General features: G+C 72.0%; 53 protein-coding genes and 1 tRNA gene (1 of these 54 running past the window's edge). 34 read left to right on the forward strand and 20 right to left on the reverse strand.

Annotated features, from left to right (window positions below; translation table 11 throughout):
* The 3 genes from BG482_RS23565 to BG482_RS23575 all read right to left on the reverse strand — a co-directional run.
* Positions 1-1117, reverse strand: a 1117-nt coding sequence (locus BG482_RS23565) for an FtsX-like permease family protein (RefSeq protein WP_141746659.1), incomplete at its 3' end; no start/stop codon positions are given.
* Between the two features lie 53 nt (positions 1118-1170).
* Positions 1171-1920 (reverse strand): ABC transporter ATP-binding protein, encoded by a 750-nt coding sequence (locus BG482_RS23570; protein WP_069771102.1) that lies wholly within the window; start codon positions 1918-1920, stop codon positions 1171-1173.
* Positions 1917-2432 carry a PadR family transcriptional regulator gene (locus BG482_RS23575; protein WP_069771103.1) on the reverse strand — a complete coding sequence of 172 codons (516 nt, stop codon included), beginning with the start codon at positions 2430-2432 and terminating at the stop codon, positions 1917-1919. The genes BG482_RS23570 and BG482_RS23575 overlap by 4 nt, the downstream gene beginning before the upstream one ends.
* A gap of 121 nt (positions 2433-2553) precedes the next feature.
* Between BG482_RS23575 and BG482_RS23580 the strand changes: the two genes are divergently transcribed.
* The 5 genes from BG482_RS23580 to BG482_RS23600 all read left to right on the forward strand — a co-directional run bounded on the left by BG482_RS23580 (position 2554) and on the right by BG482_RS23600 (position 9281).
* Positions 2554-3825 (forward strand): ABC transporter substrate-binding protein, encoded by a 1272-nt coding sequence (locus tag BG482_RS23580; protein WP_069771104.1) that lies wholly within the window; start codon positions 2554-2556, stop codon positions 3823-3825.
* Positions 3826-4071: 246 nt separating this feature from the next.
* Positions 4072-5694, forward strand: coding sequence for an alpha-amylase family glycosyl hydrolase (locus tag BG482_RS23585; RefSeq protein ID WP_069771105.1), 1623 nt, complete (start codon positions 4072-4074; stop codon positions 5692-5694).
* Between the two features lie 61 nt (positions 5695-5755).
* Positions 5756-7084 carry an ABC transporter substrate-binding protein gene (locus BG482_RS23590; RefSeq protein ID WP_069771106.1) on the forward strand — a complete coding sequence of 443 codons (1329 nt, stop codon included), beginning with the start codon at positions 5756-5758 and terminating at the stop codon, positions 7082-7084.
* Positions 7085-7089: 5 nt separating this feature from the next.
* The gene (locus BG482_RS23595) at positions 7090-8445 is read left to right on the forward strand and encodes an ABC transporter permease subunit (RefSeq protein ID WP_069771107.1); all 1356 of its coding nucleotides are present in this window, start codon (positions 7090-7092) and stop codon (positions 8443-8445) included.
* Positions 8442-9281, forward strand: a complete 840-nt coding sequence (locus BG482_RS23600; RefSeq protein WP_069771108.1) for a carbohydrate ABC transporter permease — start codon at positions 8442-8444, stop codon at positions 9279-9281. Before BG482_RS23595 ends, BG482_RS23600 begins: the two co-directional genes overlap by 4 nt.
* Positions 9282-9362: 81 nt before the next feature.
* Here the strand turns inward: BG482_RS23600 and pgl are convergent, their stop codons facing one another.
* From pgl to tkt, 5 genes are read right to left on the reverse strand one after another with little or no spacing between them, the layout of a single operon-like run.
* The gene (gene pgl, locus BG482_RS23605) at positions 9363-10145 is read right to left on the reverse strand and encodes a 6-phosphogluconolactonase (RefSeq protein WP_069771109.1); all 783 of its coding nucleotides are present in this window, start codon (positions 10143-10145) and stop codon (positions 9363-9365) included.
* The gene (gene opcA / locus BG482_RS23610) at positions 10142-11272 is read right to left on the reverse strand and encodes a glucose-6-phosphate dehydrogenase assembly protein OpcA (RefSeq protein ID WP_069771110.1); all 1131 of its coding nucleotides are present in this window, start codon (positions 11270-11272) and stop codon (positions 10142-10144) included. The genes pgl and opcA overlap by 4 nt, the downstream gene beginning before the upstream one ends.
* The gene (gene zwf / locus BG482_RS23615; protein WP_069771111.1) at positions 11269-12816 is read right to left on the reverse strand and encodes a glucose-6-phosphate dehydrogenase; all 1548 of its coding nucleotides are present in this window, start codon (positions 12814-12816) and stop codon (positions 11269-11271) included. Before zwf ends, opcA begins: the two co-directional genes overlap by 4 nt.
* A gap of 4 nt (positions 12817-12820) precedes the next feature.
* Positions 12821-13939 carry a transaldolase gene (gene tal / locus BG482_RS23620; protein WP_069771112.1) on the reverse strand — a complete coding sequence of 373 codons (1119 nt, stop codon included), beginning with the start codon at positions 13937-13939 and terminating at the stop codon, positions 12821-12823.
* A 32-nt stretch (positions 13940-13971) separates the two neighbouring features.
* On the reverse strand, positions 13972-16059 hold the full coding sequence (tkt, locus tag BG482_RS23625; RefSeq protein ID WP_069771113.1) for a transketolase: 2088 nt from the start codon (positions 16057-16059) through the stop codon (positions 13972-13974).
* Positions 16060-16413: 354 nt separating this feature from the next.
* On the opposite strand from tkt, the gene BG482_RS23630 reads away from it, so the two are divergent.
* The 4 genes from BG482_RS23630 to BG482_RS23645 all read left to right on the forward strand — a co-directional run bounded on the left by BG482_RS23630 (position 16414) and on the right by BG482_RS23645 (position 19786).
* On the forward strand, positions 16414-17367 hold the full coding sequence (locus BG482_RS23630) for a heme o synthase (protein ID WP_069771114.1): 954 nt from the start codon (positions 16414-16416) through the stop codon (positions 17365-17367).
* A gap of 93 nt (positions 17368-17460) precedes the next feature.
* Positions 17461-17817 (forward strand): hypothetical protein, encoded by a 357-nt coding sequence (locus tag BG482_RS23635; RefSeq protein WP_069771115.1) that lies wholly within the window; start codon positions 17461-17463, stop codon positions 17815-17817.
* An 82-nt stretch (positions 17818-17899) separates the two neighbouring features.
* Positions 17900-19006, forward strand: a complete 1107-nt coding sequence (locus tag BG482_RS23640; protein WP_069771189.1) for an amidohydrolase family protein — start codon at positions 17900-17902, stop codon at positions 19004-19006.
* Positions 19007-19024: 18 nt separating this feature from the next.
* Positions 19025-19786: a nucleotidyltransferase domain-containing protein gene (locus tag BG482_RS23645; RefSeq protein ID WP_069771116.1), complete on the forward strand. Its 762-nt coding sequence runs from the start codon at positions 19025-19027 to the stop codon at positions 19784-19786.
* A gap of 93 nt (positions 19787-19879) precedes the next feature.
* Here the strand turns inward: BG482_RS23645 and BG482_RS23650 are convergent, their stop codons facing one another.
* From BG482_RS23650 to BG482_RS23665, 4 genes are all read right to left on the reverse strand, one after another.
* Positions 19880-20890: a heme A synthase gene (locus BG482_RS23650; protein ID WP_069771117.1), complete on the reverse strand. Its 1011-nt coding sequence runs from the start codon at positions 20888-20890 to the stop codon at positions 19880-19882.
* A 63-nt stretch (positions 20891-20953) separates the two neighbouring features.
* Positions 20954-21670 carry an ABC transporter permease gene (locus BG482_RS23655; protein ID WP_256096463.1) on the reverse strand — a complete coding sequence of 239 codons (717 nt, stop codon included), beginning with the start codon at positions 21668-21670 and terminating at the stop codon, positions 20954-20956.
* 50 nt (positions 21671-21720) lie between these two features.
* The gene (locus BG482_RS23660) at positions 21721-22644 is read right to left on the reverse strand and encodes an ABC transporter ATP-binding protein (protein WP_069771119.1); all 924 of its coding nucleotides are present in this window, start codon (positions 22642-22644) and stop codon (positions 21721-21723) included.
* Between the two features lie 89 nt (positions 22645-22733).
* Positions 22734-23531, reverse strand: a complete 798-nt coding sequence (locus BG482_RS23665) for an aminoglycoside N(3)-acetyltransferase (protein WP_069771120.1) — start codon at positions 23529-23531, stop codon at positions 22734-22736.
* A gap of 183 nt (positions 23532-23714) precedes the next feature.
* Here BG482_RS23665 and BG482_RS23670 point away from each other — a divergent pair, with 183 nt between their 5' ends.
* The 8 genes from BG482_RS23670 to BG482_RS23705 are packed head-to-tail and all read left to right on the forward strand — an operon-like array spanning position 23715 to position 30291.
* Positions 23715-24458 (forward strand): metalloregulator ArsR/SmtB family transcription factor, encoded by a 744-nt coding sequence (locus BG482_RS23670; protein ID WP_069771121.1) that lies wholly within the window; start codon positions 23715-23717, stop codon positions 24456-24458.
* The gene (gene sufB, locus BG482_RS23675; RefSeq protein WP_069771122.1) at positions 24455-25876 is read left to right on the forward strand and encodes a Fe-S cluster assembly protein SufB; all 1422 of its coding nucleotides are present in this window, start codon (positions 24455-24457) and stop codon (positions 25874-25876) included. Before BG482_RS23670 ends, sufB begins: the two co-directional genes overlap by 4 nt.
* A gap of 60 nt (positions 25877-25936) precedes the next feature.
* On the forward strand, positions 25937-27118 hold the full coding sequence (gene sufD / locus BG482_RS23680; RefSeq protein WP_069771123.1) for a Fe-S cluster assembly protein SufD: 1182 nt from the start codon (positions 25937-25939) through the stop codon (positions 27116-27118).
* The gene (locus BG482_RS23685) at positions 27118-27450 is read left to right on the forward strand and encodes a non-heme iron oxygenase ferredoxin subunit (protein ID WP_069771124.1); all 333 of its coding nucleotides are present in this window, start codon (positions 27118-27120) and stop codon (positions 27448-27450) included. The genes sufD and BG482_RS23685 overlap by 1 nt, the downstream gene beginning before the upstream one ends.
* Before the next feature lie 7 nt (positions 27451-27457).
* Positions 27458-28222 (forward strand): Fe-S cluster assembly ATPase SufC, encoded by a 765-nt coding sequence (sufC, locus tag BG482_RS23690; protein ID WP_069771125.1) that lies wholly within the window; start codon positions 27458-27460, stop codon positions 28220-28222.
* Complete coding sequence (locus BG482_RS23695; protein WP_069771126.1) at positions 28219-29475, forward strand: cysteine desulfurase; 1257 nt, start codon at positions 28219-28221, stop codon at positions 29473-29475. Before sufC ends, BG482_RS23695 begins: the two co-directional genes overlap by 4 nt.
* Positions 29476-29494: 19 nt before the next feature.
* Entirely contained in the window at positions 29495-29962 is a 468-nt protein-coding gene (gene sufU / locus BG482_RS23700) for a Fe-S cluster assembly sulfur transfer protein SufU (protein ID WP_069771127.1), read from the forward strand.
* A complete protein-coding gene (locus BG482_RS23705; protein WP_020130530.1) occupies positions 29959-30291 on the forward strand; it encodes a metal-sulfur cluster assembly factor in 333 nt (110 codons plus the stop codon). The genes sufU and BG482_RS23705 overlap by 4 nt, the downstream gene beginning before the upstream one ends.
* A 99-nt stretch (positions 30292-30390) precedes the next feature.
* On the opposite strand, the gene BG482_RS23710 is transcribed toward BG482_RS23705, so the two are convergent.
* A complete protein-coding gene (locus BG482_RS23710) occupies positions 30391-31236 on the reverse strand; it encodes an AbfB domain-containing protein (protein WP_069771128.1) in 846 nt (281 codons plus the stop codon).
* A 183-nt stretch (positions 31237-31419) separates the two neighbouring features.
* Here BG482_RS23710 and BG482_RS23715 point away from each other — a divergent pair, with 183 nt between their 5' ends.
* The 3 genes from BG482_RS23715 (at position 31420) to dapD (ending at position 33661) form a co-directional block, all read left to right on the forward strand.
* Complete coding sequence (locus BG482_RS23715; protein WP_069771129.1) at positions 31420-31740, forward strand: multidrug efflux SMR transporter; 321 nt, start codon at positions 31420-31422, stop codon at positions 31738-31740.
* A complete protein-coding gene (locus tag BG482_RS23720) occupies positions 31740-32339 on the forward strand; it encodes a TetR/AcrR family transcriptional regulator (protein ID WP_069771130.1) in 600 nt (199 codons plus the stop codon). The genes BG482_RS23715 and BG482_RS23720 overlap by 1 nt, the downstream gene beginning before the upstream one ends.
* 332 nt (positions 32340-32671) lie before the next feature.
* Positions 32672-33661 (forward strand): 2,3,4,5-tetrahydropyridine-2,6-dicarboxylate N-succinyltransferase, encoded by a 990-nt coding sequence (dapD, locus tag BG482_RS23725; protein WP_069771131.1) that lies wholly within the window; start codon positions 32672-32674, stop codon positions 33659-33661.
* Between the two features lie 21 nt (positions 33662-33682).
* Here the strand turns inward: dapD and helR are convergent, their stop codons facing one another.
* Entirely contained in the window at positions 33683-35851 is a 2169-nt protein-coding gene (gene helR, locus BG482_RS23730) for an RNA polymerase recycling motor ATPase HelR (protein WP_069771132.1), read from the reverse strand.
* A 316-nt stretch (positions 35852-36167) separates the two neighbouring features.
* On the reverse strand, positions 36168-37094 hold the full coding sequence (gene dapA, locus BG482_RS23735) for a 4-hydroxy-tetrahydrodipicolinate synthase (protein ID WP_069771133.1): 927 nt from the start codon (positions 37092-37094) through the stop codon (positions 36168-36170).
* A gap of 285 nt (positions 37095-37379) precedes the next feature.
* Here dapA and BG482_RS23740 point away from each other — a divergent pair, with 285 nt between their 5' ends.
* The 4 genes from BG482_RS23740 to BG482_RS23755 all read left to right on the forward strand — a co-directional run bounded on the left by BG482_RS23740 (position 37380) and on the right by BG482_RS23755 (position 39846).
* Positions 37380-37799, forward strand: a complete 420-nt coding sequence (locus BG482_RS23740; protein WP_069771134.1) for a phage holin family protein — start codon at positions 37380-37382, stop codon at positions 37797-37799.
* A complete protein-coding gene (locus tag BG482_RS23745; RefSeq protein WP_069771135.1) occupies positions 37796-38323 on the forward strand; it encodes a DUF3618 domain-containing protein in 528 nt (175 codons plus the stop codon). The genes BG482_RS23740 and BG482_RS23745 overlap by 4 nt, the downstream gene beginning before the upstream one ends.
* Positions 38324-38486: 163 nt before the next feature.
* Positions 38487-39095 carry a helix-turn-helix domain-containing protein gene (locus BG482_RS23750; protein ID WP_069771136.1) on the forward strand — a complete coding sequence of 203 codons (609 nt, stop codon included), beginning with the start codon at positions 38487-38489 and terminating at the stop codon, positions 39093-39095.
* Between the two features lie 16 nt (positions 39096-39111).
* Entirely contained in the window at positions 39112-39846 is a 735-nt protein-coding gene (locus BG482_RS23755) for an SRPBCC domain-containing protein (protein WP_069771137.1), read from the forward strand.
* Positions 39847-39907: 61 nt separating this feature from the next.
* On the opposite strand, the gene BG482_RS23760 is transcribed toward BG482_RS23755, so the two are convergent.
* Positions 39908-41734: an endonuclease/exonuclease/phosphatase family protein gene (locus tag BG482_RS23760; protein ID WP_069771138.1), complete on the reverse strand. Its 1827-nt coding sequence runs from the start codon at positions 41732-41734 to the stop codon at positions 39908-39910.
* A 293-nt stretch (positions 41735-42027) separates the two neighbouring features.
* On the opposite strand from BG482_RS23760, the gene BG482_RS23765 reads away from it, so the two are divergent.
* The 4 genes from BG482_RS23765 (at position 42028) to BG482_RS23775 (ending at position 47173) form a co-directional block, all read left to right on the forward strand.
* Entirely contained in the window at positions 42028-43455 is a 1428-nt protein-coding gene (locus BG482_RS23765) for a hypothetical protein (RefSeq protein ID WP_069771139.1), read from the forward strand.
* 162 nt (positions 43456-43617) lie between these two features.
* A complete protein-coding gene (locus BG482_RS23770) occupies positions 43618-45072 on the forward strand; it encodes an alkaline phosphatase PhoX (protein WP_069771140.1) in 1455 nt (484 codons plus the stop codon).
* A 55-nt stretch (positions 45073-45127) separates the two neighbouring features.
* A tRNA-Met gene (locus tag BG482_RS44095) sits at positions 45128-45203 on the forward strand.
* A gap of 386 nt (positions 45204-45589) precedes the next feature.
* Positions 45590-47173 (forward strand): TROVE domain-containing protein, encoded by a 1584-nt coding sequence (locus tag BG482_RS23775; RefSeq protein ID WP_069771141.1) that lies wholly within the window; start codon positions 45590-45592, stop codon positions 47171-47173.
* 13 nt (positions 47174-47186) lie between these two features.
* On the opposite strand, the gene BG482_RS23780 is transcribed toward BG482_RS23775, so the two are convergent.
* Positions 47187-47414 carry a hypothetical protein gene (locus BG482_RS23780; RefSeq protein WP_141746660.1) on the reverse strand — a complete coding sequence of 76 codons (228 nt, stop codon included), beginning with the start codon at positions 47412-47414 and terminating at the stop codon, positions 47187-47189.
* Positions 47415-47575: 161 nt separating this feature from the next.
* Here BG482_RS23780 and BG482_RS23785 point away from each other — a divergent pair, with 161 nt between their 5' ends.
* Positions 47576-48148, forward strand: coding sequence for a TetR/AcrR family transcriptional regulator (locus BG482_RS23785; RefSeq protein WP_069771143.1), 573 nt, complete (start codon positions 47576-47578; stop codon positions 48146-48148).
* Positions 48149-48226: 78 nt separating this feature from the next.
* Here the strand turns inward: BG482_RS23785 and BG482_RS23790 are convergent, their stop codons facing one another.
* Complete coding sequence (locus BG482_RS23790) at positions 48227-49450, reverse strand: TerD family protein (protein WP_176741450.1); 1224 nt, start codon at positions 49448-49450, stop codon at positions 48227-48229.
* Positions 49451-49628: 178 nt separating this feature from the next.
* Positions 49629-50438: an NAD(P)-dependent oxidoreductase gene (locus BG482_RS23795; RefSeq protein WP_069771145.1), complete on the reverse strand. Its 810-nt coding sequence runs from the start codon at positions 50436-50438 to the stop codon at positions 49629-49631.
* Positions 50439-50648: 210 nt separating this feature from the next.
* Here BG482_RS23795 and BG482_RS23800 point away from each other — a divergent pair, with 210 nt between their 5' ends.
* Both BG482_RS23800 and BG482_RS23805 read left to right on the forward strand, forming a co-directional pair.
* Positions 50649-51608: a 5-dehydro-4-deoxyglucarate dehydratase gene (locus BG482_RS23800; protein WP_069771146.1), complete on the forward strand. Its 960-nt coding sequence runs from the start codon at positions 50649-50651 to the stop codon at positions 51606-51608.
* Positions 51608-52771 carry a hypothetical protein gene (locus tag BG482_RS23805; RefSeq protein WP_069771147.1) on the forward strand — a complete coding sequence of 388 codons (1164 nt, stop codon included), beginning with the start codon at positions 51608-51610 and terminating at the stop codon, positions 52769-52771. Before BG482_RS23800 ends, BG482_RS23805 begins: the two co-directional genes overlap by 1 nt.
* A 213-nt stretch (positions 52772-52984) precedes the next feature.
* Here the strand turns inward: BG482_RS23805 and BG482_RS23810 are convergent, their stop codons facing one another.
* Positions 52985-54229 (reverse strand): MFS transporter, encoded by a 1245-nt coding sequence (locus BG482_RS23810; protein ID WP_069771148.1) that lies wholly within the window; start codon positions 54227-54229, stop codon positions 52985-52987.
* A gap of 99 nt (positions 54230-54328) precedes the next feature.
* On the opposite strand from BG482_RS23810, the gene BG482_RS23815 reads away from it, so the two are divergent.
* From BG482_RS23815 to BG482_RS23825, 3 genes are all read left to right on the forward strand, one after another.
* On the forward strand, positions 54329-54925 hold the full coding sequence (locus tag BG482_RS23815; protein WP_069771149.1) for a TIGR03086 family metal-binding protein: 597 nt from the start codon (positions 54329-54331) through the stop codon (positions 54923-54925).
* 180 nt (positions 54926-55105) lie between these two features.
* Positions 55106-55867, forward strand: a complete 762-nt coding sequence (locus tag BG482_RS23820) for an MBL fold metallo-hydrolase (protein ID WP_069771150.1) — start codon at positions 55106-55108, stop codon at positions 55865-55867.
* Between the two features lie 164 nt (positions 55868-56031).
* Positions 56032-56117, forward strand: partial view of a GntR family transcriptional regulator gene (locus BG482_RS23825; RefSeq protein WP_069771151.1) — the 5' end (the start) only. It continues 598 nt past the right edge of the window; only the first 86 of its 684 coding nucleotides appear in the window; it begins with the start codon at positions 56032-56034; its stop codon lies off the right edge, out of view.

The raw sequence follows: 56117 nt of genomic DNA on the forward strand, positions 1-56117 counted from the left end.
GGGCGGGTGCCACCGGTACCGGCGGCACCCGCCCGGCCCGCCACGCCGCGAGGCCGGTCGTCGCGCCGATGAACAGCACCGCCCCCGCCGGCACCGCGAGCAGCGCCACGGCGGTTCCGGGCAGCCCCTGCCACACGCCGACGGCGTCGCCGAAGCGCCCCGGGATCCGGCTGCCCAGCGCCTGGGTGAGCGCCGCCGCGGCCACGGCTCCCAGCAGCGCGTACGCGATGTGCTGCACCAGGAAGACGCGGACCACCTGGCCCGGCGTGAACCCGATCGCCTTGAGGACGGAGATGTCCCGCAGATGGCCGCGGATGCGGGTGGCGATCGCCCCGTGCACGGCGAGCCCCGCGGCGACCAGCGCGCCGAGCCCGAACAGCGCCAGTACCTGGCCGAGGAGGCGGTTGTCGCCCTGCGCCTCGGCCCGCGCCTGCCGCCAGGTCGAGACCTCGCTGACGGCGCCGGAGCCGAGCACGGTGACCGCGCGCTGGACGATGTAGTCCGTGTCGCCGGGATCCGACAGGCGCAGTCCGATCACCTCGCCCCCCGGGTCGGGCACGGCGGACGGCAACGCCCACACCAGCCCGGGCTGCTCACCCGGCCGGTAACGCGGCTCGGCGCTGTCGGCGACGCCGAGGACGGTCAGCCTGCGCGCGGTGCCGGGCAGGGTGAGGGTGTCGCCGGGTTCGGCGAGCAGCGCGCGGGCGAGGCGGCTCTCCAGGACCACGCCGTCGGGGCTGGCCGGGTCCAGCCAGGCGCCGGACGTCAGGAGCGGCCGGCCCACGGAGGGCCGCGCCGGTGTGCCGCGCAGTTCGACGGAGGCGCGCGCGCCGCGCGAGACGACGGTCGCGGAAGCGGTGGGGTAGGGGCCGGCCACCGACTCGACGCCGTCCAGCCCGGCCAGCTTTCCCACCCGCGCGGACGGGCCGGTGTGCAGATACACGTGCGCGCCGTGCGCCTGTGCGAACACCCGCTGCCAGGGGTTGGTGGCGTACCCGAACAGCGCCGTGGCCAGCAGCAGCGACACGACGATGCCGGCGGTGGCGAGGACGAGGAACAGCGCCTCGCCACGGTGGGTGCGCAGATCGGAGTGCGCCCAGCGCAGAACGGCTCGCACCGGCTCAGCCTCTTCTCTCGCGCCACGCGGCGGCACGGTCGTCCACCCGCATGTCAGTCCCTGAGCTCCAGCACGCCGGACGTTCCCGCCCCGCGCGCAGGCGCGCCGTCCAGTTCCGCGTCGTCGGCGATCCGTCCGTCGAAGAAGCTGATCACCCGGTCGGCGGCGCTGGCCAGCCGGGCGTCGTGCGTGACCAGGACGATCGTCTGGCCGCGCCCGTGGAACCGGGTCAGCAGCCGCGTCACCTCGCGGGTGCCCTTGCTGTCCAGACTGCCCGCGGGCTCGTCCGCCAGCAGCAGCGGCGGATGGTTGACCAGGGCCCGGGCCAGCGCGACCCGTTGCTGCTCACCGCCGGACAGCTCGCCGGGCATGCTCCGTTCCTTGCCCGTCAGCCCGAGCTCGGCCAGCAGTTCCTCCCGTTCGGCCCGCGCGCGCCGGGGGGAGACCCCGGCGAGCAGGGCCGGGAGCTCCACATTGTCGGCGACCGACAGGTTGGACACCAGATTGAAGAACTGGAAGACGATGCCGATGCGTTTCCTGCGCTCGACCGCCCAGCGCGCCTCGGTGTAGTCGTCGGTGCACTCGCCGTCCAGCCAGAGGCTGCCGCTGTCCGGCCGTTGCAGACCGCCCAGCAGGTGCAGCAGCGTCGACTTCCCGGCGCCGGACGGACCGGTGATCGCCACGAATTCGCCCCGCCGCACGCGCAGGTCGACCCCGCGCACGGCATGCGCCGGGGCGCCTTCGCCGTGGTGCGTCTTGACCAGTCGCTCGGCGCGCAGCACGGGAGCGGGACTGTCGCTCACTGCGGCTCCTCCAGCTCTTCCTGGCACCGTTCCAGCCAGTCGAGGTCGGCCTGCAGGTGCAGCATCGCGCCCTCGATCAGGAGGTGCGCGACGCGGTTGTCGCGGTTCTCGGCGGCGGCCAGTTTCGACAGGTTGCGCATGGTGGTGAGGTACTGGCGCCGTTGCCTGTTGATGAGGGCGATCTGGTCGGCGAGACCGGTCTGCGGAGCGAGGGCCAGCTTCATGAAGAACTCGTCCCGCACCCGGGGTTCGTCCGCCGTCTCCTCGTACCAGGCGCGCAGTTCGTCCCGCCCGGCGTCGGTGAGGCGGTAGATCTTCTTGTTGGGCCGGCTCGACTGTTCGACCTCTTCGCCCTCGATCAGTCCCGTCTTCTCGAGACGGCCGAGGGTCACATAGATCTGGCCGACGTTCGGCTGAGGGTACGCGGACCCCAGCAGTTGCTCAAGGTCCTGCTTGAGCTCGTAACCGTGGGCCGGGCCGCGCGCGAGGAGGGCCAGGAGGGGCAGGCGCACTCGTGCTGTCCTCCTAGTCCGCGAATGTGCTCCAGGCCCTAGTATCGCCCATACCTAACAGGTATACATGGCCCCTGACGGAGGGTGAGGGCGCCCGGCGCCGGTGTACAGGGAGGAACCTATGCGGTGGATACACGCCGCCGGTAGGGGCCTCCTCGTGCTGGTGGTGGTCCTGACCGGTTATGTCGCCTCCGGCGCGCACGCCGACGACGGCACGTCGGGCGACCGCGGCCCGCTCACCCTGGCCACCGCCGGAGACCTCACCGGCTACCTCGGCCCCCTCCTCGAGGGATGGAACCGCACCCATCCCGGCGAGGAGGTCACCCTCGTGGAGCTGCCGGACTCCGCGGACGAGACCCACGCGCAGATGGCCACGGACCTGCGCGACGGCGACCGCAGCCGGTTCGACGTCCTCAACATCGACGTCAGCTGGACCTCGGAGTTCGCGGCGGCGGGCTGGATCCGCCCGCTCCCGCGGGACCGCTTCCCGCTGAAGGCGTTCCTGCGGCCGGTCGTCGACACCGCGACCTACGACGGACGGCTCTACGCCGTCCCGTACGTGACCAACGCCGGCCTGCTCCTCTACCGCAAGGACGTCCTCGCCGCGGAGGGCGTCCCGCCGCCGCGCACCTGGGCCGAGCTGGAGCGCGACGCGAAGACCATCGCCCCGAGACACGGGCTCGACGGCTACGCGGGCCAGTTCCTGCCCTACGAGGGCCTCACCGTCAACGCGGCCGAGGCCGTCTACTCGGCGGGCGGCTCGATCCTCGGCGACGAGGGCGCCCGGGTCACCGTGAACTCGGCGGCCGCCCGCGAAGGCATCGGCTTCCTCGCCCGTGGTGTGCGCGAGGGCTGGATACCGAGGCAGGCGCTCACCTACAAGGAGGAGGAGTCCAAGCAGGCCTTCCGTGACGGACGTCTGCTCTTCCTCCGCAACTGGCCCTACGCCTACGCCGTCGCGTCGGCCCCGGGCTCCCCGGTCGCCGGGAAGATCGGCGCCGTGCCGCTGCCCGGGCCGGCCGGGCCGGGCCGGAGCGTCCTCGGGGGCTCCGACCTGGCCGTCAGCACCCATGCGCGCCACCCCGACTCGGCCGCCCGGCTGATCGCCTATCTGACCAGCGAGCCCGTCCAGCGCCAGGTCCTGGTGCGCGGCGCGCTGCCGCCCGTGCGCGCCGCGCTGTACGACGACCCCGCGCTGGTGGGGGAGTTCCCGTATCTGCCGACCCTGCGCGAGAGCGTGCTCCGGGCCGCGCCGCGCCCCAAGAGCCCGCGGTACGACCAGGTCAGCCTGGTCGTGCAGGCGGTCGTGCGCGACGCGATGACCGGGCACGAGACGCCCGAGGACGCGGTGCGGCGGCTCGCGCGGGAGCTCGCGGCGGTCTCGGACCGCTAGCGCGGCACGGCGGAGCCGGGCCGGGGGCCGGGTGCGGCACCGCCCCTTCTAGTTACATGTTAGGTAACGCCCAGGCCTCACTGTGCCTGAGGATGCCCGGATAAGTCCAGGTATATCTTCCCAACTGCCCAGTAGCTTACGTCTTCTCATTGACACCCTCGCGACACCTCTACCTAACATGCATGCATAACCGCAGGGCTTGCCGCGGGGCTTACCGCAGGGCTTTCACAGAGACGGGGCAATGGGTTGAACAGGCTCCCTTGGTGGCGCGACGCCGTGATCTACCAGGTCTACGTCCGCAGTTTCCTGGACAGCACCGGTGACGGGATCGGCGATCTCGCCGGGGTCAGGGCAGGGCTGCCCTACCTCAAGAAGCTGGGCGTCGACGGGATCTGGCTGAGCCCCTTCTACCCCTCGCCGCAGCACGACCACGGCTACGACGTGGCCGACTACCGCGACGTCGACCCCGTCTTCGGCGACCTCGCCGAGTTCGACCTGCTGATGGCGGCCGCCCGCCGGCTCGGCGTCCGGGTGCTCCTGGACATCGTCCCCAACCACTGCTCCAGCGAGCACCCCTGGTTCCGCGAGGCGCTCACCGCCGCCCCCGGCAGCGCGGCCCGCGCCCGCTTCCACTTCGCCGACGGCCGCGGCCCGCACGGCGACGAGCCGCCCAACAACTGGCACGCCATGTTCGGCGGCCCGGCGTGGAGCCGGGTGACCGGGGCCGACGGCCGGCCCGGCCAGTGGTACCTGCACATGTTCACGCCCGAGCAGCCGGACTGGAACTGGCGCGACCCCGAGGTGGCCGCGGAGTTCGACCGGACGCTGCGCTTCTGGCTCGACCGGGGCGTGGACGGTTTCCGCATCGACGTGGCGGCCGGTCTCTTCAAGCACCCGGAGCTGCCCGACTCCCCGGACCCGGAGGCCGACGCCCGCACCCGCGACTCGGTCAACCCGCTCGCCTGGAACCAGCCCGAGGTGCACGACGTGTGGCGGCGCTGGCGCTCGGTGTGCGACGCGTACGCCGCACGCGACGGCCGTGAACGGCTGCTGGTGGGGGAGGTGTCCGTACCCACGGCCCGCGAACACGCCCGCTACGTCCGGCCGGACGAACTGCACCAGGCCTTCTTCTTCGACCTGCTCAGCGCCCCCTGGGACGCCGACGCCTTCCGCAAGGTCGTCTCCGAGGCCATGCAGGACATCGCCGGCACCGGCTCCACGGTCACCTGGGTCCTCAACAACCACGACCAGGTCCGCACCGTCACCCGCTACGGCGAACCCGCCACCGAGGGCAGCGGCCTCGGCCCCGCCCGCGCCCGTGCCGCCGCGCTCCTGATGCTGGCGCTGCCCGGAGCCGCGTACATCTACCAGGGCGAGGAGCTGGGCCTGCCCGAGGTCGTCGACCTGCCCGACGACGTCCTCACCGACCCGATCTTCCACCGCACCGGCAGCCGCGCCCGCATCCGTGACGGCTGCCGGGTGCCGCTGCCCTGGTCCGGGCAGGCCTCGCCGTTCGGCTTCACCTCCGGCGCCGAGAGCGCGAGGCCCTGGCTGCCGCAGCCCGAGTACTTCGCCGAGTACGCCACCGACCGCGCCCTCGCCGACACCCGCTCCTTCTGGCACCTGTACCGCGACGGCCTCCAACTGCGCGCCTCGCTCGACCAGTTGGGCGAGGGCACGCTGCGCTGGCTGGACACCGCCCCGGGCGTCCTCGGCTTCACCCGCGGTGACGGCCTCGTCTGCGCCGTCAACTTCGGCACCGCGCCCACGCCCGCACCGGTCTCCGGCACACCCCTGTTGTCCAGCGGCCCCTGCCCGGCCGGGGTGCTCCCCGGTTCGACGGCGGCCTGGTGGCTCACCGACCTCTGACCGGCCTTCCCGTACGGCCCGATCGACCGTCATTTCCCCATCCCCCGAAGGGACATCAACGATGATGCGACGACGTACCACCCTGCTCACCGGCTGCACCGCCCTGGTCCTGGCGCTCGGCGCCACCGCCTGCGGAGGCGGCGACCCGGTCGCGGCCGGCGGCGGCGACCAGGCGCTCAGCGGCCAGACCGTCACCGTGGCCGGCGTCTGGTCCGGCAGCGAGCAGAAGAACTTCCAGAAGGTGCTGGACGCGTTCGGCGACAAGACCGGCGCCAAGACGCAGTTCGTGTCCACCGGGGACAACGTCTCCACCGTCGTCGGCAGCAAGATCGAGGGCGGCAACGCCCCCGACGTGGTGATGGTCCCCCAGGTCGGCGTGTTGCAACAGTTCGCCAGGAGCGGCTGGCTCAAGCCGCTGTCCCCGACCGTCCGCAAGGCCGTCGACGGCAACTACGCGAGCGTGTGGAAGAACTACGGCAGCGTCGACGGCAGCCTCTACGGCCTCTACTTCAAGGCCGCCCACAAATCGACCGTCTGGTACAGCCCGGACGCCCTCACCCAGGCCGGCGTCAAGCCACCGACCACCTACGACGCCCTGCTGAAGGCCGGGCACACCGTCTCCGACTCCGGTCTCGCCGCCTTCTCCGTGGCCGGGCAGGACGGCTGGACGCTCACCGACTGGTTCGAGAACGTCTACCTCTCCCAGGCCGGACCAGAGAAGTACGACGCCCTCGCCGCCCACAAGCTGCCGTGGACCGACGCGTCGGTGGTCCGGGCGCTCGGCACGCTCGGCGAGCTCTTCAAGGACAAGCAGCTGATAGCCGGCGGCCGGAAGGGGGCGCTCAACACGGACTTCCCGGGCTCGGTGGAGAAGGTGTTCGGGCCGAAGCCCGAGGCGGGGATGGTCTACGAGGGCGACTTCGTCGCCGGGGTCGCCAAGGACCAGTTCGGCAGGGCCATCGGCCAGGACGCGAACTTCTTCCCCTTCCCCGCGGTCGACGGCGGCAAGGCCCCGGTGGTCAGCGGCGGCGACGCGGCCGTCGTCCTCAAGGACGGCAAGAACACCAAGGCCGGCATGGCGCTCCTGGAGTACCTGGCGACCCCCGAGGCCGCGGCCGTGTGGGCGAAGGCCGGCGGCTTCCTGTCCCCGAACAAGGCGCTCGACCTCGCCTCGTACGGCGACGACGTCACCCGGGCGACCGCCAAGTCCCTCGTGGGCGCCGGGGACTCGGTCCGCTTCGACATGTCCGACCAGGCGCCGGCGGCCTTCGGCGGCACCAAGGGCGCGGGGGAGTGGAAGCTGCTGCAGGACTTCCTGCGCGACCCGTCCGACCCGAAGGGGACCGCGGCACGGCTCGAGACCGCGGCCGCCAAGGCGTACAAGGGCTGACGGCCATGACCGCGACCCTGCTGAAAGAGGCGAGCCCACCTCCCGTCGCCGCCGCCCGCCCCGGACGCCCCAGGCGGCGGGGCCGGATCATCGCCCTGCTGTTCGCGTTCCCGGCACTGCTCCTGCTCGGCGCGCTCGTCGTCTACCCCGTGCTGTTCTCCATCGGCCGCAGCTTCTTCGACGCGTCCGGCACCCGCTTCGTGGGCGGCGACAACTACACCGAGATGTTCCACGACCCGGCCACCCTCAAGGCCGTGCGCAACACGGCCGTCTGGGTCGTCGTGGCGCCGGCCCTGCTCACCGGTCTCGGCCTGGTCCTCGCCGTCCTGGTGGAGAAGGTCCGCTGGGCGACGGCGTTCAAACTGCTGCTGTTCATGCCGATGGCGGTGTCCTTCCTCGCGGCGGGCATCATCTTCCGGCTGGCGTACGACGAGGACCCGGACAAGGGCGTCCTGAACGCCGCCGTCGTCTCGGTCCACGACGCCTTCCAGGGCACGTCGCCCTACCCCGAGGGCCGCGCCCGCGAGGGCGGGACCCTGACCGGGGACGCGGACGGCTCCTACCGGACGCGCGCGAGCGCGGCGCCGGGGGACTCGGTGGCCCTCCCCCTGGTCGGCGTCCCGCCGAAGGACCTGCCCGCGGACGCCCGGGCCGCCCATCCGGCCGCCGCCCGCAGGGCCGCGCCCGGCGAGCTGCGCGGCGTCGTCTACCTGGACTTCACCCCCGGCGGAGGAGGAGAGCAGGGCAGGGTCGACCCGCGCGAGAGCGGGCTGCCGCGGACGAAGGTCGAGGCGGTGCGCGACGGCCGGACGGTGGCGAGCACCACGACGGCCGCGGACGGCTCGTTCTCCTTCTCCGGGCTGACCGCGGGCCCGTACACGCTGAAGCTGCCCGCGTCGAACTTCGCCCAGCCCTACGACGGCGTCTCCTGGCTCGGTCCCGCGCTCGTCACCCCGGCGATCATCGGGGCGTACCTGTGGATCTGGACCGGCTTCGCGATGGTGCTCATCGGCGCGGGGCTCGCGGCACTGCCCCGCGACGCGCTCGAAGCGGCGCGCATGGACGGGGCGAACGAGTGGCAGATCTTCTGGCGGATCACCGTCCCCCTGCTGGCGCCCGTCCTGACCGTGGTCTTCGTGACGCTGGTGATCAACGTGCTGAAGGTGTTCGACCTCGTCTACATCATCGCCCCGGGCCCGGTGCAGGAGGACGCGACCGTCCTCGCCACGCAGATGTGGCTGGTGTCGTTCGGCGGCGGCAACAACCAGGGACTGGGCAGCGCCCTCGGCGTCCTGCTGCTGCTCCTGGTGGTCCCGGCCATGGTCTTCAACGTCCGTCGTTTCCGAAGGAGCCAGCGATGAACGCGGTACGGCGCGGTCTGGGCAACGGTGTCGTGCAGGTCCTGCTCGTGCTGGTGGGCCTGATCTGGGTGACGCCGCTGGCGGGGCTGTTCCTGTCCTCGCTGCGGTCCGCCCAGGACACCGCGAAGGGCGGCTGGTGGACGGTGTTCGCCGCCCCCGGGCAGCTGTCCTTCGACAACTACTCGGCGCTGCTGGCGAACTCGGGCATGACCCAGGCCTTCTGGAACACGGTGCTGATCTCGGTGCCGACGACCGTCCTGGTCGTGGTGCTCGCTGCCCTGGCCGGATACGCGTTCGCGTGGCTGGACTTCCCGGGCCGGGACGCCGTCTTCCTCGGCGTGGTGGCGCTGCTGGTGGTGCCCGTGCAGATCGGGCTGCTGCCGGTGGCCAAACTCTTCGGACAGCTGGGCCTGTTCGGCACGATCCCCGGCGTGGTGCTGTTCCACGTGGCCTACGGGCTGCCGTTCGCGGTGTTCCTGCTGCGCAACTACTTCGCCGAGATGCCGAAGGAGATGCTGGAGGCGGCCCGGATGGACGGCGGCAGCGAATGGCGGATCTTCACCCGGCTGGTGTTGCCGGTGGGCCGGCCCGCCCTCGCGAGCCTCGCCATCTTCCAGTTCCTGTGGGTGTGGAACGACATGCTCGTGGCCCTGCTGTTCGCCGACAGCTCCGCACAGCCCCTGACCGTCGCCCTGCAGTCCCAGGTACGGCAGTTCGGCAGCAACATCGACGTACTGGCCCCGGGCGCGTTCCTGTCCCTGATCGTCCCGGTGGCCGTGTTCTTCGCCTTCCAACGGCACTTCGTGCAGGGGGTGATGGCGGGGTCGGTCAAGTAGCCCCGCCCGACCGGGAGTTCCGCCCCAAAACGCGGGCGCCGGCGTGGGCGGCGGGGGTGGGACACCCCCGCCGCCCCTCGCTCACGGCGAGGCCGGAGGGTACAGCGACCTCGGCAGCCGGGAGGCCGCCGCCGAGTCCAGCAGCCACAGCGTGCGGGACCGGCCCCGGGCGCCCGCCGCCGGGGCCTGGATCTCGCCCGCGCCGGACAGCGCGATCGCCGCGGCCTGCGCCTTGTCCTCGCCGGCCGCGAGCAGCCACACCTCGCGGGCCGCCCGGATCGCCGGGAGGGTGAGGGTGACCCGGGTCGGCGGGGGCTTGGGCGCGCCGCGCACGCCCACCACCGTGCGCTCGGTCTCCCGCACGGCGGGCAGCTCCGGGAAGAGCGAGGCCACATGGGTGTCCGGGCCGACGCCCAGCATCAGGACGTCGAACGTGGGCACGGCGCCATGGTTGCCGGGACCGGCCGCGCGGGCCAGCTCCTCGGCGTAGGCGACCGCGGCCGCCTCCACGTCCGTGCCGTGCGGACCGTCGGACGCGGGCATGGCGTGCACGCGCTCGGGGTCCACGGGGACGGAGTCCAGCAGGGCCTCGCGGGCCTGCGTGACGTTGCGCTCCGGGTCGCCCTCGGGCAGGAACCGTTCGTCGCCCCACCACAGGTCGAGACGGCTCCAGTCGACGGCGTCCCGGGCCGGCGCGGCCGCCAGCGCGGCGAGCAGTCCGTTGCCGTTGCGGCCGCCCGTGAGGACCACGGACGCCAGGCCCCGGGAGGCCTGGGCGTCCACGATCTTCGTGATCAGACGGGCCGCGGCGGCCTGCGCCATCAGCTCCTTGTCGTGGTGCACGACCAGCTGAGGGGTGCTCACTGCGGATCCGCTTTCCTGACCGGGGGCATCTGCGCCGGAGAGGGCCGGTCCGCGTCGCCCTGGCTCGCCGGGACGGCGGCCGGACGGGCCGGTTCGGCCTCGCGGTCGGCGGCCGCAGGCTCCGTCACCGTGCGCACCGGGAGAGCCGGCGTGGGCTGAGCGGCCGCCGCGGCCCGCTCCGCCTCGCGCTCCGCGGCCGACTGGCCGCCGAGCCGGTCCACGCCGAACCGCAGCGCGGACGCGTACGTGTCGTCGGGGTCGAGCCTGCGCAGCTCCTCCGCGAGCAGCTCGGACGTCTCACGCCGCTTGAGCGCCACCGCGCGGTCCGGCTGGCCCGGCAGGGCCAGGGTGGCCATCGCCCCGTCCGACCGGTGCAGCGTGATCGGGCCGCCGGTGGTCTCCATCCGGACCTGGGTCAGACCCGGGCCGGCCGAGACCGCGCGACGGACGTGGACGTGGAGCCGGTCGGCGAGCCACATGGCGAGCAGCTCGACGCTCGGGTTGGCCTCCTCGCCCGCTACTTCGGCGGACACGATCTCGCAGCTGACCTGGTCGAGGGCGGCGGCCAGCATCGAGCGCCACGGGGTGATCCGGGCCCACGCCAGGTCGGTGTCGCCCGGCTCGTAGCTGTCGGCCCGGGCCCGCAGTTCACCGATGGGCTTCTCGGCCGCGTAGCTGTCGGTGACCCGGCGCTGGCCCAGGGCGCCCAGCGGATCGCCCGCCGGGTCGCGCGGGGCGTCCACCGACCACCAGACCACCACCGGCGCGTCCGGCAGCAGCAGTGGCAGGACAACCGACTGGGCGTGGTCGGACACCTCGCCGTACAGCCGGAGGATGACCGTCTCGCCGCTGCCGGCGTCCGCGCCCAGCCGCACCTCGGCGTCCAGGCGGGACTGGGTGCGGCCCCGGGAAGAGCGCGAGACGCGCTTGATGACCACCAGCGTGCGCGAGGGATGCTCGTGCGACGCGTCGTCGGCGGCCTTCAGGGCGTCGTAGGCGTTCTCCTCGTCCGTGACGACGACGAGGGTGAGCACCATGCCGACGGCGGGGGTGCCTATCGCGCGGCGGCCCTGCACCAACGCCTTGTTGATCTTGCTGGCAGTGGTGTCCGTGAGGTCTGTCTTCATGGCCGGCGCCAGCTCCGTCCGTCTCGCTCGAGCATCTGCTCGGCCTCGACCGGCCCCCATGTGCCGGACGGGTACTGCGCGGGCTTGCCGTTCTTGTCCCAGTACTGCTCGATCGGGTCGAGGATCTTCCAGGACAGTTCCACCTCTTCCGTGCGGGGGAAGAGGTTCGAGTCGCCCAGCAGCACATCGAGGATCAGCCGCTCGTACGCCTCGGGCGAGGACTCCGTGAAGGACTCGCCGTAGGCGAAGTCCATCGACACGTCCCGGATCTCCATCGACGTGCCGGGGACCTTGGAGCCGAAGCGGACCGTGATGCCCTCGTCCGGCTGGACGCGGATGACGATCGCGTTGGCCCCGAGCTCCTCGGTGGCGGTGGAGTCGAAGGGGGAGTGCGGCGCCCGCTGGAAGACGACCGCGATCTCCGTGACCCGGCGGCCGAGGCGCTTGCCGGTGCGCAGATAGAACGGGACGCCCGCCCAGCGGCGGTTGTCCACGCCCAGCTTGACGGCCGCGTAGGTGTCGGTCTTCGACTTGGGGTCGATGCCGTCCTCTTCGAGATAGCCGACGGCCTTCTCGCCGCCCTGCCAGCCCGCCGCGTACTGACCGCGCACGGTGTCGCGGCCCAGGTCCTTCGGCAGCCGGACGGCGCCGAGCACCTTGGTCTTCTCGGCGGCGAGCGCGTCCGCGTCGAAGGAGGCCGGCTCCTCCATGGCCGTGAGCGCCATGAGCTGGAGCAGGTGGTTCTGGATGACGTCACGGGCGGCGCCGATGCCGTCGTAGTAGCCGGCCCGGCCGCCGATGCCGATGTCCTCGGCCATGGTGATCTGCACGTGGTCCACGAAGGACCGGTTCCAGATCGGCTCGAACATGGTGTTGGCGAAGCGGAGCGCCAGGATGTTCTGGACGGTCTCCTTGCCGAGGTAGTGGTCGATGCGGAAGACCTGGTCCGAGCCGAAGACCTCGTGCACGACCTTGTTGAGCTCCTCGGCCGAGGCGAGGTCGTGGCCGAAGGGCTTCTCGATGACCGCCCGCCGCCAGGAGCCGTTCTTCTGGTCGGCCAGCCCGTGCTTCTTCAGCTGCTGGATGACCACCGGGAAGGAGCGCGGCGGCACGGACAGGTAGAAGGCGAAGTTGCCGCCCGTGCCCTGTGCCTTGTCGAGTTCCTCGATGGTGGCGCGCAGCCGCTCGAAGGCCTCGTCGTCGTCGAAGGTGCCCTGGACGAAGCGCATGCCCTGGACGAGCTGCTGCCAGACCTCCTCGCGGAAGGGCGTGCGGGCGTGCTCCTTGACCGCGTCGTGGACCTCCTGTGCGAAGTCCTCGTGCTCCCACTCGCGGCGGGCGAAGCCGACCAGCGAGAAGCCCGGCGGCAGCAGACCCCGGTTGGCGAGGTCGTACACGGCGGGCATGAGCTTCTTCCGGGACAGGTCGCCCGTGACGCCGAAGATGACCAGGCCCGACGGCCCCGCGATACGCGGGAGCCGTCGGTCGGCGGGGTCACGGAGCGGGTTGGCTCCGGGACCGGAAAGGCCGGAAAGGGGCGACAAGTTCTCAGCCCTCCGAGGGGGCGAGGCGCTCCAGCTCTGCCTCGGTCGACTTGAGCAGGTCGTTCCAGGACGCCTCGAACTTGTCGACGCCCTCGTCCTCGAGGAGCTGGACCACCTCGTCGTAGGAGATCCCGAGCTTCTCGACGGCGTCGATCTCGGCGCGGGCCTGCTCGTAGGTGCCGGCGATGGTGTTGCCGGTGATCCGCCCGCGGTCCTCGGCGGCGAACAGGGTCGCCTCCGGCATGGTGTTCACCGTGTTCGGCGCCACCAGGTCGTCCACGTACAGGGTGTCCTTGTAGGCGGGGTCCTTCACACCGGTGGAGGCCCACAGCGGACGCTGCTTGTTGGCGCCCGCCTTCTCCAGCGCGGCCCAGCGCTCGCCGGCGAAGACCTCCTCGTACGCCTGGTAGGCGAGCCGCGCGTTGGCGAGACCGGCCTTGCCGCGGGCGGCCTTGGCCTCGTCGGTGCCGAGCGCGTCGAGCCGCTTGTCGATCTCGGTGTCCACGCGGGACACGAAGAAGGACGCCACGGAGTGGATCTTCGACAGGTCCAGGCCGCGCTCCTTGGCCTGCTCCAGGCCGGACAGGTAGGCGTCCATGACCTGGCGGTAGCGCTCCAGCGAGAAGATCAGCGTGACGTTGACGCTGATGCCCAGGCCGATGACCTCGGTGATGGCCGGCAGGCCGCCCATCGTGGCCGGGATCTTGATGAGCGTGTTGGGGCGGTCGACCAGCCAGGCGAGCTGCTTGGCCTCGGCGACCGTCGGCTTGGTGTGGTGCGCCAGGCGCGGGTCGACCTCGATGGACACCCGGCCGTCCTGGCCGCCGGTGGCGTCGAAGACCGGGCGCAGGATGTCGGCGGCGTCACGGACGTCCGCCGTCGTGATCATGCGGATGGCCTCTTCGACGGTCACCTTGCGGGCGGCGAGGTCCGACAGCTGCTGGTCGTAGCCGTCGCCCTGCGAGATCGCCTTCTGGAAGATCGACGGGTTGGTGGTGACGCCCACGACGTGCTGCTGGTCGATCAGCTCGGCGAGGTTGCCGGACGTGATCCGCTTGCGCGACAGGTCGTCCAGCCAGATCGCGACGCCTTCTTCGGAGAGGCGCTTGAGTGCGTCTGTCATGGAATTACATCTCCTACGGTCGTATGTGAGCGTCAGCGCTGGGCGGCGGCGAGGGATTCCCGGGCCTTCGCGGCCACGTTCTCGGCAGTGAAGCCGTACTCCTGGAAGAGGACCTTGCCGTCGGCGGAAGCACCGAAGTGCTCCAGGGAAACGATGCGACCGGCGTCACCGACGTACTTGTGCCAGGTCAGACCGATACCCGCCTCGACCGCGACGCGGGCCCTGACGGACGGGGGCAGGACGCTGTCCCGGTACCCCTGGTCCTGCTCCTCGAACCACTCCACGGACGGCATCGACACGACGCGCGTGGGCACGCCGTCGGCTTCCAGCCGCTCGCGCGCCTCGACGGCGACGTGCACCTCGGAGCCGGTCGCGACGAGGATCGCCTCCGGCGTCCCCGTGGAGGCCTCGAACAGCACGTACCCGCCCTTGGCGGCGTCCTCGTTCGGCTCGTAGGTGGGCACGCCCTGGCGGGTGAGGACCAGGCCGTGCGGGGCGCCCTTGCCGAAGACCTTCGTCCAGCGCTTGAGGATCTCGCGCCAGGCGATCGCGGTCTCGTTGGCGTCGGCCGGGCGGACCACGTTCAGGCCCGGGATGGCGCGCAGCGACGCGAGGTGCTCGACCGGCTGGTGGGTCGGACCGTCCTCGCCGAGGCCGATGGAGTCGTGCGTCCAGACGTACGTCACCGGGACGTGCATCAGGGCCGACAGCCGGACGGCGTTGCGCATGTAGTCGGAGAACACCAGGAAGGTGCCGCCGTAGATGCGGGTGTTGCCGTGCAGGGCGATGCCGTTCATCTCCGCGGCCATCGAGTGCTCACGGATGCCGAAGTGCACGGTGCGGCCGTACGGGCTCGCCTCGGGCAGCGGGTTGCCCTCGGGCAGGAACGACGACGTCTTGTCGATCGTCGTGTTGTTGGAGCCGGCGAGGTCGGCGGAGCCGCCCCACAGTTCGGGGATCACCGCGCCGAGCGCCTGGAGCACCTTGCCGGACGCGGCACGCGTGGCGACGCCCTTGCCGGGCTCGAAGACCGGGAGCTTCTCCTCCCAGCCGGCCGGCAGCTCGCCCGCGGCGATGCGGTCGTACTCGGCGGCGCGGTCGGGGTTGTTGTCCCGCCACTGCTGGAAGGACTTCTCCCACACGGCGCGGGCCGCCTGGCCGCGCTCCAGGGCGCCCCGGGTGTGCGCGATGACGTCGCCCGCGACGTCGAACGACTTGTCCGGGTCGAAGCCCAGGACGCGCTTGGTGGCCGCGACCTCGTCGTCGCCGAGGGCCGAGCCGTGGGCGGCCTCGGTGTTCTGCGCGTTCGGCGCGGGCCAGGCGATGATCGAGCGCATCGCGATGAAGGACGGCTTGTCCGTCACCGCCTTCGCGGCCTCGATCGCGTCGTAGAGGGCGTGCGGGTCCAGGTCGCCGTCCGGCTTCGGGGCCACGCGCTGCACGTGCCAGCCGTAGGCCTCGTACCGCTTGACGGTGTCCTCGGACACGGCCGTCTCGGTGTCGCCCTCGATCGAGATGTGGTTGTCGTCCCACAGCAGGATCAGGTTGCCGAGCTTCTGGTGGCCGGCCATCGAGGACGCCTCCGCGGAGATGCCCTCCTGCAGGCAGCCGTCGCCGGCGATCGCGAAGACGAAGTGGTCGAAGGGCGACTCGCCCTGCGGGGCCTCGGGGTCGAACAGGCCGCGCTCGTAGCGGGCGGCCATGGCCATGCCCACGGCGTTGGCGACGCCCTGGCCCAGCGGGCCGGTGGTCGTCTCGACGCCCGTGGTGTGGCCGTACTCCGGGTGCCCCGGGGTCTTCGAACCCCAGGTGCGGAACGACTTCAGGTCGTCCAGCTCCAGACCGAAGCCGGCCAGGTACAGCTGGGTGTAGAGCGTCAGGGACGAGTGTCCCGCGGACAGCACGAAGCGGTCGCGGCCGACCCAGTCGGCGTCCGCCGGGTCGTGCCGCATCACCTTCTGGAAGAGGGTGTACGCGGCAGGCGCGAGGCTCATCGCCGTACCGGGATGGCCGTTGCCGACCTTCTGTACGGCGTCGGCGGCCAGGACGCGGGCGGTGTCCACGGCCCGCTGGTCCAGTTCGGTCCACTCGAGGTCTGTGGTGGTCGGCTTGGTGCTCACCCTGGGTCAGGGCTCCTCTCCACATGTCACGCATGTCGAATGCCGGTGCACGCGGCGCCCACCGGCCGTTGTCGAGCCTACCCCCGTGCGAACGCGCATTTTTTCGAGTCATTACAGACTGCCGGGTAGCTTCGCGATCCGCCTCCCGACCGGTGTGTTCCCTGTTCGGCAAGTGAATACGGAGCCGCTCGTACGAGTGCTCAACAGAGTGCCTCCCGGCTCTTCCGGGGGCGTCGTCCAACACGACCCCACCCCCGCGAATATCGGGGTATGGGCAACGTCTACAGTGGCGTGGTACGCGCGAGCCTTTACGGGGAGTTCACACCCGGGGCTTGCTGGGAGTCTCTGTCAGGGGTGTGCGTGACGGCCGTTGAATCCCGTCCAGTAGGGATCGTCGGGGCGAGCCAGAGCCCGAGCCGGCGGCCGGTCGGGGCCCGGGTCAAGGCGTTCGTGGCGCTGACGAAGCCGCGGATCATCGAACTGCTGCTGATCACCACCGTCCCGGTGATGTTCTTGGCGCAGCAGGGCGTACCGGACCTCGGGCTCGTCCTTCTGACCTGCCTCGGCGGCTACCTGTCCGCGGGCGGCGCGAACGCCCTCAACATGTACATCGACCGCGACATCGACGCGCTGATGGACCGCACCTCGCAGCGGCCGCTGGTCACCGGGATGGTCAGCCCGCGTGAATGCCTCGCCTTCGGCATCACCCTCGCGGTGGGTTCGACCCTGCTGTTCGGGCTGACCGTGAACTGGCTGTCGGCCTGGCTCGCGCTCGGCGCGCTCCTCTTCTATGTGGTCGTCTACACGATGATCCTCAAGCGCCGCACCTCGCAGAACATCGTGTGGGGCGGCATCGCCGGCTGCATGCCGGTGCTGATCGGCTGGTCCTCGGTCACGGACTCCCTCTCCTGGGCCCCGGTCGTCCTCTTCCTCGTGATGTTCTTCTGGACGCCGCCGCACTACTGGCCGCTGTCGATGAAGGTCAGGGACGACTACGCGCGCGTGGGCGTGCCGATGCTGCCGGTCGTCGCCTCCAACAAGGTCGTCGCGCGCCAGATCGTCCTCTACAGCTGGGTGATGGTCGCCGTCTCGCTGCTGCTGCAGCCGCTCGGCTACACCGGCTGGTTCTACACGGCGGTGGCGCTGGCGGCGGGCGGCTGGTGGCTGTGGGAGGCGCACGGACTGCAGAACCGGGCCAAGGCCGAGGTCACGGGCGGGAAGCTCAAGGAGATGCGGCTGTTCCACTGGTCCATCACCTATGTGTCGCTGCTGTTCGTGGCCGTCGCGGTGGATCCCTTCCTGCGCTGACGTCCGCCGTACGGCCCGACGGCCGGGGCGCGTGGTCAAGGCCACGCACCCCGGCCGTCGCCGTTCCGGCTACCCGTCGGTAGCATCCTGGCCATGGCAGACACCAAGCAGGTTGACGAGGCGGCCGACGCCAAGCGGGCCGCCAGGGCCGAGCGCCGGGCGGCACGGCTCGCCAAGCGGATCGGCGCGTTCTCCAAGGCGCACGGCGGAGCCGAGAGCCAGATCGCGTACATCGGCGAGCGCGGCGCCCGCATCGTGCTCGTCGGCGAGGACGGCGGCTGGGGCGACCTGGTGGCCCCCTCGGTCGCCGTGGCCGAGCAGGCCGTGCGGAAGGCCGGGATCACCGCCCACGAATCCTTCGACGGCGAGTTCGCGGCGAAGGTGCGCACAGGGCCGTACGAGTGGACGCGGATGGCGGGCATCCAGGTCGGCGGACCGAAGAACGGCTGATCCCCCTCTCACGCAACACCTGACACCCGGTTCACCCGTTAGGACCCGTGGAAGCGACGTGGTCCATCTCCCGGGGGTCCGGATGCTCGAAACGCCGTCCTTGGTGGACCAGTACTGCCACGGCGTCCTGAGAACGGAGCTGGGCCTCGGCACCTTCGAGGCCCAGCTGGCCCGCACCGAGGGCCCGCCCGCGCCGGGCACGACGCTCTTCGACACGCAGACCGGGTTCGCGGTACGCCGCTGGTGCCCCCCGCTCCTCGGCCTGGAACCGCACGCCCCGCCCGCCCGCTATCTCGCCCGGCGTCGTGAACTCGGCGTACTGGAATCGGGCCGCCGGCTGCTGCGGGGCAGCGGCATCACCACCTACCTGGTCGACACGGGTCTGCCCGGGGACCTCACCGGGCCCGGCGAGCTGGCCGGCGCGGGAGCGGCCGAGGCCCGCGAGATCGTGCGGCTGGAACTCCTCGCCGAGCAGGTCGCCGACACCTCCGGAACGGTCGAGTCCTTTCTCGCCAACCTCGCCGAGGCGGTCCACGGGGCGGCCGCGACCGCCGTGGCCTTCACCTCCGTCGCCGGGGTCCGGCACGGACTGGCCCTCGCCCCGGAGGCGCCCGGCCCGGGGGAGGTGCGGGGCGCCGCCGGGCGCTGGCTGGCCGCCCGCCGGGTCGGCGGCGAACTGAGCGACCCGGTACTGCTGCGGCACCTGCTGTGGATCGCCGTCGCCTCGGAGCTGCCCCTGCAACTGCACGCCGGACTCGGGGCGCCCGGAGCGCGCATCGACCGCACCGACCCCGCCCTGCTCACCGACTTCGTCCGGGCCACCGCGGGCCTGGGCACCGACCTCGTCCTGCTGCACGGCTACCCCTACCACCGCCACGCCGCCCATCTCGCCGGGGTCTTCCCGCACGTGTACGCCGACTCGGGCGCCGCGCTCGTGCGGACCGGCGCCCGCGCGGCGACGATCCTCGCGGAGATCCTGGAGATGGCCCCCTTCGGCAAGATCCTCTTCTCCAGCGGAGCCCAGGGCCTGCCCGAGCTGCACGTGGTCGGGGCGATGCTGTTCCGCGAGGCCCTGGCCCGGGTGCTGGGAGCCTGGGTCGCGGAGGGCGCGTGGTCGCCGGGGGACGCGCAACGGGTCGCGGGCCTGATCGCCGCGGGCAACGCGCACCGGGTGTACCGGCTGGGCTGAGGCGGGAAGACTGGGCGCGTGACCAGTCCCACGGACGACTTACTGGACCGATTCCGCACCGGACTCGCGGCGGTGGAGCCGGTCGCCGTCTGGGCCCACGGCTCGCTCGCCGGGGGCGACTACCAGGAGGGCCGCAGCGACCTGGACCTCATCGCGGTTCTGCCGGGCCCCCTCGCCCCGCGCACGGTGTGGGCCCTGGCCCGGCTGCACGCCCGGCTGCGCGGCGAGCCGCTCGCCCCGCTGCTGCACTGCACCTACCTCACCCCCCGGAGCGCGGCCGGCCCTGAGCGGCGGCACCTCACCTGGGCGCACGGCAAGCTGTTCCGGCGGCCCGTCACCCCGGTGACCCGGCGTGAACTGCTCGACTTCGGCAGGGTGCTGCACGGGGAGTCGCCCCACGCGCTGCTGCCGCCGGTCCCCGACCGCGCGCTCCGCGACTTCGTCGTGCGCGACCAGCGCGACAACTGGCGTCCCGCGGTCGACATGGTCCGCCTCTGGCGCCGGGACGTCTGGGTCGACCTCGGGCTGCTGACCTTCGCCCGGGCCACGGTGACCGTGCGGGACGGCCGGCTGATCACCAAGCGCCAGGCCCTCGACGAACTGCCCGGACTGGGCGCGCCCGCCGAGGTCGTGGCGGACGTGGCCCGGCGCCGGTACGGAACCGGCGGTCGAGGCGCGGGCGGCGGCACGGCCGACGCGGACTGGCCGGCCCGCCGCGCCGAGCTGACCCGCGCCTACCTGGCGCCCGCGATCGACGATCTGGTCGCCGGGTACGCGTGACGCGTCCCGCCTGAGCACCACATGTCACCCCGTACGCCCCGTACGCGAGGCCCGGGGGCGTGTGGCCCGCGCGGGAGACTCACGCGTGGCGGCTCACGCGCGGGTGCCGACCGTGGCCTCCGCCGACGGGCCCGGCAGGTCGACCGTCGTGGCGGACCGTTCGCGCAGCGCCAGCGGCACGCGCAGGACCGCGATCCACACCAGGGCCGAGCCGAGCATGTGCAGACCGACGAGGATCTCGGGGAGGTCGGTGAAGTACTGCACGTAACCGATGACGCCCTGGGCGAGCAGCACCAGGAACAGGTCCCGGGTGCGGTCCAGCGGGCCCTTCGGGGCGTCCACCGCCTTGAGGATGAACCACAGGGCGAACGTCAGCGTCACGACGATCCAGGCGAGGACGGCGTGCAGCTTGGCCACGGTCTCCCAGTCCAGCGGCATGCGGTCGACCTCGCTGGAGTCGCCGGCGTGCGGACCCGCACCGGTGACCACCGTGCCGACGGCGATCAGCAGCCCCGAGGCGAGGACCAGGAACCACACCAGCTGCTGCACGGGCCTGCCGACCAGCGCTCGGGGTTCCCCGTCGCCCTCCAGGGAGCGCTGCCACATCACCGCGGCGACCGCGATCAACGCCGAGGCCGCCAGGAAGTGCGCCGCGACCGTGTAGGGGTTGAGGCCGACGAGCACGACGATCCCGCCGAGCACGGCGTTGCTCATCACCAGCCAGAACTGCGCCCAGCCCAGCCGGGTCAGGCTCCGGCGGTGGGGCTTCTCGGAGCGGGCGGCGATGATCGCCCAGCCGACGGCCGCGCAGAGCACGTACGTCAGCATCCGGTTGCCGAACTCGATGGCGCCGTGGAAGCCCATCGCGCTGGTGGCGGTGAGCGAGTCGTCGGTGCACTTGGGCCAGGTCGGGCAGCCCAGGCCGGAGCCCGTGAGGCGGACCGCGCCGCCGGTGACCACGATGACCACCGACATCACGAGCGCGAACAGGGCCGCCCGCCGAACCGTCCGAGGAGCCGGGGTCCAGCGTGCGGCGATGAAGGAGAGGGGGTTGCGCACGGCGGCTACGGCGTCGGCACGGGTCACGTTCAGCACGCCTCCCATCGTAAGCGGGCCGCTTGTGCACGCTTTCACGAGGGTCCCCCGAGCCCCGTCCCCCCGTCGCCGTTACTCCCAGCGGAAGAACCGGCCGGCCGCGGCGAGTCCGACGACCGCCCAGACCGCGAGGATCCCCAGGTCGCCCCACGGCATGCCGGCGCCGTGCTGGAGCACGTCCCGCAGACCGTCGGAGAGGGACGTGATGGGCAGCAGGCCGAGGGCGTCCTGCGCTGCGGGCGGGAACTTGTCGAGCGGCACGATCACCCCGCCGCCCACGAGCAGCAGCAGGAAGACCAGGTTGGCCGCGGCCAGCGTGGCCTCCGCCTTCAGGGTGCCCGCCATCAGCAGACCGAGTCCGGAGAAGGCCGCCGTGCCGAGGACCAGGAGCAGCAGGACGGCCGCGGGGTTGCCGTGCGGGTCCCAGCCCAGGGCGAAGGCGATCGCCGTGAGCAGGATCACCTGAAGGACTTCCGTGACCAGGACCGACAGCGTCTTCGCCGTCATCAGGCCCCAGCGCGGCAGCGGCGAGGAGGCCAGGCGCTTCAGCACGCCGTACCGCCGTTCGAAGCCGGTCGCGATGGCCTGTCCCGTGAAGGCCGTCGACATCACGGCGAGCGCGAGGATGCCGGGGGTGAGGAAGTCCACCGCCTTGCCCGCGCCCGTGTCGACGATGTCCACGCCGCTGAACAGGACCAGCAGGAGGGTCGGGATCACGACGGTGAGCAGCAGCTGCTCGCCGTTGCGCAGCAGCATTCTGGTCTCCAGCGCCGCCTGGGCCCCGATCATGCGGGGGAGGGGGGCGGCCCCGGGGTTCGGCGTGTAGGTGCCGGTGGCGGTCACGAGCGCAGCTCCTTGCCGGTCAGCTCAAGAAAGACGTCCTCCAGGGTGTGCCGTTCCACCGAGATCCGCTCGGGCATCACCCCGTGCTGGGCGCACCACGAGGTGACCGTGGCGAGCAGCTGCGGGTCGACCTTGCCCATGACCCGGTAGGAGCCCGGGGTCAGCTCGGCGGCGGAGCTGTCGGCGGGCAGCGCCTTGAGCAGCGAGCCGACGTCGAGACCGGGACGGCCGGTGAAGCGCAGGGTGTTCTCGGCGCCGCCCCGGCACAGCGCCTCGGGGGAGCCCTGGGCGATGACCCCGCCCGCGTCGATGATCGCGACGTCGTCCGCGAGCTGCTCGGCCTCGTCCATGTAGTGGGTGGTCAGGATGACCGACACACCGTCGGCGCGCAGGTCGCGCACGAGATCCCAGGCGGCGCGGCGGGCCTGCGGGTCGAGGCCGGCCGTCGGCTCGTCCAGGAACACCAGCTCCGGGCGGCCCACGACGGCCATCGCGAGCGCGAGGCGCTGCTGCTGGCCGCCGGAGAGCCGGCGATAGGTCGTGCGGCCGCAGGAGCCGAGCCCGAGGCGCTCGACGAGGGCGTCGACGTCCAGCGGATGGGCGTGCAGCCCGGCCACGTGCCGGAGCATCTCGTCGGCCCGCGCTCCGGAGTACACGCCGCCCGACTGCAGCATCACGCCGATCCGGGGGCGCAGGTCGGTGGCCTGCCGGACCGGGTCGAGGCCGAGGACGCGGACCGTGCCCGAGTCCGGCCTGCGGTACCCCTCGCAGGTCTCGATCGTGGTCGTCTTGCCGGCGCCGTTGGGTCCGAGGACGGCGGTGACGCCCGCCCCGGCCGTCAGATCGAGGCCGTTCACCGCGGTCTTCGCCCCGTACCGCTTCACCAGGGCCTGGACCCGGACGACAGGCTCGCTTCGCATGACTCCAGAGTCTAGGTTCGCGGACCGGGGCTCGGACCGGGGGGTGGGGGAAACCGGCCGCTCACGAGGGGGAGACCCGGACGGCGTACTCAGAGCTCGTCCTCGCGGGGCCGGTGCAGCGGCAGCCATCGCTGTGCGTAGGCCACCGCGTCCGCGACCGGGAACAGCCGCGCCTCGGCCGCGCCGACCCTGCCGCGCACGACGGCGCGATCGCGTTCGAAGTCGTGGCCGAGTTCGTCGAAGCGGTAGGAGTCGATGGACACCTCGGTCACCTCCTCCCAGCCGTGCGGGCCGGGCCGTCCGACCCTGACCAGGGGAGCGGGAACCCGGTATTCGGCGAGGTGGAAGCTGGTGCAGGCGTCGTAGCCCGCGCCGAGCAGCAGCACCCGCGCGCCCCTCTCCTCCAGACGCGCCAGCGGGCTGTGCTCGCCCAGCCGGCAGTCCGGCGCGTGCCCCTCGACGACCTCGGCCGCCCGCGCCCCGAGCGCCGCGAAGGAGGTCTGCGGGTGGGCGCTGCGCCGGGCGCCCGGCCAGGTGCGGACCGTCTCCGGGATCACGCCCACGCCCCGGGCGGGGGTGAGGAGCGGGTCGTACCCGGGCATGGTCGCCCGGATCGTCTCCCACCACTGCTCGGGCACCGGGGAACTGCGCCACACGGCCGGATCGGACAGGTCCCCGGTCTGGGTGGGGACCACGAGCGTGCCGTGCGGGCCGAGCGCGTCCAGCAGCCCCCGTACGACCGCGACGGCGCCCCCGCACACCCAGCCGAGCGAGCGGAGGGAGGAGTGCACGAGAAGGATTTCTCCGGGTTCCACACCGAGTGCGCCGAGCTCCGCCGCGAGGCTGTCCCGGGTGACAAGTGGGCCGGTGGGAGGGGGTATGGGCATGGTCGGGCAGTCTTCCCCAACCGGGTCGCGCGAGCCAGTGGTCTGCGCGCCGCCCCTGCCCGCTCGGACCGGCCGGAGTCTGTTTCCCCAGGTCAGATTAGGTTCGCCTAAGTGACGCAGGGCACCGCCTCGCGGCGGGGGCGCCGCTTGCCTGCTTCTGAGGAATTACGCAACAATGGCGTTGTGAAAAACGTCGGCGAGGTTCGGGAGACCCCCACGGGGACCCCCCAGGAGGAGCTCGCGACCGGAGAGCGGTCCACCCGCAACCGGGTCGCGCGATCCATCCTGGACCACGGGCCGTCGACCGTCACCGAGCTGGCCGGGCGGCTGGGGCTGACCCCCGCCGCCGTGCGCCGCCACCTCGACGCCCTGGTCGCCGACGACATCGTGCAGGCCCGCGAGCAGCGCGTGTACGGCGCGCGCACGCGCGGGCGCCCCGCGAAGGTCTTCGCGCTCACCGACTGCGGCCGCGACGCCTTCGACCAGTCCTACGACAAGCTCGCCGCGGACGCCCTGCGCTTCATCCAGGAGCGGTTCGGCGGGGACGAGGCGGTCGTCGCCTTCGCCCGCGCCAGGATCGCCGAGCAGGCGGCCGCGTACCGCGAGGCGGTGGAGGCCGCCGCCCCCGAGGAGCGCACCGAAGCCCTGGCCAAGGCCTTGAGCGCGGACGGGTACGCTGCTACGGCGCGCAGCGCACCGGTCGGCGAGCAGCTGTGCCAGCACCACTGCCCCGTCGCTCATGTCGCGGAGAAGTTCCCGCAGCTCTGCGAGGCGGAGACCGAGTTCTTCTCCCAGCTGCTCGGAACGCACGTCCAGCGGCTGGCGACCATCGCGCACGGCGACGGCGTCTGCACGACGTTCATCCCCAGAGTTTCCACAGCCACCCATAACGCATCCGCAAGCACGGCCGGGAGGAACCCCGCATGACTCTCCCCACGGAGACTGCCCACCCCGAACTCGAGGGCCTGGGTAAGTACGAATACGGCTGGGCCGACTCCGACACTGCCGGCGCCTCTGCGAAGCGCGGCATCAACGAGGACGTCGTCCGGGACATCTCCGAGAAGAAGTCCGAGCCGGAGTGGATGACGAAGCTCCGCCTCAAGGGCCTGCGGCTCTTCGAGAAGAAGCCCATGCCGAACTGGGGCTCGGACCTGTCGGGGATCGACTTCGACAACATCAAGTACTTCGTGCGCTCCACCGAGAAGCAGGCGGAGTCCTGGGAGGACCTCCCTGAGGACATCAAGAACACGTACGACAAGCTCGGCATCCCCGAGGCGGAGAAGCAGCGCCTCGTGGCCGGTGTCGCGGCCCAGTACGAGTCCGAGGTCGTCTACCACCAGATCCGTGAGGACCTGGAGGAGCAGGGCGTCATCTTCCTCGACACCGACACCGCGCTGAAGCAGCACCCGGAGCTCTTCAAGGAGTACTTCGGCACGGTCATCCCGGTCGGCGACAACAAGTTCGCGTCGCTGAACACCGCGGTGTGGTCCGGCGGCTCCTTCATCTACGTGCCGAAGGGCGTGCACGTCGAGATCCCGCTCCAGGCCTACTTCCGCATCAACACGGAGAACATGGGCCAGTTCGAGCGGACCCTGATCATCGTCGACGAGGGCGCCTACGTGCACTACGTCGAGGGCTGCACGGCGCCGATCTACAAGTCGGACTCGCTGCACAGCGCCGTGGTCGAGATCATCGTCAAGAAGAACGCCCGCTGCCGCTACACGACCATCCAGAACTGGTCGAACAACGTCTACAACCTGGTCACCAAGCGCGCCGTGGCGTACGAGGGCGCGACCATGGAGTGGATCGACGGCAACATCGGCTCCAAGGTGACGATGAAGTACCCGGCCGTCTACCTGATGGGCGAGCACGCCAAGGGCGAGACCCTGTCCATCGCCTTCGCGGGCGAGGGCCAGCACCAGGACGCCGGCTCCAAGATGGTCCACATGGCGCCGAACACCTCCTCCAACATCGTCTCCAAGTCGGTGGCGCGCGGAGGCGGCCGTACGTCCTACCGCGGTCTGGTCGAGATCGGCGAGGGCGCGCACGGCTCGAAGTCCAACGTGCTGTGCGACGCGCTGCTCGTCGACACCATCTCCCGCTCCGACACGTACCCCTATGTGGACGTCCGCGAGGACGACGTGTCCATGGGCCACGAGGCCACCGTCTCCAAGGTCAGCGACGATCAGCTCTTCTACCTGATGAGCCGTGGCATGACCGAGTTCGAGGCGATGGCGATGATCGTGCGCGGCTTCGTCGAGCCCATCGCGAAGGAGCTGCCCATGGAGTACGCCCTGGAACTCAACCGGCTGATCGAGCTGCAGATGGAAGGCGCGGTCGGCTGAGACCCGCCCCCCGAGCAGTCGCCAGATTTCTTGACGTAGGAAGAGAGCAGACCGACAGCCATGGCTGAGGCTCAGAACATCCCGGTGGGGTCCACCACCGCCGGACAGATCGCGGTGGCCGCCGAGTCGACCGTCGCCACGCGCATGAGCGCGCCCCCGTCCTTCGACGTCGCGGACTTCCCGGTCCCGCACGGCCGCGAGGAGGAGTGGCGGTTCACGCCGCTGGAGCGCCTGCGCGGCCTGCACGACGGCACCGCCGTCGCGACCGGCGGGGGCGTCAAGGTCGCCGTCGAGGCGCCCGAGGGCGTCGTCGTCGAACTCGTCGACCGCGACGACGCGCGCCTCGGCAGGGCGGGCACCCCGGTGGACCGGGTCGCCGCCCAGGCGTACTCCGCGTTCGAAAAGGCCGGCGTGGTCACCGTCCCCAAGGAGACGGTGCTCACCGAGCCGATCCGCATCACGGTGCACGGCGAGGGCGGGGTCTCCTACGGCCACCAGGTCATCGAGCTGGGCGCCTTCGCCGAGGCCGTCGTCGTCATCGACCACACCGGTGACGCCGTGCTCGCCGCCAACGTCGACTACGTCCTCGGGGACGGCGCGAAGCTGACCGTCGTCTCCGTCCAGGACTGGGACGACAAGGCCGTGCACGTGGCCCAGCACAACGCCCTCGTCGGCCGGGACGCGAGCTTCAAGTCGGTCGTGGTGACCTTCGGCGGCGACCTCGTCCGACTGCACCCGCGCGTCGCGTACGCCGGCCCCGGCGCCGAGGCCGAGCTCTTCGGTCTGTACTTCACGGACGCCGGTCAGCACCAGGAGCACCGTCTGCTGGTCGACCACAACGTCCCGCACTGCAAGTCCAACGTCGTCTACAAGGGCGCTCTGCAGGGCGAGGCCGCCCACGCCGTCTGGATCGGCGACGTGCTCATCGAGGCCAAGGCCGAGGGCACGGACACCTACGAGATGAACCGCAACCTCGTCCTCACCGACGGCGCGCGGGTCGACTCGGTGCCGAACCTGGAGATCGAGACCGGCGAGATCGTCGGCGCCGGCCACGCCTCGGCCACCGGCCGCTTCGACGACGAGCAGCTCTTCTACCTGATGGCCCGCGGCATCCCGGCCGACGAGGCCCGTCGCCTGGTGGTCCGCGGCTTCTTCGCCGAGCTGGTCCAGCAGATCGGCGTCGACGACATCGAGGAGCGCCTCCTCGCCCGGATCGAGACCGAGCTGAAGGCCACCGTCTGATGGCCGACGACCGCGCTCGATTCGTTCGGGCCTGCGCGCTGAGCGAGCTGGACGAGGACACCCCCAAGCGGGTGGAGCTCGACGGCACGCCGGTCTCGCTCGTCCGGACGGTGGGCGAGGTGTTCGCCATCCACGACATCTGCTCGCACGCCAACGTCTCGCTCTCGGAGGGCGAGGTGGAGGACTGCCAGATCGAGTGCTGGCTGCACGGTTCCTCGTTCGACCTGCGCACCGGCAAGCCGTCCGGCCTTCCCGCGACGCGCCCCGTCCCCGTATACCCCGTAAAGATCGAAGGGGACGACGTGCTCGTCTCCCTTTCCCAGGAGTCCTGAGGCACCCATGGCAACGCTTGAAATCCGAGACCTGCACGTCACCGTCGAGGCCGACAACGCCACGAAGGAGATCCTCAAGGGCGTCGACCTCACCGTGAAGCAGGGCGAGACGCACGCCATCATGGGCCCCAACGGCTCCGGCAAGTCGACGCTCGCCTACTCGCTCGCGGGTCACCCGAAGTACACGGTCACCGGCGGCACCGTCACCCTCGACGGCGAGGACGTCCTGGAGATGTCCGTCGACGAGCGCGCCCGCGCCGGCCTGTTCCTCGCGATGCAGTACCCGGTCGAGGTCCCCGGCGTCTCCGTGTCGAACTTCCTGCGCACCTCCGCCACCGCCGTCCGCGGCGAGGCCCCCAAGCTGCGCACCTGGGTGAAGGAGGTCAAGGAGGCCATGGAGCGCCTCAACATGGACACCTCCTTCGCCGAGCGCAACGTCAACGAGGGCTTCTCCGGCGGCGAGAAGAAGCGCCACGAGATCCTCCAGCTGGAGCTGCTCCGGCCGAAGGTCGCGATCCTCGACGAGACCGACTCCGGCCTGGACGTCGACGCCCTGCGCATCGTCTCCGAGGGCGTCAACCGCGTGCGCGAGACCGGCGAGGTCGGCACCCTGCTGATCACGCACTACACGCGCATCCTGCGCTACATCAAGCCCGACTTCGTCCACGTCTTCTCGGGTGGCCGCATCGTCGAGTCCGGCGGCGCCGAGCTCGCCGACAAGCTGGAGAACGAGGGCTACGAGGTTTACACGAAGGGTGGCGTATCCGCGTGACGCAGCTGCCGGGCCTCCTCGACGTCGAGGCGATCCGCAAGGACTTCCCCATCCTGGACCGTCAGGTCCACGACGGTCAGAAGCTCGTGTACCTGGACAACGCGGCGACGTCGCAGAAGCCGCGCCAGGTGCTGGACGCCCTCAACGAGTACTACGAGCGCTACAACGCCAACGTCCACCGCGGTGTGCATGTGCTCGCCGAGGAGGCCACGGCGCTGTACGAGGGCGCGCGCGACAAGGTCGCCGCGTTCGTCAACGCGCCCAGCCGCAACGAGGTGATCTTCACCAAGAACGCCTCGGAGTCGCTCAACCTCGTGGCGAACATGCTGGGCTGGGCCGACGAGCCCTACCGCGTGGACTCCGAGACCGAGATCGTCATCACGGAGATGGAGCACCACTCCAACATCGTGCCGTGGCAGCTGCTGGCGCAGCGCACGGGCGCGAAGCTGAAGTGGTTCGGCCTCACCGACGACGGCCGGCTCGACCTGTCGAACATCGACGAGGTCATCACGGAGAAGACGAAGATCGTCTCCTTCGTGCTGGTGTCGAACATCCTCGGCACCGTGAACCCGGTCGAGGCGATAGTGCGCCGTGCGCAGGAGGTCGGGGCGCTCGTGTGCATCGACGCCTCGCAGGCCGCACCGCACATGCCGCTGGACGTACAGGCCCTGCAGGCCGACTTCGTGGCCTTCACCGGCCACAAGATGTGCGGCCCGACCGGCATCGGCGTCCTGTGGGGCCGCCAGGAACTGCTCGAGGACCTGCCGCCGTTCCTCGGCGGCGGCGAGATGATCGAGACCGTGTCGATGCACTCCTCGACCTACGCTCCGGCCCCGCACAAGTTCGAGGCGGGCACCCCGCCGATCGCCCAGGCCGTGGGCCTCGGCGCGGCGATCGACTACCTGTCCTCGATCGGCATGGACAAGATCCTCGCCCACGAGCACGCGCTCACCGAGTACGCGGTGAAGAAGCTCGGCGACGTCCCCGACCTGCGCATCATCGGCCCCACCACGGCCGAGGACCGGGGCGCGGCGATCTCCTTCACGCTCGGCGACATCCACCCGCACGACGTGGGCCAGGTGCTGGACGAGCAGGGCATCGCGGTCCGGGTGGGCCACCACTGCGCCCGCCCCGTCTGCCTGCGCTACGGAATTCCCGCGACCACGCGAGCGTCGTTCTATCTGTACTCCACGCCGGCCGAGATCGATGCTCTGGTCGACGGTCTGGAGCACGTACGGAACTTCTTCGGCTGAGGGGTTGGCGAGCGAGCGGATGAAGCTGGACTCGATGTACCAGGAAGTCATCCTGGACCACTACAAGCACCCGCACGGGCGTGGTCTGCGCGATGGCGACGCCGAGGTGCACCACGTCAATCCGACGTGCGGCGACGAGATCACCCTGCGGGTGAAGTACGACGGCACGAAGATCGAAGACGTCAGTTACGAGGGCCAGGGCTGTTCCATCAGCCAGGCCAGCGCCTCCGTCCTGAACGACCTGCTGGTCGGCAAGGACCTGGCGGACGCGCAGAAGATCCAGGAGACCTTCCTGGAGCTGATGCAGTCCAAGGGGAAGATCGAGCCCGACGACGCGATGGAGGAGGTGCTGGAGGACGCGGTCGCGTTCGCCGGCGTCTCCAAGTACCCGGCACGGGTCAAGTGCGCCCTCCTCAGCTGGATGGCGTGGAAGGACGCGACGGCCCAGGCCCTGGGCGGAGCCGACGCCGAAAGGAACACGGCATGAGCGAGACCCTTGAGATGAAGCCCGCCTCGGAGGAGGAAGTCCGCGAGGCGTTGTACGACGTCGTCGACCCCGAGCTGGGCATCGACGTGGTCAACCTCGGCCTGATCTACGGCATCCACATCGACGACGCGAACATCGCGACGATCGACATGACCCTGACGTCGGCGGCGTGTCCGCTCACGGACGTCATCGAGGACCAGGCGAAGTCCGCCACGGACGGTCTGGTCAACGAGCTGCGCATCAACTGGGTCTGGATGCCGCCGTGGGGCCCGGACAAGATCACGGACGACGGCCGCGAGCAGCTGCGCGCGCTCGGCTTCAACGTCTGACGGCCTGACAGGTGTGGCCCCCCGGCAGCTCTGCCGGGGGGCCACACCTGTGTGCGGGGCACCTTGTGTGCGGGGCGACCTGTGGGTGGTCCGCCGGCCTCAGCCGAGGCCGTCGACGACGCGGAACATGAAGTCCTCGCGGTTGGTCGTGTTGTAGCCGTACGGATCCAGGCGCAACTGGAAGTTCTTGTGCCGCAGCGCGTAGTTGGGGTAGTTCACCGACTGCAGCACCACCGCGCCCTGGTACCCCGAGTATGCGGGACAGAAGGTGGCGTCCTGCTGGAACAGGCTGGAGCCGTCGTTGCGTTCGGCGCGCAGCACGAAGTTGCGGTGGCGCAGGTAGGCGCCGTCGGCCGTTCTGAACGAGTAACAGGAGCCGTTGGCCAGGCCCTTGACCACCTCGAAGGTGGAGTCGGCGCGGGACTCCGAGCCGCGCGGCGCGTCGAGCTTCACCAGACCGTCGCTCACATGCCAGTACCGGTCGGGGTAGTTGACCGCCTGGACCGACTTCCAGTACGCGGCCGGCTGCGGGTCGGCCGGCTTCCCCGACGGCTTCGGGGCCGGGCCGGTCGACGCGCCCGGCGACGAACTGCCCTGCGGCCGGGGCGAGGACGAGGAGGACGGCGACGGCGACGGCGAGGCGGAAGGGGACCCGCTGCCGTGGCCCGTGGGCGTCGACGACGTGCTCGCTGAGGGTGTGGCGAAGGAGATCAGACCGCCGCCCTCCGTCTCGTCGTCCGCCAGTGTGCGTCCCTGTCGGGCGTCCGTCTTCTGGTCGGCCGGCCTGTCGTTCAGGGCGATGGTGGTCACGCAGGCCACGATGGTGGCCACGGCGAGACCGCCGGCCAACCACAGGCGTCGTGTTCCGGGGGCCCGGGAGCTGTCCGGGGCCCAGCCGTTCTCCCAGGGTTCTTCCTGGGACGGCCGGGACTTGTTTATTGGCATGCGCTGGTCCTCCAGCGGCGCCCATGGCGGCGGCCGCGGCTGCGATGGCCCGGTGTGTGAACGGTGAAACAGTAGTGGAACCGGTGGCTCGCGTTCATCCGTATGAGCGAGCGCTTTCCATAACGCTTTTGAATCCCCTCCCGTTGTGTACGGGTGTACGCATCGCTGTGTACGCTCGTACACATGGGATATCTGACGCTCGCCGGCGCCATCGCCGCCGAGGTGGCCGCGACCACGGTCATGAAATACAGCGACGGCTTCAGCAGGCTCTGGCCCTCGCTCCTGACGGCCGTCGGCTACGTCGTCTCCTTCTTCCTCCTGGCCCGGACCCTGAGGACCGTCGGCATCGGCACGGCGTACGCCATCTGGGCCGGGACCGGCACCGCCGCCATCGCCCTCATAGGACTGGCCCTGTTCGGGGAGTCCCTGACCCCCGCCAAGGTCGCCGGCATCCTGCTGATCGTCGCGGGCGTCGTCGTGCTGAACCTGGGAGGTGCCCACTGATGCCCCGCCGCCACGACCCCGAACGGCGCCAGCGGATCATCGACGCGGCGATCCGCGTCGTCGGGAACAAGGGCCTGGCCGGGTTGAGTCATCGCACGGTCGCCGCCGAGGCGGACGTGCCGCTCGGCTCGACCACGTACCACTTCGCCACGCTCGACGAGCTGATGACGGCCGCCCTGCGCCAGGCCAACGAGGGTTTCGCCAAGGTGGTCGCCGCGCGCGGCGGACTCACCGACACCGAGGCCGACCTGCCCGCCGAACTGGCCGGACTGCTCGGCGAGTGGCTCGCCGGCGACCGCACCGGGGTCGAGCTGGAGTACGAGCTCTACCTCGCGGCCCTGCGCCGCCCGGCGCTGCGTCCCGTCGCCGCCGAGTGGGCCGAGGACGTCGCCGCTCTGCTCGCCCGCCGCACGGACCCGCTCACCGCACGGGCCCTGGTGGCGCTGATGGACGGCATCTGCCTGCAGGTCCTGCTGACGGGCGCGCCCTACGACGAGGAGTACGCCCGGGACGCGCTGTCCCGTCTCATGCCCCGCCCCCGCCCGGACCCCGTCGCCCCACCCGCCCGGCGGCCGCGCGGAGGCTCCGGCCGTCGCTGAGTCACGCAAGACGGGGCGGCAGGGCTGGTCGGCGGGGTCGGCAGCGGGCCGGCGGCAGGGCCGGGCACCGCGGCGCCGGCGGCACGCCGGACACCGTCGAGGCGCTCCGAGGCGCTCCGAGGGGCTCCGAGGCGCCGTCCGGCCGTGAACTCCCGCTGACCCACCGGGCGTTGATCGGACGCGCGACGACCGGGGCGTACGCGACCCCCGACCGGACCGGGGAGCGGTACCGGGGCATGACGCACGGGGGCGTCCCGACCTGCGGGACCGCCACCTGAGACATCGCTGTGCGGGGTTGGCCTCTGCGGGCCCCCGCCGGTTAGGTTGCCCTCATGACCGACACGACTGCTCCTCGCACCACCGGCGCCGTGGCCGGCGGCCTCGCCACGATCGCCGCCGACGGCACCGTTCTCGACACCTGGTTCCCCGCGCCCGCCCTGGTCGCGGAGCCCGGCCCCTCCGGCACCGAGCGCCTGTCCGCCGAGCGCGCCGTCGAACTGCTGGGCGCGGGCGCGGCCCGCGCGATCGGCCCGGACGCCCGCCGTGGCGTCGAGGTCGTCGCGGTCCGCACGGTCATCGCCTCCCTGGACGACAAGCCCCTCGACGCGCACGACGTCTACCTGCGCCTCCACCTCCTCTCCCACCGTCTCGTCAAGCCGCACGGGCAGAGCCTGGACGGCATGTTTGGCCACCTCGCCAACGTCGCCTGGACCTCGCTCGGCCCGGTCGCCGTCGACGACGTCGAGCAGGTCCGGCTGAACGCCCGCGCCGAGGGCCTGCACCTCCAGGTCACCTCGATCGACAAGTTCCCCCGCATGACGGACTACGTCGCCCCCAAGGGCGTCCGCATCGCCGACGCCGACCGGGTCCGCCTCGGCGCGCACCTGGCCGAGGGCACGACGGTCATGCACGAGGGCTTCGTCAACTTCAACGCCGGCACGCTCGGCACCTCGATGGTCGAGGGCCGCATCTCCGCGGGCGTCGTCGTCGGCGACGGCTCGGACATCGGCGGCGGCGCGTCCACGATGGGCACGCTGTCCGGCGGCGGCAGCGTGATCATCTCCATCGGCGAGCGCTGCCTCGTGGGCGCCGAAGCGGGCGTCGGCATCGCCCTCGGCGACGAGTGCGTCGTCGAGGCCGGTCTGTACGTCACCGCGGGCACCCGGGTCACCATGCCCGACGGCCAGATCGTCAAGGCCCGCGAACTCTCCGGCGCCTCGAACATCCTGTTCCGCCGCAACTCGGTCACCGGCTCCGTCGAGGCCCGCCCGAACAACGCGGTCTGGGGCGGCCTGAACGAGATCCTGCACAGCCACAACTGACGCGAGCCGCCGGCCGTCCGGTCACGGGCTCGTCAGGATGACCAGTTGCCGGGTGGCTCGGGTCATCGCGACGTAGTGGTCGACCGCTCCCTGGACGCCCTCGCCGTACTTGTCCGGGTCGACGAGGACGACGAGGTCGAACTCGAGTCCCTTCGACAGCTCGGGGGTCAGTGAGCGGACGCGGGGCGTGGCGCGGAACGTGGGATCGCCGATCACGCAGGCGGTCCCTTCCGCGTGGTCGGCGAGCCACGCGTCGAGGACCGAGTGCAGCTGTGCGACGGATCCGTGCACGACGGGGGCGCCGCCGCTGCGGATCGAGGTCGGCACGTTGGCGTCCGGGAGCACGGCCCGGATCACCGGCTCGGCCTCGGTCATGATCTCTTGCGGCGTGCGGTAGTTGATGCTCAGGGACGCCTGGGCGATCCGGTCGAACCCGACCCGGCCCAGCCGTTCCCGCCACGACTCGGTGAAGCCGTGCCGGGCCTGGGCGCGGTCGCCGACGATGGTGAAGCTGCGCGAGGGACAGCGCAGCAGCAGCATCTGCCACTCCGCGTCGGTCAGTTCCTGCGCCTCGTCGACGACGATGTGCGCGAACGGGCCGGCCAGCAGATCGGGGTCGACGACCGGGAGCTCGGCGTTGTCGACCAGGCTGACCTTGGCGTCCTCGCCGCGCAGCATCGTCACCAGGCCCTCGCCGTCGTCGCCGTCGGCGCCGGAGTCGGCCACGGCGCGGATCAGGTTGTCCACGACGTGGTCCATGCGCTCGCGCTGGGCGGCGAGGACGGCCTTGTGCCGGCGGGTGCGCCTGGCCGCCTCCGGGTCGCCGACGCGCTGCCGCGCCGCGTCCAGGAACGGCAGGTCGGACACCGTCCAGGCCTGGGCCTGCGAGCGCTGCAGCCGCGTCACCTCGTCCGGCTTCAGCCAGGGGGCGCACATCCGCAGATAGGCGGGCACCGTCCACAGGTCTCCGACGAGGTCGGTCGCTTCGAGCAGCGGCCAGGCGCGGTTGAAGGCCGTCGCAAGCTCCCTGTTCTGCAGCAGTGACTTGCGCAGCAGCGCGGGCGGGGCGTCGCCCTCGTGCTTGTCCATCAGGATCGTGAGCAGCTCCTCCCAGACCTGTTCCCGCGCCTCGTTGTGCGGCGTGCCCGGGTCCGGCGCGTCGAACGCGACGGCCCAGTCGTCGGCGCTCAGCCGCACGTCGGACCAGTGGGTGGTGACGGTCATCCCCTCGGAGGGCGGCTCCTCGTAGAACGCCACGGCCTTCTCGATCGCCTCGACCAGATCCGCGGACGACTTCAGGCGGGCCGTCTCCGGGTCGGCTTCGGCCTGCGCCTCGGCGCCCTCGGGGACGAGGTCCCGCAGGGTGCACGTCTGCACCCCCTCCTCGCCGAGGCTGGGCAGCACGTCGGCGACATAGGCCAGATAGGGCCGGTGCGGGCCGACGAAGAGGACGCCTCCCCGGCGGTGGCCCAGACGGGGGTCGGAGTACAGGAGGTAGGCGGAACGGTGCAGCGCGACGACGGTCTTGCCCGTGCCCGGTCCTCCGTCGACCACCAGGGCTCCGCGGGAGCTCGCCCGGATGACGGCGTCCTGGTCGGCCTGGATGGTGCCGAGCACGTCCCGCATCCGGGCCGAGCGGTTGCCGCCCAGGCTGGCGATGAACGCGGACTGGTCGTCGAGCGCCGCATGCCCGGCGAACCCGTCGGCCGTGAACACCTCGTCCCAGTAGTCGCTGATCCGCCCACGGGTCCAGCGGTACCGGCGGCGGCTGGCGAGGCCCATCGGGTTGGCGTGGGTGGCTCCGAAGAACGGTTCGGCCGCGGGTGAGCGCCAGTCGAGCAGCAGCCGCCGCCCCGTGCTGTCGGTGAGTCCGAGCCGTCCGACGTACACGGGTTCGCCGTCGTCGGCCCCGACCATGTGCCCGAGGCACAGGTCCAGTCCGAAGCGGCGCAGTGCGCGCAGACGAGCGGTCAGCCGGTGGATCTCCGTGTCGCGGTCCATCGCCCCCCGGCCGAGTCCGCCGGGCGCCCTGCGCTCGGCGTCGAGGCGGTCGGACACCTCGGCGATCGCCTGCTCCAAAGACTCCGCGACGGCCGCGAAGTGCCGCTCGTCGCCGGCGATCAGCTTCGGGTCGGCCTTGTGGGACAGGCGCTCGGGAAGGTCGAAGGCCCCGGTGGTCAGGGGGGTCACGTCATCAGCTCCGATATGGGATCGCTTGCGACCGCGGTCGGTCCGTGCCGCCCGGGTACGCCTATTCTCGCGGTTCTCGTCGTTCACCTGCGGGGTGCCGGCCGGCAGGCGGGCGGCCGGTCCGTCCGCCGGCCGCCGTCCCGGGCCCAGATCGGAGATTCTGCGTCATACCGGGGGCCTTGCCGCAAGCCCCCCGGTGCGCTATACGTTGAAAGTGGCAAGGAGCGCGTGAGCTCCTTGCCTTTGTCGTTTCTCCACCGCCGACACCGCCGACACCACCCCGCCGGTCCTTGCCCGGTGTCCGGCCGCCGCCCGGTCAGGCCACCAGCCGGTCGTAGGCCGCGCGCAGTCCGCCGACCGTCTCCCGGTCGGCGGGCCGCAACGGCGCGCGGACCGGGCCGGACGGCAGACCCAGGTCGCCCAGGAGGGCCTTGGCGGTGACGGCTCCGGGCAGGCCCGACGCCATCATCGCCTCCACCAGCTCGGTGGCCTCCTGCTGCCACCGGGCGGCTCCGGCGGTGTCCCGGGCGTCGAAGGCGTCCAGGACGGCCCGCAGACGGTCCGGGACCACGTTCGCGACCGTGCTGACGTAACCCGCCGCGCCGACCGCGTACAGGGCGAGATTGTGCTCGTCGCAGCCCGCGTAGTAGGCCAGCCCGGTGCGCGCGAGCACCTTCTGGACGCCGAGCAGGTCGTAGGAGCAGTCCTTCACCGCGACGATCCGGGGGTGCTCGGCGAGCCGGAGCATCGTGTCCGGCTCGATCCGGGTGCCGGTGCGGCCGGGAATGTCGTACAGCATCACCGGCAGCCCGGACGCGTCCGCGACCTCCCGGAAGTGGGCCTCGACGGCGTCCTGCGGGGGCCTGCTGTAGTACGGGGTGACCACGAGCACCCCGTCCGCCCCCGCCTTCTCGGCGGCCCGCGCGAGTTCGACGGTGTGGCGGGTGTCGGAGGTSCCCMCCCCCGCCACGATCGAGACCCGGTCGCCGACCGCCTCCCGGACCGCCGCCACCAGCTCCGCCTTCTCCGCGTCCGACGTGGTCGGCGACTCGCCCGTGGTGCCCGAGAGGACCAGGCCGTCGCAGCCCGCGGACACCAGCCGGTCGGCCAGTCGCTGTGCGCCGTCGCGATCGAGCGCGCCGGAGCCGGTGAAGGGCGTGACCATCGCGCAGAGGGCTCGGCCGAAGACCGCAGCGCGAGCCGGGACGGGCGTCGGAGCGCCGGGTGAGGAGGCTGTCGTCATGGGGACCAGTCTCGACCGGCCGACCGTGAAGCTCTACTTAATTTTACTACGAGCTATATGTAAGAGTTGCTGCGAAGTCCTGTCTCGACCGCAGGCTGCCGCATCTTCTGCGACGCCTGGCTGCGACGCCTCACCGCGGCGCCTCCCCGGAGCGTCTCCCCGTCGCGCCTGTCCTGTGCTTCTCCCGTGCTTCCGGCCGCCCCCAGCGGCCTGCCCGCTCCATGGGTAGGGCGCACCGGCAGGGGTACCCGAATGTCTTCGGAAACCGAGAGGAGGCGGAGCACCGTGACCGGCACCACGGACGTCCGGCCCGTCCAGGACGGGCATCACACGGTCGGCGAACTCGTCGGCCAGGCCACCGAACAGCTCTCCCTACTCGTACGGCAGGAACTGGCCCTGGCCAAGGAGGAGTTCGCCGAGAAAGGGCGGCGCGCCGGCCGCGGCGGCGGTCTGCTCGGCGCCGCGGGCGCGTTCGGCTACGCCGGTCTCCTCGCCCTCGCCGGCACGGCCGCGGCCGCGCTCTCGCTGGTGCTGCCCGTCTGGGCGGCGGCGCTCGTGGTGACGGCGGTGCTGTTCGTGATCGCCGCCGTGCTGGGCGCGGCCGGTCGCGCGCAACTGCGCCGGGCGGCTCCGCCCACCCCCGAGCAGACCCTCGGCAGCGTCAAGGCCGACGTCGAGGAGATCAAGGAAAGGGCGCACCGATGACCGACAAGGGGACGGCCGACCTGCGTCGGCAGATCGAGCGGACCAGGCAGCAACTGGGCCAGACCGTAGAGGAGTTGGCGGCCAAGGCCGATGTGCGCGGACGCACCCGGGCCCGTGCCGCAGATCTCAGGGACCGTGCGGGCGCGATGAGCGTGCAGTTGCGCAGTTCGGCCGCCGAGGCGGGGCGCCATGTGCAGGAACGCGCGAACCGCGCCGGCCATGCCACGCAGGAGAGGGCGAGCCGAGCGGGCCACACCGTCCAGGAATCGGCCGTCCGTGCCGGGCACACCGCTCAGGAGCGGGCGGTACAGGCCCGCCACGAGCTGCGGGGGAAGGCCTCGGACGTGGGGCGCACCGCCGAGAGCCGAGCCCCTGCCGCGCTTCGCGCGCCCGTGGGGTTCGCGCGTCGGCACCCGTGGCCGCTGGTGGTCGCGGGCGCCGCGGCGGTCACCCTCGTGGTGGCCGGGATGAGGGCCAGGGCGACGGGCAGGGGCGCGTCCGGGGCTGAGCGCTGGAAGTGCTGACCGCCCCCGGCCGGGCAGGCGCCGGCGTCGACGCCCGGCGCACCCGGTAGGCGCGCAGGGAGGCCCGGCACCCGCGACCAGCGGGAGCCGGGCCTTTTCGCGCCCTCTCACCGAAAGCTAAGTTCGTCTGGACAAAAAAAGTTTTCGGTGAGAGCGTGGACGCATGCTGGATGTGACCGTGATCGAGGACCCCGAGGCCGCAGCCGTCTCCCTGGACCCCATACGGGCCCGGCTGCTCGCCGAGCTGGCGGCCGGTCCGGCCTCCGCCGCGATGCTGGCGGGAAAGGTCGGCCTGCCGCGGCAGAAGGTGAACTACCACCTCAAGGCGCTGGAGCGGCACGGCCTGGTCGAGCTGGCCGGCGAGCGCCGCAAGGGCAATGTCACCGAGCGGCTGATGCGCGCGACCGCCGCGTCGTACGTGATCTCGCCGCTCGCGCTCGCCTCCGTGCAGCCCGATCCGGACCGCTTCCGCGATCAGCTGTCCGCGCGCTGGCTGCTCGCGCTCGGGGCCCGGCTGGTCAGGGACGTCGGCTCGCTGATCACCGGCGCCGCCAAGGCCCGCAAGGGGCTGGCGACCTACGCGCTGGACGGCGAGGTCCGCTTCGCCTCGGCGGCCGAACGGGCCGCCTTCATCGAGGAGTTGACGGCCGGCATCGGCGCGCTGATCGGCAAGTACGACTCGCCCGGCGCGGAGGGCGGCCGCGATCACCGGATCGTCGTCGCCGTGCATCCGACGGTCAAGGACCAGCAGCCTTCCGAACTGAACCCATAGGACGCAGGAGCCCGCCATGTCCAAGGAATTCGAGATCGCCCGCGAGTTCGAGGTCGACGCCACCCCTGAGCAGGTCTGGGAGGCGATCACCACCGGAACTGGAGGGTATCTGTGGCCGATGGAACCGCCGGAGCCCCGGGTCGGCGGCGCGGGGCCCTTCGGGTCCGAGGTCGTCGCCTGGGATCCGCCGCACCGCTACACCAACCGGGTCCAGAACGTCGAGGGCATCTCCGAGCAGACCCTCAACCAGCTCGACCACACCGTGGAACCCCGTGACGGCGGACGACGGGCCTGGGTGCGCTACGTGCACAGCGGCATCTTCGTCGACGACTGGGACAACCAGTACGACGGCGCCTCCAAGCACACGGACTTCTATCTGCACACCCTGCGCGAGTACCTGGTCCACTTCGCGCCCCGGCCGGTCGCCTTCGCCACCTTCGACGGGCCGGAGGCGTCCAGGGCGCCCGACGCCCTCGCCGTCGTCGGCCGGGCGCTCGGAGTCGGTGAGGACGTGAGCGCCGGCGCCACGGTGACGGTCCGGGGGCCCGACGCGTTCGAGGCCGTCGTCGACTTCCGGGACCCCTACTTCATCGGGCTGCGCACGGACCGGGGCCTCACCCGCGTCTTCGGGCGCAACCACTGGGGCCACCCGGTGGGCATCTCCCTGCACGACTTCACGCCGGGCGCGGACGTCAAGGAGTGCGAAGCCGCCTGGCAGGGCTGGCTGAACGGCCTGTTCGACCAGCCCTGATCCAGGGGGAGACGACCGGTCCTGCTCCGGGCGGAGACGACCGGTCCTGCTCCCGGCGGTGTTACGGCTCGAAGCGCAGCACCTGCGGGTCGTGGTCGCTGATCTGGTCGTGGAACTCCGAGTTGATGTGCACGCTGTCGTACGCGAAGTCGCAGCTCCGCCGGATCGACGGACTCACCATGATCTGGTCCAGGACCTGCTGGTTGCCCTGGTAGTCGTAGGTGTAACGCTCGCTCCTGGGCAGCGACTTGATCGCCGACCACAGTTCGCCGTCGCCCTCGAGGATCTTCGCGGTGTCGGAGAACTCGAAGTCGTTCATGTCGCCGAGGGCGATGACGTCCGCGTTCTTCTGGACGTCCAGGATGCTCTTGACGAACGCGTTGACCAGCGTCGCCTGCGCGTGACGCTGGACCTCCGAACTGCGTGCCACCGGCTGGTACTGCGAGGTCAGACCCTGGTCGCCACCCTTGGAGTTGAGGTGGTTGGCGATCACGAAGACCGTCCTGCCGCGGAAGACGAACTCGCCCGCGAGCGGCTTGCGGCTGGACTTCCAGGCGTCGGCGCCCGGCGCGACGCGACCGGGGGAGGCCGTCAGCTGCGCCTTGCCGTGCACCTTGGAGACACCCACCGCCGTGGTGGAGTCGCCGCCCGCGCGGTCCGTGAAGGACACCCGCTCGGGGTTGAAGAGGAACACCTGACGGATGTTCCCGCCCGGCTCGCCGCCGTCCTGGTCGTTGACCGGGTCGATGGAGCGCCAGTCGTACCTCGGGCCGCCGGCCGCGACGATCGCGTCGATCAGCTTGGTCACCGTCGCGCCGGCGGTGACCGTGCCGTCGTCCTTGGCGCCGTTGTCGTCCTGGATCTCCTCCAGGGACACGATGTCGGGCGACTTCAGGTTGTTCACGATCGCGGAGGCGTGCGCGTCGAAGGTGGCGTCGGACGGATCGAGGTTCTCGACGTTGTACGTGGCGACCGCGAGCTCGCCCCGCTTCTGCTTCTGCGTCGTCTCCCGCTGCAGACCGCCGCTCTCCAGTGTGCCGAGGTGGCCGGCGACGAGCGTGTAGCCGCCGAACTGGTTGTAGTCCAGGGGGCCCTCGGTGACGCCGGTGAGGGTGTCGCCGACGTTCGCGACGGGGAAGTCGGCGGTCGCGCCCAGCGACTGGATCTGCAGCCGGCCGGTGTTCTGCGAGGTGTAGGAGCCGTAGAGCGCGCCACCGCGGCGGGTGGCGTTCTCGCGCGGCTTCACCGTGACCCACAGCTCGCTGTACGGGTCGGTGGCGGTCACCACACGGGCGTCGGCGACCTGTACGTTCATGCCCTCGAGGGACTCGTAGCGGTCCAGGGCGTACGTGCCGGGCTGCAGGGTGAGGCCGTTGACGGAGTTGCCGGCGGCGGCGTCGCCGGCCGGGGCGTACGCGGCCGGCACCGACCTCGCGTTCACGACGGTCGCGGCCGGGACCGCGTTGCCGCCGGACAGGACCGTCACCGTGGGCTTGGTGATCTCCGTGACCGACTGGTTGCCGCTCGACGCACCGCCGGGCACGAACTCGGAGACCGTGCCGGTGACCGTGACGGAGTCACCGACGGCGACCTTCGGGGCGGAGCTGGTGAAGACGAAGACGCCCTCACTGGTGGCGGGGTCGGCGTCCGGGTTCGGATCCTGGATCCAGAACCCCTTGGACGAGCCGTAGGTGCGCACGCCGGTGACGATTCCGGCCACACCCGTGACCGCCTTGCCGGCGTACGGCGATATCCGGGTCGTGCCCTGGATGTCGTGAATGGCCACCGTGTCCGCCTGCGCGGGTGCGCCGAGGGCGACGGTGGAGGCCGCGGAACAGACGGCGGCGACGGTGAGCGCGGCGAGACGCGCGGACTTCTTGCTCGGCAACGGAATCCCTCCGGGGACGTACGTGAGCGCCGGGACGAGGGTGGAGCACGGAACGGGGGCCGCGCGACCGGCGGAGCGGTGCGCGACGCGCGTAGAAACACAGTGAACACCTGTCCAGTGGATTTCTACGCGCGTCAATCTCCTGCCTGCTCAGGCCACTTGTCAAGGTTTCAGCCATGTACGCGGGCCGACGGGGAGATGAACCGGGCGGCATGGGCTCATATCCGTCTAGGCTGAGTGGCCCAGTGGCCCCAGCGGGCCGGCGGCACCACGCGCCCTAGGAGAACCAGCCGATGTCAGACAGCTCCCCCCTGCCGCCGGTGCGGCTGCACCCCGAAGCGGAGCTGGCGCGCGACGCCCTGTCCACGCCCTTGCTCTCCCGGGCCGCCCTGCTCGCCCGTTGGGCCGGCCCCGACACCCGTGTCGACGCCGGGGGCGGACTCGTCGACGAGCAGCTCGCGGCGGCCGCCGAGGCGCTCGGCCTGACCGGTGAGGACGCCGCCGCCCACGCGAGCGAGGCCTGGCGGATCGCCGTGGACGCCGGACTCGTGGACGTCGTCGACGAGGAGGCCGGCACGGTCACGGCCGGCGAGGACCTGACCCTGCTGACCGGCGGCGCCCCGCACGACGTCCTCGCCGTCTGGCTCACCGCCCTGGAGACCGTGCTCGCCGAGGCGGCCGTGCCCGACCTCGACGAACTGATGGAGGCGATGGACGAAGGCGGTCAGGTCGACTTCTCCCGGCTCGACTGGAACCCCGAGGCCGAGGCCGAGTTCCTCGACGGCGTGCTCGGCAACCTCTACCTGCTCACGGCCAGCGAGGACGGCCCCGGCGACGGCCCCGTACCGCTCCCCGCGCTCGCCGCCTCCATGATCATCCCCGGTGACATGGACGAGCCCACCAACGACGTCCTGGAGCAGGTCTCCGACGCGATGATGCGCCTCGACGACCAGTTCCGGCTGCTGGAGCCCATCGGCCTCGTCGCCTACCGGCCCGTCGACGAGGCCCTGATGGCGGACCCCGACGAGGAGCCCACCGCCCCCCTCGACGACACCGACGTCTCCCGCTACGGCATGGTCCGCCTCACCCCGCTCGGCCTGTACGGGCTGCGGGCCCGCCTGCAGGAGGCCGGCTTCGACGCCCCGGCCCTCGGCGACCTCGCCGACAAGGGCGCCGACGCCCTCCTCGACGGCAGCGCGGGCTACGGCTCGCGCGCCGCACTCGTCGAGACCGAGCACTGGCTCGCCCACCGCGAACCCCTGGCCGCCGCAAGGGAGTTGCTGGCCGCCGCCCGCGGCTCCGACCCCGGCGCACCGTTGCGCCGGCTGCGCTGCCAGCAGGCCCTGTCCCTGGTCGGCGGGCAGGCCGAACCCGCCGTGCGCGAGGTGCTCGACGACCCCGAGCTCGGCGGTCTCGCCCGGGTCTGGCTGAGCGAACTCGGCGCGACCGACGTGCCCGCCCCCTCCGAGGACCTCGTCTTCTGGCTCACCGTCGACACCCTGGCCGCGCAGCTCGCCGCCGAGGGCAACTCCGAGGAGCTCCAGGCCCTCGTCGAAGGCCTGGCCCAGCAGCACGGGGGCTTCTTCGCCGCCGCCTGGCGCGTCGACCACCCGGCCACCGCGGACGTCCTGGAGGCGATGGGACGGCTGCACCCCGACAAGCGCATCGCCAAGGAAGCCCGCAAGGCCGCCTTCAAGGCGCGCTCGCAGCAGGGCGGATAAGCGCCTTCTTGGGGGCCCGCTGACGAGATCTGTACGGATTCATGGAAGCAGGTCCCCCGAAGCCGCCCCCCGTTCAGCTCCCGTTCAGGCATGGGCGGGACGGTGTCGCCGAAACCGGAGTCCGCCACCCTCCACGGCACTTCCACCGTCTCAGGAGACACCATGTCGCTCACCCGCAGGGACTTCACCAGGCAATCCGCGGTCACCGGCGCAGGGATCGCGCTGGCCGGCAGCGTGGGCGCCCTCGCCAGCGCGCCGAACGCCCTCGCCGCCACGGACGCCGAGGACACCGCGGACGCGCCGCGGGAGCAGGCGGCCGGCCACCACGGCGTCGGCTACGGCCCGCTGCTGCCCGACCCGGCCGGCATCCTCGCGCTGCCCGCCGGGTTCAGGTACCGCGTCGTCACCTACAGCGGCCGCACCAAGCTGGAGTCCGGCGAGATCACCCCGTCCAACCACGACGGCACCGCCGCCTTCTGCGGCCCGCGCGGCGCGACCCTGCTCGTCAACAACCACGAGCTCAAGGGCCCGCGCGCCGGCTGGCAGTACCCGGTGCCCCTCACCGAGGGCCATGTCTACGACCCCGCCGCCGCCGGCGGCTGCACGGTCGTCGAGGTGCGCCCCGGCGGCCATGTCGCCGAGTGGGTCGGCATCGCCGGCACCTCCACCAACTGCGCGGGCGGCGCCACCCCGTGGGGCACCTGGCTCTCCGGCGAGGAGACCGAGGACAAGGCCGGCCAGAACGGCATGACCGAGGACCACGGCTACATCTTCGAGGTCGACCCCGCCGACCGCCGCGCCAACCGCGACCCGAGGCCCGTCAAGGCGTTCGGCCGGTACGCCCACGAGGCCGTCGTCATCGACCCCAAGCACGGCCACGCCTACCTCACCGAGGACGCCTCGGGCCCCAACGGCCTGCTCTACCGGTGGACCCCGCCGGCCGGCTTCCGCCACGGCCGGGGCCAGCTGCGCACCCTCGCCGCCGACGCCGGCGTCCTGCAGGCCTTCAAGTGCTTCGACTCCGGCGGCAAGTTCGTCGACGACCTCTCCCGCGCAACGAAGATCGGCACCGTGTACGGCGTCGACTGGGTCGACGTCCCCGACCGCGACGCGAAGTCGGTGTCCGTGCGCAAGCAGTTCGCCGCCGGCCAGGTCACCCGCGCCCGCAAGCTGGAGGGGATGTGGTGGGGCGACGGCGGCGCCTATGTCGTCTCCTCCTACGCCCGTGACGAAAGCCCTGTCCAGCACGACGGCGCCGTCTGGTTCTACGACCCCAAGCGCCGCACGCTGACCCTGAAGGTGCTGCTCGGGGTGAACCCCGACCCCTCGGCCGACGGCGCCTTCGACGGCCCCGACAACATCACCGTCTCCCCCTACGGCGGCCTCGTCATCGCCGAGGACGGCGAGGGCGTCCAGCACCTCTTCGGCGCGACCGACAGCGGCCGCACCTACCCCATCGCCCGCAACGAGCTCAACATCGGCACCGCGGACAAGCCCGAATACAGCGAGTTCACCGGCGTCACCTTCTCGCCCGACGGCCACACCCTGTACGCCAACATCCAGACGCCGGGAATCATGCTGGCCATCACCGGCCCCTGGAAGCGACAGAAGCGGTAAGCATCGACCGGGATTAATTCGCTCGCCCCGTCCGCGGCCGCCCTCCTAAAGTGATGCCTGTCCAGGTGCGAAGGCAGGACCTACTTCCACTCATAATGGGGCGGCCGCGGGTTCGAATCCCGCCACCGGCACGACGCGCCGGTGTAGCTCAGGGGCAGAGCACCTTGTCGGTTCCGCCGGCCTCGATCTCTGGACACCACAACTTCACAGCACCTTCCGGTGCGCAGGCTGCGGCTACTTCTTTCCACAGAAATCCATGCCGCCGCCGACTTGATCTCGGGAGGCGCAGCATGAGGTGGGTGCCCGGTGCGCAGGCAACGGTTACTTCATTGGATCGGACGGTCGCGGGTTCGAGTCCCGTCATCGACCTCGGGTCGATGTAGCTCAGTCGGGTAGAGCATCTGGCTAAGTCCGTCGCCGACCCCTGATCTCGGGCACCTTCCCTTTGTTGCGCCTCCCCGGAAAAAGAGTCGTCGAACGACGTACTCGACATCTCATGAATTCGGGGGAATTCACCATGGCGCGTTTCAACGTCCGTGCCCGTAAGGCGCGGCCCACCTCGCCCGTGACGACCACGGGCCGGGCGCTCCGCACCCACCAGGGCGGCCGCGGACACGAGCGGGACTCCCGCTCCGAGCTCTTCCTGCTGGCGGTGGCGAACTTCGTCTCCCAGCAGACCTTCTACGAGACCGGCGCCGCCCGCGACGACCGCTTCGCCGCGCTGGTGCGCGAGCTCGCCGTCAGCGACCCGACCTGGACGGCCGGACTGCTCGGCTGGATGCGCGGCGAGGGCAACCTCCGTACCGCCGCGATCGTCGGCGCCGCCGAGTACGTCCACGCACGCCTGGCGGCGGACGCCACCGACGGTCCCTCCAACCGGCAGGTCGTGGACAGCGTCCTGCAGCGGCCCGACGAGCCCGGCGAACTGCTCGGGTACTGGACGGCGACCTACGGCCGCACCCTCCCCAAGCCCGTCAAGCGCGGCGTCGCCGACGCGGTGCGCCGGCTCTACAGCGCCCGGTCGCTGCTGAAGTACGACACCGCGGCCAAGGGCTACCGATTCGGCGACATCCTCAACCTGGTGCACGCCTCGCCGGATCCGGCCAAGCCGTGGCAGGGCGACCTGTTCCGGTACGCACTCGACCGGCGGCACCACCCGGAGACGGCCGAGCCGCCCCGGTCGCTGCCCGCGCTCGTGGCGCACCGCGAGCTGATGGCGGTGCCGCCCGCCGAGCGGCGCGAGGTCGTGACCGGAGCGGACGGCGCACGGCGCCTGTCCGAGGCGGGCATGACCTGGGAGGCGCTGGCGGGCTGGCTCCAGGGGCCCATGGACAGGGCCGCTTGGGAGGCGGTCGTCCCGTCCATGGGATCCATGGCGCTGGTCCGCAACCTGCGCAACTTCGACGAGGCCGGCGTCGGCGACGAGGTCGCCGCGCGGGTGGCGGCGAGGATCAGCGACCCGGCGGAGGTCGCGCGCTCGCGGCAGTTCCCGTTCCGGTACCTCGCCGCGTACCGGCACGCGCCCTCGCTGCGCTGGGCCTACCCGCTGGAGCAGGCGCTCGGCCACTCGCTGGCCAACGTGCCCGCCCTACCGGGGCGGACGCTGGTGCTCGTCGACCGCTCGGGCTCGATGTTCTACGCGCGGTTGTCGGACCGCTCCGAGCTCAACCGGGCCGACGCGGCGGCGGTCTTCGGGACGGCGCTCGCGCTGCGGGCGGCGGACGCGGACCTCGTCGAGTTCGGTACCAGCAGCAACACGATCAAGTTCCGTAAGGGGGAGTCCGTGCTGAAGATTCTGGAGCGTTTCGGTGACCTGGGCGGTACCGACACCACGGAGGCCGTGCGCCGGCACTACCGTGCGCACGACCGGGTGCTGATCGTCACCGACGAGCAGTTCGCGCCGAGCCGCCACGGCGGCCCGACCGACCAGGTCCCGGCGAACGTGCCGGTGTACACCTGGAACCTGGCCGGACACCGTGCGGCGCACGGTCCGTCCGGCACGGCGAACCGGCACACCTTCGGCGGTCTGTCGGACGCGGCCTTCCGGATGGTGCCGCTGCTGGAGGCCGCCGACGACACGAAGTGGCCGTGGGCGCCCTGAGAGCGGGCCGGGTTCAGCCGAGCCGTGACGCCTGGTGGTGGCCGATGAGGCAGTCGTCCCGCTCGCGTCGCACCAGCAGGCCGAGGTCGCCGGCCAGGACCCTGGTCTCCAGGATTCCGGTCTCCAGGGCTCTGGTCTGCGGGGCTCTGGTCTGCGGGAGTTTGCTTGCCGGGAGCCGGTAGCGGGCCGTCATGCCGAGGGGCCGGGAGTCGTGGTGGTCCGCGACTCCCGGCCTCCCCACGTGTTCCCGGCGCTGTTCCGACCGTCCGCCGGTGGATGAGAATGTGGAGGATGCGGGCAGCACGACCGGCCCCGGTCGCGGCGCCGCGAGCGCGCGAGCGGGACGGTCTCCGTGATGGTCGCCACCGGTGCGCAGCGACACGGTTCGCGAGGAGTGAGTGGATGACGCAGGTCAGACCCATGCGCGCGGACGCTCGCCGCAACTACGAGCGCTTGCTGGAGGTGGCGGCGGACGCCTTCGCCGAGCACGGGGAGGGCGCGTCCCTCGACGACATCGCCAAGCGGGCGGGCGTCGGCTCCGGCACGCTGTACCGGCACTTCCCGACCCGGCAGGCGCTGCTGGAGGCGGCCTACCTCGACCGGATCGAGGCGCTCGCCGCGCGGGCCGACGCACTCGGCGGGGAGCTGCCGCCCGGGGAGGCGCTGACGGCATGGCTCGACGAGCTGTGCGTCGGCACGATCCAGGTCCGCGGCATGAAGGCGTTGCTGGGCTCCGCCGTCACGGACGGCGACGCGGCCGCGGTCACCGTCTGCGGCACGCGCATGATGGCGGCGGCGACCCGGCTGGTGGAGGCGGCGCAGCGGGAGGGGACCCTGCGGCCGGACGTCGACCCGATCGACGTGCTGCGGCTCGCCCACGGCGTGGCGACGGCGTCGGAGCTGGCCAAGGGGGACGGTGGGGTCATCCGCCGGTATGTGTCGCTGCTGACGGAGGGACTGCGGCCGGTGCGGTGACGGCGGCGGGCGCCCCCGTGACGGCGGGCGCCCGTGGCCGGGCGGGGAGTGGGGCGGTTAGCGGCCGCCCGCGGGCGGTTACAGGGCCTCGGCGCCCGGCTTCACCATGTTGCGCACCGTGCGCGCCTTCACGAACGAGCCGATCGCCGTCATCTCCCATTCGCCGGAGTACTGGCGGATCATCTTGGCCATCAGCACCCCGGTCTGCGGCTCGGCGCCGGTCAGGTCGAAGCGGACCAGCTCCTCCCCGGTGGCGGCGTCCAGCAGCCGGCAGTAGGCCTTGGCGACCTCGGTGAACTTCTGGCCGGAGAAGGAGTTCACGGTGAAGACCAGACCGGTCACCTCCTGCGGGAGCCGGCCGAGGTCGACCACGATCACCTCGTCGTCCCCGCCGCCCTCGCCGGTGAGGTTGTCGCCGGAGTGCTTGATCGCGCCGTTCACGATGGAGAGCTTGCCGAAGTAGCAGCTGTCGATGTGGTTGCGCTGGGGGCCGAAGGCGATGACCGAGGCGTCCAGGTCGATGTCCTTGCCGCGGAACGCGGGCTCCCAGCCGAGCCCCATCTTGACCTGGGAGAGCAGCGGGCGGCCGCCCTTCACCAGGGAGACGGTCTGGTTCTTCTGCAGGCTGACCCGGCCCTTGTCCAGGTTGATCTTCCCGGCGCCCGGTGCGGCGGCCGGCGGGGCCGGGGGAGCGGCGGGCGGCGCGGGCGTGGTCAGCCGCGGGTCCGCGGGCGGGGCCGGCGGCGCCACCGGCGTCTGGATCGTCGCCTGCGGCGGAGCGACGGGCTGCGGCGGGGCGGCGGGCGCGGGCTCCTCCACCGTCACACCGAAGTCGGTGGCGATGCCGGCCAGGCCGTCGGCGTAACCCTGGCCGACCGCGCGGGCCTTCCAGGCGCCGTTGCGCAGATAGATCTCCACGACCACCAGCGCCGTCTCGGCCCCGAGACCCGGGGGCGTGAAGGTGGCCAGGACGCTGCCGTCGTCCGCGCTCCGGATCGTCGCCGTCGGCTCGACGCCCTGGAACGTCTGCCCCGCGCCGTCCGGGCTCGCGGTGACGACGATCTTCTCGATGCCCGGGGGGACCGCGGCGGTGTCGACCGTGATCGCGTCGGGGGACGTGCCGCCGCCGGAACGGTAGGTCACGCCCGGGCCGCTCGGCTGGTTGTAGAAGATGAAGTCGTCGTCGGAGCGCACCTTGCCGTCGGCGGTGAGCAGCAGGCCCGAAACGTCGAGCCGCACCGGGGCGGCGACGTCCACCGTCACGCGCGCGACGGGGAGAGGGATGTTCGAGCCGGGGGTCATAGCTGTCATGCCGGGTGAACGAACGAGACCACTTTGCCGTTCCCTTACCCGGGCGCTCCTCCCGCGAACGCCTCACGGCGCCCCCCACGGCCCTTGCGGCCGGTCCCCGCCGCGCACTGCTCCGGCGCCCATGGACAGCCGGAACCGGTGCCGCGAACCGGTGGGGTCCGTCTCCCGGTCAGTACGGCCAGATCGGCGGGTCGCTGACGAAGTGGCCGCCCAGATAGGCGTGGGCGATGTTCTCCGGGTCCAGCTCGCCCTGCTCGGCGATCAGTTTCTCGGCGTACGGCTCGGAGTCGTCCTGCGGCTGGTAGCCGAGGGCGCGCGCGGTCGACAGGTCCCACCACAGCCGGGTGTTGTCGGAGGAGCCGTAGACGACGGTGTGGCCCACGTTCTCGGCGGTCAGGGCCGCGTGGAAGAGGCGGGCGCCGTCGGCGGGGCTCATCCACACCGACAGCATGCGCACACTGGTCGGCTCGGCGAAGCAGGAGCCGATGCGCACCGAGACGCTCTCCAGACCGTGCTTGTCCCAGTAGAGCTGGGCGAGGTCCTCGCCGAAGGACTTGGACAGGCCGTAGAACGTGTCGGGGCGGCGCGGGGTGTCGATCGGGATCAGGGGTTCCCCGTCCCGGGGGCGGGGGGTGAATCCGACGGCGTGGTTGGAGGAGGCGAAGACGACGCGTTGCACGCCCTCGTCGTGGGCGGCCTCGTACAGGTTGTACGTTCCCGCGATGTTCGCGCCGAGGATCTTCTCGAAGGGGGCTTCCAGGGAGATGCCCGCGAGATGGATGATCGCGTCGACGCCCCGTACGGCCTCCCGGACGGCCGCCTTGTCGGCCAGATCCGCGACGATCGCCTCCGGCGCGTCCTCGATGGGGCGCAGGTCGAGCAGGCGCAACTCGTAGCCGTAGGCCGGCAGCAGGTCCCGCATCAGGGTGCCGAGGCCGCCGGCGGCGCCGGTGAGCAGGACGGTGCGCGGAGCGGGCATCCTCGGGTCTCCTTGGATCACTTGAGCGGGCGGACGCATGCATGGTCGCAGTTCACATGCGTGGACACGCTAGGGAGCGGTGGCGGTACCCGTCAAGTGTGCGACAGGAGCGGCAAAACTGCTGGTGTCTCGCGGGTTGGTCGGCTTGACCGGGCCCGATCGGGCACCTTAGCGTGAACTTGTTCAGGAATATGGACGACGCTCAAGAATATGGACTCGGGAGAGCCTGTGACGTCAGCCCCGCTCGCCGCCCGCCTCCGCGTCCCCAGCGGACCGCTGTTCTTCCCCGTCACCGCCTACGGCCTCGACGGCTCCCTGGACCTCGACGTCTTGCGCGCGCACGTCCGCGGCGGCGTCGAGGCGGGCGCCGCCGCCGTCTTCGCGGCCTGCGGAACCGGGGAGTTCCACGCGCTCGCACCGGAGGAGTTCGAGGCCTGCGTCCGGGCGGCGGTGGAGGAGACCGCCGGGCGGGTCCCGGTCGTCGCGGGCGCCGGATACGGCACCGCGCTCGCCGTCCGGTACGCGCGGCTGGCCGAGTCGGCCGGCGCGGACGGCCTGCTCGCCATGCCTCCCTACCTCGTCGTCGCCGCACAGGAGGGCCTGCTGCGGCACTACCGGTCGGTGGCGGCCGCGACCTCGCTGCCCGTCGTCGTCTACCAGCGCGACAACGCCGTCTTCACCCCGGAGACCGTCGTCGAACTCGCCCGGACCGAGGGGATCGTCGGCCTCAAGGACGGCCTCGGCGACCTCGACCTGATGCAGCGGATCATCAGCGCCGTGCGCACCGAGGCCCCCGGCGACTTCCTGTACTTCAACGGCCTGCCGACCGCCGAACAGACCCAGCTCGCCTACCGCGCCCTCGGCGTCACCCTCTACTCCTCGGCCGTGTTCTGCTTCGCCCCCGAGATCGCCCTCGCCTTCCACCGGGCGCTCACCACCGGCGACGACGGCACCGTCCACCGCCTCCTCGACGGCTTCTACCGGCCGTTCGTCGAACTGCGCGCCCAGGGCCGCGGTTACGCCGTCTCGCTCGTCAAGGCCGCGGTCCGGCTGCGCGGGCTCGACGTCGGCGAGGTCCGCCCGCCGCTGCACGAGCCGGGCGAGGACCATGTCAAACAGCTCGCCCTGGTGCTGGAGCGCGGCTACGCGCTGCTGGAGGAGGACAAGTAGTGAAGGCGTCGACTTTCGTCTACCCCTGGGACATCACCGGCGACCCCGGCGCGCCGGCCCGGATCGCCGCGCTCGGCGTGGAGCAGGTGACCCTGGCCTCGGCCTACCACTCCACCCGCGCCCTGACCCCCCGTCACCCGCGGCACCGCATCGTCACCGCCGAGCACGCGGCCGTGCTGTACCCGCCGGACGACCGCTGGGCGGGACGCGCCCTGCGCCCGTACCCGGCGGGCGGCTGGGCCCCCGGCGACGCGTGGGGCGAGGCCGCCGAGGCCCTCGCCGCCGCCGGGCCGGAGGTGCACACCTGGGTGGTCCTGGCGCACAACTCCCGCCTGGGCGCGGAGCGTCCGGACACCTCGGTGGTCAACGCCTACGGCGACCGCTACCCCTGGGCGCCCTGCATCGCGCAGCCCGCCACGCGCGCGTACCTGGTCGACCTCGCCGCCGAGGCCGCCGTGCGCCCCGGCGCGGCGGGCGCCGAGCTGGAGTCCCTCGGCTGGTACGGCCTCCAGCACCTGCACGCCCACGACAAGACGGGCGGCGTCGGTCTCGGGGACGCCGGCCAGTACCTGATGGCGCTCTGCTTCTGCCCCGACTGCCGGGCCGGCTACGGCGCACAGGGGCTGGACCCCGACGAGCTCGCCGCCGCCGTCCGGGAGGCGCTGGAGCCGCTGTGGCGAGGCGCGCCGGACGACCAGGGCTGGTCCGGGGTCGAGAAGCTCCTCGGGGAGGAGACGGCCGCGGCCACGCGCGCGTGGCGCGACGAACGGGCCCGCACCCTCCAGGAGACGGCCGTGGCCGCCGTCCGGGCGGCCGCGCCCACCGGCTTCCAGGTCCTGCTGCACGCCGACCCCGTGACGCACCACGTCGGCGCCAACCCGGGCGTCGACCCCGCGCACATCCTGTCCGTCGCGGACGGAGTCGTCGTCCCCTGCGCCGACGGGCCCGGCCTGCTGACGCCCTTCGCCGAACAGGGCCGCGAGGGCGCGGTCCTCGCCGCCAACTTCGGCGTCGTCGCCGGCATGGGCGGCAGCCCGGGCACGCTGACCGCCGACATGGCCCGCGCGCGCGAACTCGGCGCGACCGAAGTCCGGCTGTATCACGCGGGACTGGCGTCGGACGCCGACCTAGAGGCGGTGCGCGAGGCACTCACCTCACGCTGACCGGTCGCACGCGGCGGCGCCCGGGCCGTGACGCGGGGCAGGGCGGCGCGTGCCGGGCCGTGACGCGGGGCAGGGCGGCGCGTGCCGGGCCGTGATCCGCCGCGCCCGGCGCGCGGCGGGCTGGGCGTGCCGGACGCCGGGGTCCGGTCGTCCAGGTCCGGTCCGGTCGTCGGAGTGCGGTCGTCGGGGCCCGGTCGCCGAGGGCCGGTCGTCTCACGTCGGGTCGGCGTCGGACGGGGCCGTGGAGGGTGCTCGTCCGGTGTGCTCGCCGAGTCGCGCGCGGGCTCGCAGCAGGGGGAGGACCGCCGTCAGCCGCGCCGACCCGAGGGTCAGCAACAGCGGCTGGTACGGAAGGAGTTCGACCAGGCCCGCGCCCGCTGCCAGGCCGACCGCGTTCGGCGCGAACAGCAGGGTGGCGGCCGTGGCGGAGGCCCGGCCGAGCAGCGCGTCCGGGGTCCGCTGCTGCACGGCGGTCAGCGCGGCGATCAGGGGGCAGGGCAGCCCCGCCCCGATCGCTGCGCTGCACATCAGGGCCACGGGATCCGAGGGCACGGCCTGCGCGACGACCGCCACGGCGGTGAGGGCGATCCCGTAGGCGGCGAAGCGGCGCGCCCCCAGCCGCCGCAGCGCCGGCCCCGAGAGCAGCCCCACCACGACCGAACCGGCGCCCTGGGCGGCGTAGAGCACGCCCACGTACGCGGGGGAGCGGCCGAGACCCTCGACGACGGCGTACAGCAGCGGCGCGCCGAAGCCCGCGAACAGCATCGTCGTGCCGCCCGCCACGACCAGGGGGCGCAGCTCGGGATGCCCCCACAGGAAGCGGGCGCCCTCGGCGGTCTGCGCCCGCCAGTGGCCGGCGGCCCGCCGCGGCCGTTCCTCGCGGACCCGCATGGACCCGTACAGCCCGGCCGCGCACACGAACGTGGCCGCGTCCAGCAGTGCCACACCGTGGCCGCCGTAGGCCGCGTACACGACCGCGCCGGTCGGCGGGGCGACCAGCTTCATGCCCTCGGTGAGCGTCATGCGCAGTCCGTTGAAGTCGCCGAGCAGATCCGGGGCGACGACGGCGGCGACGAGCGCGGACTCGGCCGCGTCGACCACGACGGAGGCGGCGCCGTACAGGAACAGCACCGCGAACAGCAGCCACAGCCGGTGGGGTGAGTCCACGGCGAGCACGGCGAGCAGCAGGGCCGCCGGGCCCAGGTTGAAGGCGACGAGCAGGGGGCGCCGACGGGTGCGGTCGGCGAGGGAGCCCAGCAGCGGGGCCAGCAGCGTGGGCGCCCACAGCGCCAGCACGCACAGGGCGGCGAGCCCGTTCGAGCCGGTGAGGTCCTTGACCCACACGCCGGACGCCAGCCAGAGCGCCGAGGTGCCGAAGCCGGACACCACCGACACGCCGAGACAGAGCGCAGTGTCACGGTGCCGCAGGACCCGTACCACGGACCATTTCTTCCTCATGCCTGGTCATCGTGGGTCTAAGGAGGTCCTCGCCGCATCGGGCAGGTGCCCTGTGTGGGGGCCGCGATGAGTTTCCTGCGCGCGGACGGTCTCCCTCATATGACCGACACGACGACGACCTTCGACCTCGGGCCCCAGGCCCGGATCATCGCGCGCCTCGCGGACGGCGTGCGCGACGAGCAGCTCGCGCGCGAGACACCCTGTCCGGGCTGTGCCGTACGCAACCTGCTCGGACACCTCACCGGCCTGTCCCTCGCCTTCCGGGATGCGGCCCGCAAGGACCTCGGCCCCACCACCGACACCCCTCCCGACGCGGCCGAGCCGGACATCGGCCCCGGCTGGCGCGAAGAACTGGCCGAGGCGCTCGACGCCCTCGTCGAGGCCTGGCGCGACCCGGCCGCCCGGACCGGCATGACCCGCGCGGGCGGCGTGGACCTGCCCGGGGCGGTCGCCGCCGCCGTCGTCGCCGACGAGCTGGTGATCCACGGCTGGGACCTGGCCCGGGCCACCGGCCAGGAGTACGACCCCGACCCGGCTGCGCTGTCCGCGGCCCATGGATTCCTGGCCGCCGCGGCCGACGGCGCATCGGGCGCCGGCCCCTTCGGGCCCGTCTTCCCCGTCCCGGGGGACGCCCCGCTGCTCGACCGCGCGGTCGGACTGAGCGGACGCGATCCGGGGTGGACGCCCCGGTCGTAGCCGCGGGCACGCGTACCGGCAGGCGCCGGCAGGCACGTGCGGCCGCAGTCGCGCCCGGCCGCGCCCCGGCCGCACGCCGTCGCGCCGAGCGGTGGGCATGCGGTAGACGTCGGCATGAGGTTGCCGTAGACGGACGCAATCAGGGCGCGTCCGGCGGGAGCGAAACGTACGCTCCCCACCATGCCCCTCAGTCTCACCGTCCTCGGCACCGCCTCTCCGCACCCGGGGCCGGGCCGCCCCTGCTCCGGGTACCTGCTGCGCGGCGCCGGGGCCGAAGTGTGGATGGACGCGGGGCCCGGCACGTTCGCGGAGTTGCAGCGGCACACGGACCCCGACCGGCTCACGGCGATCTGGATCTCCCATCTGCACGCGGACCACAGCGCGGACCTCCTCGCCGCCGCCTACGCGTTCGCCTACGGCGGGATGACCCCGCCGGCCCCGATCCCGGTGTACGCGCCGCTCGACTGCGCCCGGCGGCTGGCCGGCTTCCTGGGCGAGGCGGACGTACGGTTCCTCAGCGAGTGCCTCGACTTCAGACCGCTGTTCGACGGGCACACCGTGCGGCACTGGAACCTGCGGCTCACCTCGCGTGCGGTGGCCCACGACACCGAGGCGTACGCGCTGCGCGTCGAGTGCCAGGGCAGCGTCCTCGCGTACTCCGGGGACAGCGGGCCGTGCGACGCGCTCACCGAACTCGCCTCGGGGGCCGACCTGTTCCTGTGCGAGGCCGACCTCGACCGGCATCGCGAAGGCGAACATGGGCAGCCGGTGCATCTCACGCCCGAGGACGCCGGAGAGGCCGCCCGCAAGGCAGGGGTGCGCGAGCTGTACATCACCCATGTCGGCCCGACGATGACCCGGGAGGCGGCGACCGCCCGCGCCGCCGCCGTCTTCGAGGGCCCCACCCGTACGGCGCGTGAGGGCGAGACCATCCCCTTCTGACCCCACTTGGGTCCCTTGCGTCCCGGCAACCCCGGCTTCCTTTGCCAGAAGCATTGACGAAACCCGGGGCTCCTCCTACCTTCAACGCGTCGTACTTCGTACGTCATATATGAGACGCGATATGCGAGATCCGAGAGCGGATACGCGACATCCGAGAGGCGCGCATGACCTCTGTGCCCACGCCGATCCCCTCCCGCACGCAGTACGTGCTGGAGGAGATCAAACGCCGCATCCTCACCGGACGGCTGAC

Origin of the sequence: Streptomyces sp. LUP30 (assembly GCF_001746365.1) — a bacterium.
GTDB lineage: Bacteria > Actinomycetota > Actinomycetes > Streptomycetales > Streptomycetaceae > Streptomyces.

Excerpts from the sequence above, each read along its gene's own strand:
- BG482_RS23775 (WP_069771141.1), top strand. The coding sequence starts at position 45,590 with ATGGCGCGTTTCAACGTCCGTGCCCGTAAGGCGCGGCCCACCTCGCCC.
- dapD (WP_069771131.1), top strand. The coding sequence starts at position 32,672 with ATGACCGACACGACTGCTCCTCGCACCACCGGCGCCGTGGCCGGCGGC.
- opcA (WP_069771110.1), bottom strand. The coding sequence starts at position 11,272 with ATGAAGACAGACCTCACGGACACCACTGCCAGCAAGATCAACAAGGCG.
- BG482_RS23795 (WP_069771145.1), bottom strand. The coding sequence starts at position 50,438 with ATGCCCGCTCCGCGCACCGTCCTGCTCACCGGCGCCGCCGGCGGCCTC.
- BG482_RS23770 (WP_069771140.1), top strand. The coding sequence starts at position 43,618 with ATGTCGCTCACCCGCAGGGACTTCACCAGGCAATCCGCGGTCACCGGC.
- BG482_RS23720 (WP_069771130.1), top strand. The coding sequence starts at position 31,740 with ATGCCCCGCCGCCACGACCCCGAACGGCGCCAGCGGATCATCGACGCG.
- BG482_RS23750 (WP_069771136.1), top strand. The coding sequence starts at position 38,487 with ATGCTGGATGTGACCGTGATCGAGGACCCCGAGGCCGCAGCCGTCTCC.
- BG482_RS23650 (WP_069771117.1), bottom strand. The coding sequence starts at position 20,890 with ATGGGAGGCGTGCTGAACGTGACCCGTGCCGACGCCGTAGCCGCCGTG.
- sufU (WP_069771127.1), top strand. The coding sequence starts at position 29,495 with ATGAAGCTGGACTCGATGTACCAGGAAGTCATCCTGGACCACTACAAG.
- BG482_RS23810 (WP_069771148.1), bottom strand. The coding sequence starts at position 54,229 with ATGAGGAAGAAATGGTCCGTGGTACGGGTCCTGCGGCACCGTGACACT.
- BG482_RS23580 (WP_069771104.1), top strand. The coding sequence starts at position 2,554 with ATGCGGTGGATACACGCCGCCGGTAGGGGCCTCCTCGTGCTGGTGGTG.
- BG482_RS23785 (WP_069771143.1), top strand. The coding sequence starts at position 47,576 with ATGACGCAGGTCAGACCCATGCGCGCGGACGCTCGCCGCAACTACGAG.
- BG482_RS23815 (WP_069771149.1), top strand. The coding sequence starts at position 54,329 with ATGACCGACACGACGACGACCTTCGACCTCGGGCCCCAGGCCCGGATC.
- BG482_RS23745 (WP_069771135.1), top strand. The coding sequence starts at position 37,796 with ATGACCGACAAGGGGACGGCCGACCTGCGTCGGCAGATCGAGCGGACC.
- BG482_RS23705 (WP_020130530.1), top strand. The coding sequence starts at position 29,959 with ATGAGCGAGACCCTTGAGATGAAGCCCGCCTCGGAGGAGGAAGTCCGC.
- BG482_RS23715 (WP_069771129.1), top strand. The coding sequence starts at position 31,420 with ATGGGATATCTGACGCTCGCCGGCGCCATCGCCGCCGAGGTGGCCGCG.
- BG482_RS23790 (WP_176741450.1), bottom strand. The coding sequence starts at position 49,450 with ATGACCCCCGGCTCGAACATCCCTCTCCCCGTCGCGCGCGTGACGGTG.
- BG482_RS23590 (WP_069771106.1), top strand. The coding sequence starts at position 5,756 with ATGATGCGACGACGTACCACCCTGCTCACCGGCTGCACCGCCCTGGTC.
- sufB (WP_069771122.1), top strand. The coding sequence starts at position 24,455 with ATGACTCTCCCCACGGAGACTGCCCACCCCGAACTCGAGGGCCTGGGT.
- sufD (WP_069771123.1), top strand. The coding sequence starts at position 25,937 with ATGGCTGAGGCTCAGAACATCCCGGTGGGGTCCACCACCGCCGGACAG.
- BG482_RS23655 (WP_256096463.1), bottom strand. The coding sequence starts at position 21,670 with ATGATCGGGGCCCAGGCGGCGCTGGAGACCAGAATGCTGCTGCGCAAC.
- BG482_RS23755 (WP_069771137.1), top strand. The coding sequence starts at position 39,112 with ATGTCCAAGGAATTCGAGATCGCCCGCGAGTTCGAGGTCGACGCCACC.
- sufC (WP_069771125.1), top strand. The coding sequence starts at position 27,458 with ATGGCAACGCTTGAAATCCGAGACCTGCACGTCACCGTCGAGGCCGAC.
- BG482_RS23765 (WP_069771139.1), top strand. The coding sequence starts at position 42,028 with ATGTCAGACAGCTCCCCCCTGCCGCCGGTGCGGCTGCACCCCGAAGCG.
- BG482_RS23820 (WP_069771150.1), top strand. The coding sequence starts at position 55,106 with ATGCCCCTCAGTCTCACCGTCCTCGGCACCGCCTCTCCGCACCCGGGG.
- BG482_RS23665 (WP_069771120.1), bottom strand. The coding sequence starts at position 23,531 with ATGCCCATACCCCCTCCCACCGGCCCACTTGTCACCCGGGACAGCCTC.
- BG482_RS23685 (WP_069771124.1), top strand. The coding sequence starts at position 27,118 with ATGGCCGACGACCGCGCTCGATTCGTTCGGGCCTGCGCGCTGAGCGAG.
- BG482_RS23640 (WP_069771189.1), top strand. The coding sequence starts at position 17,900 with ATGCTCGAAACGCCGTCCTTGGTGGACCAGTACTGCCACGGCGTCCTG.
- BG482_RS23595 (WP_069771107.1), top strand. The coding sequence starts at position 7,090 with ATGACCGCGACCCTGCTGAAAGAGGCGAGCCCACCTCCCGTCGCCGCC.
- tal (WP_069771112.1), bottom strand. The coding sequence starts at position 13,939 with ATGACAGACGCACTCAAGCGCCTCTCCGAAGAAGGCGTCGCGATCTGG.
- BG482_RS23635 (WP_069771115.1), top strand. The coding sequence starts at position 17,461 with ATGGCAGACACCAAGCAGGTTGACGAGGCGGCCGACGCCAAGCGGGCC.
- BG482_RS23710 (WP_069771128.1), bottom strand. The coding sequence starts at position 31,236 with ATGCCAATAAACAAGTCCCGGCCGTCCCAGGAAGAACCCTGGGAGAAC.
- BG482_RS23800 (WP_069771146.1), top strand. The coding sequence starts at position 50,649 with ATGGACTCGGGAGAGCCTGTGACGTCAGCCCCGCTCGCCGCCCGCCTC.
- BG482_RS23660 (WP_069771119.1), bottom strand. The coding sequence starts at position 22,644 with ATGCGAAGCGAGCCTGTCGTCCGGGTCCAGGCCCTGGTGAAGCGGTAC.
- BG482_RS23600 (WP_069771108.1), top strand. The coding sequence starts at position 8,442 with ATGAACGCGGTACGGCGCGGTCTGGGCAACGGTGTCGTGCAGGTCCTG.